This is a genomic window from Methylomonas sp. LWB (assembly GCF_001856095.1).
GTDB lineage: Bacteria > Pseudomonadota > Gammaproteobacteria > Methylococcales > Methylomonadaceae > Methylomonas > Methylomonas koyamae_A.
The window spans coordinates 1-57,671 of sequence record NZ_MKMC01000009.1 but is presented as its reverse complement, the minus strand read 5'-3'; the positions used below and the strand labels follow the sequence as shown (position 1 = coordinate 57,671).

Below are 57,671 nucleotides of genomic sequence, written 5' to 3'. Positions count from 1 at the left end.
GCAATCTGCAGCAAGCCCTGGTCGTCTGCGGCCCGCCGGGCATCGGCAAGACCACGCTGCTGGAAGCCTTGCAACAAAGCCATCGCGACCAGTGGCAACTATCGTTGTTGCGGGCGTCCGCCGCATCCAGTTTCGAAAGCATCGTTCACGAGTTGCTGCGCAGCCTGAACATCGATAATTTGGCGGCCAGCTTCGATTTAACCCGGCTGCGCGAGGTTTGCGGCAAACAGGCGGTGGTGCTGTTGATCGACGATGCCGGCCATCTGATGCCGGGGCTGATCACGATGTTGATCGAATTCGCCGATTCGCTACCGGGCCTGCATCTGGTATTCGCACTGAGCCACGACCAATTCAGCATCAAGGCCGGCACCGACCGCCGCATCGAAGACGCCCACGTCATCGAACTGCCGCCGCTAAAGCAGCGCCATTATCGGGATTTTCTACAAAACCTGTCGGCTCAACCGGGTTCCGCCATTTCGTTCAACGCCGTCACCGATCCGTTGATCGAAGCGCTGTACCTGGAAACCCACGGCATTCCCCGCCGGATACTCGAAGAACTGCCGAAACTAGCCGAGCAACAAGGCCGAACCGGCGCGCGCTGGGGATTATGGCTGGGAGTCATCGCGGTGATCGCCGGCACCGGGGGTGCAATGGTTTGGTTGTGGCCGAACAATGACGAGAAAACCCTCGTCGCCGCGCCGTCCCTCGGCAAGCCGACGAGCCAAGTGCTACCGGCCGAGCCGGTGAATCCATCCGCTCAGGCCCCGGCTGAAACGCCGGCACCGGCATCCAAGCCTCTTGACGGACCGGCGCCGACCGCGCAGGTTGACGAACGTCCCGCCGACGCGGCAAAACCGGCACCGTTGCCAACACCGCAATCCACCCAGCCGCTTCCAACTCCGCCGCAAACGACTAAAGCCGCGCCGGCCGAAAACGAACCAAACGCCGTGCAAACCGCGTCGGCACCCGTCGCAGCGCAGCCCGCGCCAGTGGCTGCTCCCAGCCTTCCGGCGCCGATTGCGGCAACCACTGCGGCGACTCCGCCCGTTGCGCCGCCGACACCGGCCGTGACGCCGACGGTTCCGAGCAAAACCGAATCCGCGACGCCGCCGGTCGTCGCCGGCAAGCCGCCCGAAAAGCCGGCGAAACCGGCCAAGCCGTCGGATCAGGGCGATAGCGACTGGATTGCCGCTCAACCGGGCACTCATTACACGCTGCAAGTCATGACGCTGTCGAATAAAGCCGGCCTGCCGCGCTTTTTCAAAAAATACGCGGAATACAGCGAGAGTCTGAAGTACTACACGATTCGCCAGGGCGATCAGGAAAAGTTCGTGCTGATTTACGGTTCGTTCGCCAGCCCGGCGGAAGCCAATCAGTTTAAAACGCTGATGCCCGGCGAATTTCAAACCGCCCAGCCGATCCGGTTCAAGGCCATTCAAAAAGACGGCAAACGCTGATCACTCACCACCTTCTCACCGATGACAACAATAGAAAACGACATATTCCTTAGAGCACTGTTAAAGCAACCGGTCGAACGCACCCCGGTCTGGATGATGCGCCAAGCCGGCCGCTATCTGCCCGAATACCGCGCGACCCGCGCCAAAGCCGGCAGCTTCATGCAACTGTGTACCAACCCGGAACTGGCTTGCGAAGTAACCCTGCAACCTTTGGAGCGCTTTGGCTTCGATGCCGCCATCCTGTTTTCCGACATTCTGACGATACCGGACGCGATGGGCTTGGGTTTATCCTTCGCCGAGGGCGAGGGCCCGCAATTCGCCCATCCGATCCGCACTGCCGACGACGTCAAGCGCCTGCCGATTCCCGATCCGGAAACCGAATTGCGTTACGTCGTCGACGCCGTGCGTCTGATCAAAACCAATCTGCGCAACCGACTGCCGCTGATCGGCTTTTCCGGCAGCCCGTGGACCTTGGCGACTTACATGGTGGAAGGCAAGGGCAGCAAAAGCTTTCAGAAAGTCAAAAGCATGATGTTCGAGGAACCGGCCTTGATGCATCAAATGCTGGACAAACTGGCGCAAGCGGTGGCCGCGTATTTGAACGCCCAAATCGCCGCCGGCGCCGACGCGGTGATGCTGTTCGACACTTGGGGCGGCATGCTTAGCCACGACGATTATCTGGAGTTTTCGTTGAGCTACGCCCGCCAGGTGCGGGAACTGCTGAACACCCAGCGCGACGGCCGGCAAATCCCGACCATCTTGTTCACCAAGGGCGGCGGCCTGTGGTTGGAAACGATGGCCGACACCGGCTACGACGCACTGGGTTTGGATTGGCAGACCGACATCGCCAACGCCCGCGCCCGCGTCGGCGCCAAGGTGGCCTTGCAAGGCAATATGGACCCGATTACGCTGTATGCCAAGCCCGAGGTGATCCGCGCCAAGGTCGGCAAGATCCTGCACGACTTCGGCCACGGCACCGGCCACGTGTTCAATCTCGGTCACGGCATTTTGCCGGACATCGCCCCCGAGCACGTCAAGGCGATGGTCGATGCCGTGCGCGAATTCAGTCCGCAATACCATCGCGCCGGCTGATGTGGTTTCAAAAGCGCTTGCAATTGGCGGCCAAACCGCGTGGTTTTCATCTGGTCAACCGGGAGATCGTCAACCAGCTGCCCGAAATTCGCGAACTGGAAGTCGGCCTGCTGCATTTGTTTTTGCAACACACCTCGGCCTCGTTGGCGATCAACGAAAACGCCGACGCCGATGTGCGCCGCGACCTGGAAAGTTACTTTTCCCGAGCGGTGCCGGAAAATGAACCTTACTACCGTCACACCCTCGAAGGAGCGGACGACATGCCCGCCCACATCAAGACCGTGATCCTCGGCAGCTCGCTGACGATACCGGTCGGCGACGGCCAATTGGCATTGGGCATCTGGCAAGGGATTTATTTATGCGAACACCGCAATCACGCGGGGCCGCGCACGATTATCGCAACGCTGAATGGCGAATGAAGAGGCTCTTATGAAAATAGCGAAAATTTCCGTTTTAACGCTGGCTACGATGTTCAGCGGTCTGTTATTCGCCGAGGAATCCAGCCAACCCGAAATGACCGTCTACCGCAGCCCAACCTGCGGTTGCTGCGGCAAATGGCTGGAGCATGCCGAAAACAGCGGCTTTAAAATCAAGGACGTGATCAGCTCGGACATGGATCAAATCAAGGCCCGTTACGGCGTGCCGGAGAAATTGGCGTCCTGCCACACCGTCGTCGTGGACGGCTACGTGATAGAAGGCCATGTCCCGGCCGCCGACGTGCAAAAACTGCTGAAGGAAAAACCGGCCGTCGCCGGCCTGGCCGCGCCCGGTATGCCGATGGGCAGCCCCGGCATGGAAATGGGCGGCCGCCAGGATGACTACAAAGTCGTGTCTTTCGATAAGGATGGGCATTACGCAGTTTATGCCGAACACGGTAACGGTCGCTGATCGGCTGGCACGGCAAACCCGCCCGGCTTTTACCAGCCCGGTTTAAGCCTAGCTAAACAGCGATAACCGAGAGTGGACCTCAAATCAAGAACGCCAAGTCTTGTGTTCTGACGCGGCTGGATTCGGCGTCCTCCGTCGGAATGAGGGTGTCGTAAAAGTCGAAACAGAACCCTCTCCCCAACCCCTCTCCCGCAAGGAGAGGGGCTTTTACGACACCCTCCGAATGACGGAATATCGTTATCAAATCGCAAATTTAGGTTTTTTGATCCCTTCATCCCGGCCACCTCTCGCCGGGCGGGGGTATTGCCCACTCCTCCGGCCATGTTGAATATCCGCCATTTCGCCAATACCATCGTCGGCAAGCCCGGCAATATCGGCGTGCGCACCGAGCGCATCATCCGCGCGCTGTCGGCCCAAGGCGATAGCGGCTATTGTTTGTCGCGCCAAGCTCAACTCAAATCGCCGGGCTTTGTCTACCGGGACATGGGCTGGCTCGGCCATCTCCCCAGACTGTTGAACGCCGCCCGAATTTACCTGGCGCCCGGCTTTAATCATCGCTATCCGGACGTCAAATTGTTCGAGTGGTTCGCGGCCCGCCACTGGCAAGAAGCCAGCGCCGGACCGCGGCCGATCGCCCACGTCTGGGACGCCTGCCCGCGATTGCTGACGGCATTGAAGACGGCCGGTATTCCGGTCCTGTTGGACATGCCGGTCGCACCGACCGCGTATTCACTGCGTATCGCCGAGCAATACGACCTCGATTTTCTGATGACCCATCGCAGCATGCTGGATTTCGAACAAGCCGCGTGCGAACTGGCCGACTTGATTGCCGCGCCATCGCGGTTCGTCGCCGAGGAATTGCAACGCATCGGCGTGACGCCGGACAAAATCCGCATTGCCGAATTCGGCGTGGACCCGCCTTCCGGCCCGACTAAGCCGCGTCCGCCCAAAAAACCGGGCGCGGCGCTGGACTTCTGCTTCGCCGGCAACATTAACCGCCGCAAGGGCGTCGATCTGCTGCTGGATGCCTGGCGCGATCCGGCCTTTGCCGGCGACAACCTGCATTTGTGCGGCCGACTGTATCCCGAAATCGATGTCGCAGCCGCCACCAACCCGGTACTGACGCCGGGTTTCGTCAACACCTTCGAATACCTGCCGAATTGCGATGTGTTTGTCTTTCCCAGCTGGCTGGAAGGTTCGGCCAAGGCGGTGTTCGAGGCCATGGCCTGCGGACTGCCGGCCATCGTTAGCGATGCGTCCGGCTCGGTGGTGCGCGACGGCATCGACGGCTTCGTGATTGCGGCCGGCGACCGCGACGCGTTGCGCGAGCGGATGTTGTGGTTCAAGACCCATCCCGAACAAATCCGCGCGATGGGCGACAACGCCCGCGCGCGCGCGCGCCAATTCAGTTGGGACGGTTACGCCGCCAAGGTCGTCGAGATGTATCGGGAACTCGCCGACCGCGCCCACGCTTGCGTCGCTCCGATTGACAAGGCCGCCCGCTAAGTGGAGAATCCGCCGGCTACGCGGGGAGCTAGCCCGCTCAATCCATTGACCTATCACCCGTGTTCAGCAAATTAAAGTCTCTTCGCGAATATTTCCGAGTCTTTCTGGCCGACAACCGCCTGCTGTTCGCCGGTATCCGCCAGCGGCGCGGCGCCAAGGCCAAGGAATATTTGCTACGCCGTAACATTCATCGGCTGGAAAAAGGCTTGCGCAACCCGGAATGCCGGATTCCGTTCGGACAAGCCTATGCCGGCCAAACCGAACGCGACTTCGAAACCTACCGTTCGCAATTGCCGCCAGCCATCGCCGATTGGGGCGACCACGTCCTCGCCGAATATCGGCAACGACACGCCAATCCGGCGCTGCCGGTCGAAGCGCCGGCCGACGTCGCGATCCCGCTCGATGCACCCGACTACGCCAGCTTGCGCGCCGCCTTCGCCCAACGCACCAGTTGCCGGCATTTCATCGCGCCTGCCCCCGCCGGCGACGCCATCGCCGAGATCCTGCACGACACTCGCCATATACCGACGTCGTGCAACCGCGAAGCGTACCGGGTACTGATCGTCGAAACCCCGGAAAAACGCGACTGGCTGCTGGCAAACAGCATCGGCCTGACCAATTTCACCGGCGTCGAGCATTGCACGGTGCTGGCCTTCGTCGCCGATCTGGCGGCGGTGAACCATCCGCGCGACCGCCACGTGCCGGTCATGGATTGCAGCTTCGCCTCCTTGCTGTTCGCGCTGGCCGCGCAAAGCCGGGGCTTGGCCACTTGCTATTTGAACTGGCCGATCCGCCCAAACACCGATCGCCAATCCCGCGCCGTTCTGAATTTACCCGCCACCCAGAAGATCGTATTCTGTCTGTTGGTCGGCCACCAAAACCCCGCGCTTTCCAGCGGTAAGTCTCCGAAAAGCGGACGCATTTGCAAGGTTTGATCGTGAAAAAACAGGTATTGCTGACCGGCTTCGGCTACGAAAATTTCGGTTCGCGGCTGATGTTCGAAACCGTCGCCCATCATTTACTGGATGGCGCGGCGCCGGTCATCGAAATGCCGCGCGGCTCGCAGTGGCACGCCTGGTACCGGGGCTATTTCTTGATGCCGAACGCGCTGATCCGTCGTGGCTTGGACCGATGGTGCGCGCGACTGGCGCCGGGCCCGTTCGCCCGGCTCGGCTTTAAAACGCTGACCGACATCGGTACGGTGCTGGACATCAGCGGCTATTTGCACGACCACGCGAATGCGCCGATGCTGATGAACAATAAGTTGCATTTGCTGCGGCTCGCCAAGTCCGCCGGCGCCAAGATCGCGTTTTTGCCCCATTCGCTGTCGATTCAGCAAGCTGCGCACCGCCCGATTTTCCAAGGACTCTATGCCTTGGCCGACATCGTGTACGCCCGCGACGCGCATTCCCACGCCGCCGCCGCCGCGCTCGGCCTGCCCCAGCCCATCGGCCTGTGCTCCGACTTCGTATTGTGCCACCCCCGGCTGGCCACGTTCGAAACCGCGAACGACCCGGCAGCGCGCGACGTGCTGCTGGTGATTCCCAACTTTAAATCGCAAACCGCCGACATCGTCGCGGCCGCCCAACGCATGCTGAGCGCTCACGGAGACGCAATCCGGAAAGTGGTCATCGCGTCGTTTTATACCGGCGAGAAGGCCGCCTACCTTGAAGAAATCCGCGCCGCGCTCGCCGGTAGCGTCGAGGTTAGCATCGCGGCCGATCCCGAAGCGGTATGGGACTGGCTGCCGCGAGCGCTGATTTGCGTATCGGCACGCTACCACGGCTGCTGCCTGGCCTTATACGCGCAGGTCCCCTTGCTGACGGTCGGCTGGTCGGAAAAATACGAATCGCTGCTGCAAGCTTGGCAATATCCTCTGAATATAGCGGACGGCGACACCGTCGAAGCCGGGCGCGCGTATTATCGGGGCGCCTACCGGCAAAACCGCGCCGAGAAACTGAACGAAGTCCGCGCAATGTTTGCCGAGTTGCGGGCGCGTCTGGCGAATGCGGACTAGACCGGCATTGGCGGGTTCCGCCTACACCGGCGAAACCCGCCACGACAGTATTTGGTAGGGCCGGATGCCGGCTCCGTCCCACCCCCATCGCGCCCGAACCCGCGCGGTAGTCAAACCGATCTGGCTGCGCCTGCTCAGCGTTGCCTCGCAAGGCCTGTTTTTATTGGTCATGCAATGGCGCTGGCCGTTCGCGGAAATCGGCGAATATATGAGTTTGCTGGCCTTGTTCAATCTGTCAACCTTGCTGACGGCGTCGGGACTGGATAAGCAATTGATCCGCCGCCGCGCGGCATTGTCGCTCGATAAAGCCGCCAGCGACGCGTTGATCGATCGCGCCGCGACTTATGCCGGTCTGATCAGCCTAGCGTGGGCGGCTGGTCTGTTCGCCACTTTGTATCCGGAACCCTTATCCGCCGGGTTTTGGTCTATGTTGCTGTTCTGTGTGGCCGGTTGCGGATTTCGAATTCACGCCGCCAAAATCGCCGATCCGGAGCGTTACGCCGAGTTGCTGGACGCGCAATTGGCGCAGGGAACGGCGTTACGCCTGGGCTTGACCGCCGCGCTGGTTTGGTACGGCGACGCGCTGCAAATCGTCACGCTGGAATTATTGGGCGGCTGTTTGAGCAACTTGCGAATCTGCCGTTACTATCGGCTGAGCGTCAATCTGTCGTTACGCCGACTCGACCGCGACTTCCTTTATCAAGCGATGACGCTGTTTTTCTCCAAATTACTGCAACAGTTAGGCGTGCGTTATTTGCTACTGATTCCAGCCGCGCAAGCCGATTTCGGCAGCGCCGGCCTGTTCGGTTATTTGCAAAAGGTCTGCGGCCTGGTGACCAACATCGCCGACTTTGTGCTACAACGCCTGCATGTCCGTCACGGCCTATTCCGGCAAGATCGCGATTTGGGCGATCAATACCGACGCGGAGCCCGCTGGGTGCTGGCGACTTCGGTGCTGCTCAGCACCGGGTTGGCGGCATTGGCGCTGGCGCTGGAACAGGGCTGGAACGATACCTTGCTGGCGGCCTTGGCCATTTTGGCCGGCTCGCCGTTCTTGGTGTGGCGGACGACGCTGAGCAACGCCATCACCCAACGCCAAGTCTATTGGGTGTCGCCGCTGAGTTATTTGCCGGCCACGGCCTTGCTGGCCTTGCTGGCCGCGCTGGAGTTGACCCAGCCGCTGGCGCTGGCGCTGGCCTTGCTGGTCAATACCGTATTGAACGTGGCGACCGCGAAATTGCTGCTGGCCTGGTCCGCCGCGGAAGGGCGTCCGGCTTAAGCCCGGCCGTTCCCACGCCAAGTTTTTTGCTTGTTCGGCCGAAAAAACCGCTTCATGATCGTTAGTTGAAAATATTGGAACCGCATGCGCGTTATTTACATCACCCGTGCCAGCTTGTCCGCGTCCGGCGCCCAGGCCCGTCAAATCCTGTCGATGGCCCAGGCCTACCACGACCGGCTGACCGGGCAATTTCTGCTGATTTCGCCCGGCGGGTTGAGCGGCAATCCGCCGTTCGCGCACCGTCCGCTGCCCTGGTCGGCCAAGCAATGGCAACGCTATATCCGAGCCTGTCTGGCGGCGTTGAGCGGTGCTCGTGCCGAGCGCTCGGCTCTATTTGTCACCCGCGACATCGTCGTCGCGTTCTGCGTGATTTTCGCCGGCGGCCAAGTAGTTTACGAAGCGCACGATCAACCGCACGGCTGGCTGCCCAAAACCCTGTTTCGGCTATTGAACCGAGCGGGCCGCTTTAAAATGACCACAAATTGCCTGGCATTGGCCGAACACTACCGCAAGGTCTACGGCTTTAGCGACGCCAACCTGCTGCCGGCCCACAATGCCGCCTTTCCGGAAGCCTACGCGCCGTTGCGTGCATTGCCGAAAGCCGCGCTCAGACAACGCCTGAATTTGCCGACCGATACACTCTTGGTGGTACATACCGGCAGCCTCTACAAAGGCGGCGCCGAACTGTTCGAATATCTGGCGCGCGGCCGCGAACAGATCACTGTCGTGCATGTCGGCGGCAAGGACGGCGAGTGCGCGGTTTGGCGCGACTACTATCGCGACCGTGGCCTAAGCAACGTCCAGTTCGTGCCGCACCGCCCGGCGGACACGATACGCGAGTACCAGGTCGCCGCCGATCTGCTGTTTTATATGACAACCCGGCATTCGCCGATTTACTGGTGTACCTCGCCGCTGAAATTGTTCGAATACATGGCCAGCGGCACCCCGATACTCGGCGCCCGCATCGGCTCGATAGGCGAAGTCTTCGACGACAGCGTCGGGTTTTGTTTCGATCCCGAGCAAGCGACCAGTATCGACGCCGGCTTCGAGGCATTCCTGAGCGACCCAGCCGCCGCCGCGCGCCGTGCCGCCAACGCGCTGAGCGCCGCCGAACAACGTTATTCCTGGCATCGGCGCGCCGAAGCGATCTTACAGTTTGCCGGCGGGAATTTTTGATGGCCCGTATCGCGATCTTTTCCAAGTACTTCGGTTACAACATCGGCGGCGCCGAACACAGCACCTTGGCGCTGTTGAAACGCCGCGAAGCCGCCGGCGACAATATCACCGCCGTCATCGTCGCCAATCTGCGCAGCCACGGCGCCGAGTCGCTGCGCATGCCGCTGCCGGACACCTGGCACATTCGCTCGATTTCGCTGCCGGCCGATACGGTGCGCTTCCGCTTTTTCGCCTACTGGCGCAACCGCGCCGCGCTAAGCGAACTCGGTAGCTCTTTGAAGGATTTCGACGCACTTTACGCTTACGGCCTTTACGCACCGGCGGTAATCAACGCTTTTACCGGCCAAACCGTGTATCTGGTGCGCGACGAATACGGGCTGGGCTGGAACCGGAACTACCGGCAAGGCTTGAAAAAATGGATGTTCGCGCTGTACCGGCTCGCCGAATGGCCGTTGGAGCGCTTGTGGTTGCGCGATTTGCGCCGTGCCATCGCCAAGTCGCGGCTGATCGCCAATTCGCACTTTATCGCCCAGGAATTGCAGCGCTTGGCGCCGGACGCCCCCATCGACATTGAATATCCCGAGCTGGATACCGCGACGCTACAAGCCGATTTCGCGCGACACGCGACCGACGTGTCGCACAAAGGCATCGTCCTGATCGGCGACAATATTCTCAAGGGCGGCGATATCGCCCGTAAAATCGCCGTGCGTTTGCCCGGCGAGCAGTTTTATTTGTTCGACCGGCGCAACCTGACCGAGCGACGCGACGGCAATCTGATATCGATGCCGTGGCAATCGCCGGGTCGGGTTTACGCCCACGCCAAACTGGTCATCGTCCCGTCGCGCTGGCACGAAGCATTCGGCCGCGTGGTGCTGGAAGCGCAAGTCCTAGGTATTCCCGTCGTGGCTTCGGCGCGCGGCGGCCTGCCCGAAGCCATCGCCGACCCGGCGGCGTTGGTAGCCGATCCGGACGACATCGATAGCTGGCTGACAAAAATCGCCGAACGTCTAGCGCCGGCCGTCAATCACCGTTAACCCAAGCAGACCACCGTGAAACTGATCTACGACGCCCGCCCGATCGCGCTGCAATACACAGGCCTGGGCCGCTACACCGCCTCGTTGCTGTTCGCCTTGTTGGACAGTCCTCGCCGCGCCGACCTGACCATCGACGTGCTGATCGACCGGGGCTGCGATCCCAACGGCATGCATTACCGGGCCCTGCAACCCTATCTGGAACGCGGCGCTTGCCGCTTGCACGCCGTCGATGCTCCGCCGATTTCGTTCCGTCAACACCTCGCGGTGGCGCGCTGGGTCAACCGGCAAGGCGCCGACCGCTATTTCTATCCGCATTTCGACATGCCGCTGGGGATCAAGATACCGAGCGCCTTCGTCGTCCACGACTTGATTCCGCTGCTGGTGGACGGCTATGTGCAGTCGCTCGGCTTCGCCAAGAAACTGTATTTCCGACAAATGCTGCGCCACCACGTCGCCGGGGCGCAAGCCTGTTACGCGGTGTCGGCCACGACTCGCCGAGATATTCTCGAACAAGTCGGCGAACGCTGGGCGGACAAGGTCCGAGTGGCTTACGAAGGACCGGTGCTGACCGACGCCGGCGGAGACATCGAACCGCCACCGCTGAACCCGCCGTATCTGCTTTACGTCGGCGACCGTCGTCCGCACAAACATCTGCGCCGCATCGTCGATATTTTCAAGTTGCTGCGCGACCGCCACGGTTACCAGGGCCGATTGGCATTGGCCGGTTCGCGGCGAAACTTCGATTTCGATTTGGACGCCTATATCGCCGACCGCGCCGACATCCGCGTGCTGGGCAACGTCTCGGACGCCGAACTCCTAGCGCTGTATGCCCACACCGACGCCTTGATGTTTTTATCGGCCTACGAAGGTTTCGGCCTACCGGTGGTGGAAGCCGCCCGCTTCCACCGCAAAATCGTCGTGTCGGACGGCGGCTCGTTGCCGGAAATCGCCCCGCCCGGCGCCTGCCAAATTCCCTGCTCGCTCGCCACGGACGCGGCGGCCGAGCAAATCGCCTCCTATTTGGCCGACCGGACCCAGCCGGAGCTGAGCGACTACAATCGCCGCTATACTTGGCGGCGGGCGGTTGAAGCGATTTTCCCGGAAGCGCTGGCATGAACACCTTTACATACAATATTCTAGGACACTGAAACCATGTGTGGTTTTGCCGGCATCTTTAAGCCCAACGGCGGCGATTCCACGCGTCTTGGCGACAGCCTCGCTATCATGAACGCCACGCTGAACCATCGCGGCCCGGATGACAGCGGATTGTGGCTGGATGCAGAGGCCGGCTTGGGTTTGGCGCATCGGCGCTTGGCGATCCAGGATTTGAGTCCGGCCGGCCACCAGCCGATGCCGTCGGCTTGCACCCGCTACGTCATCGCCTTCAACGGCGAAATCTACAACCACCTGGCGCTACGCCAACAGTTGGAACGCGAAAACCGCGCGCCGGTCTGGCGCGGTCACTCCGATACCGAAACCCTGCTGGCGGCCATTGCCGCCTGGGGCCTGGAACAAACCCTGGCCGCCTGTGTCGGCATGTTCGCGTTCGCGTTGTGGGACCGGCGCGAACGCGTGTTGACGCTGGCCCGCGACCGGCTGGGCGAAAAGCCGCTGTATTACGGCCGGCAAAACGGCACGCTGCTGTTCGGCTCGGAGTTGAAAGCGCTCAGAGCGCATCCGGATTTTCGCGGCGAGATCGACCGCGAAGCGCTGACCCTGTTTCTACGTCTGAGCTACGTGCCGGCCCCGCTTTCGATTTACCGGGGTATCGGCAAATTGCCGGCTGGCTGTTACGTCCGTTTCGCCGGGCGCGACGACCCGCAACCGGTCGCGTATTGGTCGGCGGCAAACGCGGCGGCGGCCGGGATCGACTCCCCCTATCCCGGCAACGAAGCCGAGGCGGCCGCCGAATTGGAGCACTTGCTGAACCAATCGATCGCCGGTCAGATGCTGGCCGACGTGCCGCTCGGCGCGTTTTTGTCGGGCGGCATCGATTCGTCGTTGATCGTCGCGCTGATGCAAGCGCAATCGGCCAGGCCGGTAAAAACCTTCACGATCGGCTTCAACGAAGCCGGCTACAACGAAGCCGAATACGCCCACGCGGTGGCCCGCCATTTGGGCAGCGAGCATACCGAACTCTACGTCTCGGCGGCTCAGGCCCGCGCGGTAATCCCGAATCTGCCGACGATTTACGACGAACCCTTCGCCGACGCCTCGCAAATTCCAACCTGGCTAGTCAGCCAATTGGCGCGCGAGCAAGTGACGGTCAGCCTGTCCGGCGACGGCGGCGACGAATTGTTCGGCGGCTATAACCGCTATTTCCTCGGTGCCGGTTTATGGCGCAAATTGGCGCCGTTGCCGCCCGTCGCGCGCACCCTCGCGGCGAATCTGTTAACCGGCTTCGGCGCCGAACAGTGGAACCGGCTGGCCCGGTTGGCCGCGCCGTTATTGCCGAACGCCTGGCGCTACGCCAACCCCGGCGACAAATTGCACAAACTGGCCGGCGTGCTGCATGCCCGCTCGCCGGATGCGCTGTATCGGCATTTGATTTCGCACTGGCGGGAACCGGCCGAGTTGGTCGTCGACGGCCGCGAGCCGGCAACGCCATCGCCCGACGCTCGTTTCGGTTTCGTCGAACGCATGATGCTGTCCGACACCGTCGGCTATCTGGCGGACGACATTCTGGTCAAGGTGGATAGAGCGGCGATGAACGTCAGCCTGGAAACCCGCGTGCCGTTTCTGGATCACCGATTGGTCGAATTTGCCTGGCGCTTGCCGTTGGCGATGAAAATCCGCGGCGGCCAAGGCAAGCATATCGTCAAACAAGTGCTTTACCGCCACGTGCCGCCGGCGTTGCTGGAGCGGCCGAAGACCGGCTTTTCGATTCCGTTGGACCAATGGTTGCGCGAACCGTTGCGCGACTGGGCCGACGACCTATTGAACGAACGCCGCTTGCGCGAGCAGGGTTTTCTAAAACCGCGACCGATAGTCGAGGCCTGGCAAGCCCACCGAGGTGGCCGGTTAAATTGTCAATACCCGCTGTGGAACGTATTAATGTTTCAGGCATGGCTGGAAAAGCAGACGGGCTAGGCGGATAATTCGGTCATGGCAAACCCGAAACTGCTCTATTTCGTCACCGAGGACTGGTATTTCTGCTCGCACCGGATGGCGTTGGCCAAGGCGGCTCGAGCCGCCGGCTTCGACGTCAGCGTCATGACCCGCGTCACTCGCCATGGCGACGCGATCCGCGCGGCCGGCTTCGAACTGATCGACCTGCCAGTCGATCGCGGCGGCACCAATCCGTGGATCGAATTAAACACCTTGATGCAAGTGTGGCGGGCCTATCGCCACCTAAAACCCGATCTGGTCCACCAAGTCGCGCTGAAGCCGGTACTTTACGGCGGCATCGTCTCATTGCTGATGCCGGAACTGAAAACGGTCAACCTGTTGGCCGGCCTCGGTACAATTTTTTCGTCGTCACACCAACGCGCCAAATGGCTGCGGAAAGTGGTCCAGCCGCTGTTCAGCCTGTTGTTCCGGCGCCCCAACAGCCAAACCATCGTCCAGAACCGCGCGGATTACGCGCTGTTGCGCGACCAGTTGCGGGTTCCCGAGTCGGCCCTGCACCTGATCAAGGGTTCGGGCGTCGATACCGACGAATTTCGCGCCGTCCCGGAACCGCCCGGCCGGGTAACGATAGCCCTGGTTTCCCGCTTGCTGTGGGACAAGGGCATCGGCGAGTATGTCGCCGCCGTCGGCCTTTTGAAACGCAAGGGCCTGGAGTTTGACGCGTTGCTGGTCGGCAGCCCCGATCACGAAAACCTCGCGCCGATCAGCCAAGCCCAGTTGACGGCTTGGAACCGACAAGGCGACGTCCGCTGCGTTGGCCACGTCGACGACGTCGCCCACTTCTGGCGCGACGCGCACATCGCGGTGTTGCCGTCGTTTTACGGCGAAGGTATTCCCAAGAGCCTGATCGAGGCCGCCGCCAGCGGCCGCGCCATCGTCACGACCGACACGCCGGGCTGCGACGAAATCGTCGCCGACGGCGAAAACGGCTATTTGGTGCCGGTCAAGGACGTACCGGCCCTGGCCGCCGCACTGGAAAAACTGCTGACCAACCCAGCGTTGCGCCAAGCCATGGGACTAGCCGGCCGGCGCAAGGTCGAACAGGAATTCTCCGACGCCATCGTGCTGGCGCAAACACTCGCGGTGTATCGGCTCTTGCTCGACGCCGCCCCCGACTAAACCCAACTCCGGCCGCATCCCTGTCCACTTGATGAACGACGCGATCCGCTCGATTTTAATCACCGGCGCCAACGGCTTTATCGGCTCGGCCCTACGCGACGCCTTATGCGTGCGCGGCCATGCGCCGAAAACCGCCGGCCGCGCCACGACGGCCGGCATCGACTTCGCCTGGGACATGGCCGGCGAAGCGGCTTGTCCGCCCGAGTTGCTGGACGGTATCGATACCGTGTTCCATCTGGCCGGCAAGGCCCATGCGCTGGCCGAAAATCGCCAGGACGAGGCCGAGTATTTCGCGGTCAACACCGCAGGCACCCGCAAATTGCTGGAAGCCGCCAAAGCGGCGGGCGTGCGGCGCTTCGTGTATTTCAGCAGCGTCAAGGCCGTCGGCGATGCCGAGCAAGCGCCGTGGGACGAAACCGCGTCCGCGCCGGCCGACACGCCTTACGGCCGCTCCAAATACGCCGCCGAGCAGTTGGTATTGCACGGCGGCTACGTGCCGCATCCGGTCGTAATCCGGCCGTGCATGGTGTACGGCAACACCAACAAGGGCAATTTGCCGCAGATGATACGCGCCATCCACCAAGGCCGGTTTCCGCCACTGCCGGAAACCGGCAACCGGCGCTCGATGGTGCACGTCGCCGATCTGGTCGAAGCGGCGATCCTGGTGGCGGAACACCCGGCCGCCGCCGGCCAAATCTATATCGTCACCGACGATACGCCCTATTCCACCCGGCAAATTTACGACTGGATTCGCACCGCGCTGGGCAAACCGCCGGCGCACTGGCGCGTACCATTCCAAGCTCTGCGCGCCGCCGCTCGGTTCGGCGACGGCCTGAACCGGCTGTGCGGGCAGCGCATGCCGTTGGATAGCGACACCTTGCGGAAATTAACCGATTCGGCCTGGTATTCGTCTGCTAAAATCCGCCGGGAACTGGGCTTTACTACCACCCGCAATCTTCGGGACGCCCTGCCCGACCTGATTCGCTATTTGACCTGATCCGCGTGCTGCTTTTCTTCCTCGTCGTTTGCCTGTCGGCCGGCCTGACCGGACTAATCCGTCTTTACGCCTTGCGCAACCGCGTGCTGGACATCCCCAATCAACGCAGCTCCCACACCACGCCAACCCCGCGCGGCGGCGGTTTGGCGATGGTCATCAGTTTCGCGGCCGCCTCGGCTTGGCTATACCTCGACGGCCGTTTACCTGCCGACGCCACGCTAGCCTTGGCCGCCGCGCTACCGGTCGCCGCGATCGGCTTTCTCGACGACCATGCCGAAGTCAGCGCCCGTTTAAGACTGGCCGTTCATCTGCTGTCGGCCGGCACGGCCGTCTGGCTACTGAACGGTTTACCGGCCGTGCTGATGCCGGCGCCGCTGGACGGATTATTGGGCGGGCTGATTTGGCAAGTGGGCAGCCTGGGCTATGCCTTAGCGTTGTTGGGCTTGGTCTGGTCGTTGAATCTGTTCAATTTCATGGACGGCACCGACGGCATCGCCGCCTCGGAAGCCCTGTTCGTGTCGGCGGCGCTGGCCGGCTTGCTACATTACATCCACCCCGGCCTAGCAGCAACGGCGCTGACCTTAGCCGCCGCCAGCGCGGGTTTTCTGATCTGGAACCGGCCGAAGGCGAAAATCTTCATGGGCGACGTCGGCAGCGGCTTCATCGGTTTGGCGCTGGGTTTGCTGATCGTGCTGGCCACGCGCGAAGCCCCGGCTCTGCTGTATTGCGGCGTCATTCTTTACGGTCTGTTCATCGTCGATGCCAGCTACACGTTGGCGCGCCGCGCGCTCGGCGGCCAACGCTGGTACGCGGCGCATTGCTCGCACACCTATCAACACGCCGCCAAGCGCCACGGCCACGCCAACGTCTTGCTGGCCTGCTGGGCGATCAATCTGCTTTGGCTGTTGCCGATTGCATTTTGGGTGTTCTCCCGCCCCGCTTACGCGCTGGCGGCGATCGCGCTGGCCTACACGCCGCTGATCCTGCTCGCCCGGCATTATCAAGCCGGCCACCCCGAGTTTCAGCCGTGACCTGGCATTTCCGCTCGCGCACGACGATCTTTCTGCACGATCTGGCGATGGTGCCGCTGGCCTGGTTCGGCGCTTATTGGCTGCGCTTTAATCTACACGCGATTCCGGACGAATACCTGTATTCGGCGTTTCTGTTTCTGCCCGGCGTCATCGGCGTCCAGGTCGGGCAATTCTGGCTGTTCGGCTTGTACCGGGGCGTCTGGCGTTATTCGTCGCTGCCCGATCTGATCCGGATCGGCAAGGCGGTGTTAAGCGGGGTGTTTTGGATCGCCTGCGGCCTGTTTCTTTACAACCGTCTGCAAGGCGTGCCGCGCTCGGTGGTACCCCTATACGTGATCATTCTATTCTCGCTGCTCAGCGTGCCGCGTTTGGTGTACCGGTTTTGGAAGGAGCGGGCCTTCGTCGAGCGGGTCGGCCGGCGGGCGTTGATCGTCGGCGCCGGATCGGCCGGCGAAATGCTGGCGCGCGACCTGCTTGCGAATCACGACAGCGGCTACGTTCCGGTCATTTTCGTCGACGACCATCCGGGCAAATTTCGCCGAGAGATTCGCGGCATCCGGGTGGCCGGCAACGCCGAGCAAATTCCGGAATTGGTCAAGCAATGGGACATCGAAACCGTGTTGATCGCGGTGCCGTCGGCCAACGCCGCGCAGATGCGCCGTATCGTCGAAATCTGCGAAGGCTGCGGCGCCGATTTCCAAACCCTGCCGTCGGTCAAGGAGTTGTTGAGCGGCGCGGTCACCAAGGCCAATCTGCGCAGCGTCTCGATCGAAGATATTCTGGGTCGGGCGCCGGTCAAATTGGACTGGCCCGGCATTCAGGCCCATCTGCGGGATAAGACGGTGTTGGTCACCGGCGGCGGCGGTTCTATCGGTTCGGAACTGTGCAAGCAACTCGCGAAGGTAAAGCCGCGGCGGCTGATCGTCTTGGACCAATGCGAATTCAATTTGTACAAGATCGACGCCGACCTGGCCCGGCTGTTTCCGCAATTGCCGCGCGTCGCGGTGCTCGGCGACGTGGCCGACGTCTTAACCGTGCAACGCCTGATCGAAACCGAGCGTCCGGAAATCGTGTTCCACGCCGCCGCCTACAAGCACGTGCCCTTGTTGGAATATCAGGTCCGCGAAGCCGTGCACAACAACCTGATCGGCACCAAAATCCTCGCCGAAGCCGCCATCGCCGGCGGCGTGGCGCGCTTTGTGTTGATTTCGACCGACAAGGCGGTCAATCCCAGCAACGTGATGGGCGCGACCAAGCGCGCCGCCGAAATCCTGTGCCAGAACCTGGACCGGCCGGGCTCGACCCGCTTCACGACGGTGCGCTTCGGCAACGTGCTGGATTCGGCCGGCAGCGTCGTGCCGCTGTTTCGCGAGCAAATCAAGGCCGGCGGCCCGGTCACGGTCACCCACCCCGACATCACCCGCTACTTCATGACGATACCGGAAGCCTGCCAGTTGATCATGCAGGCCGAAACCGCCGGCCAGGGCGGCGAAATCTTTGTGCTGGACATGGGCGAGCCGGTCAAGATCCGTTATCTGGCCGAACAAATGATCCGGCTCAGCGGCAAAATCCCGGATCGCGACATCGCGATCGAATACGTTGGCTTGCGTCCCGGCGAGAAATTGTACGAAGAACTGTTCCATGAGCAGGAAACCTTGCAAGCCACCGGCCTGCCGAAACTGCGATTGGCCAAGGCCAGGGTCTACGACAGCGGCGAATGGCTGGCCAGCATCGAGCGCATGCAGGCCGGCTGCCTGTGCCGCGAAGCCGGCGAGCTGCTATCTTGTTTGAAACAATTGGTCCCTGAATTTCAACAACAAACCCAAAACCGAGTCGAGACCATCGATCCGCCCCGGTAGCACCCGATCGGCGCATCGCGGCGACCGTTGCCTAACCGACCTCAACCAACTCGTTAAATCTCGGAAATCAGAATATGCCAGCGATTCACGCAAAATCCCCGCGCGCCGAGCGCGCTTACGCGATGCTCCGCGAGCTTAGGCGGCGTTTCGTGAGCCAACTAAACCCAATCGCGGTCCAATTCGGCGACGGCCAGCCATTCGAGCCGATCGAATGGCTGCGCGACCAAGGCCGGCACGGCGGCGGCGCCCGCTACATGGCCACCGACCTGACCGCATTCAACCGCGCCTCGGTCAACACCTCGCAAGTTCAGTACGACGACGACCCCGCCAAGAAGCTGGCTTCCGCGTCGGCGCTTTCCACGATCATCCATCCGAACAACCCGCTGGAGCCGTCGGTACACATTCACATCAGTTGGACCGAAACGAAGGACGGCAACGGTTACTGGCGGATGATGGCCGACCTGAATCCGTCGAACCCGATCGAATCGGACACGACCCGGTTTACCGACTGCCTGAAACAAGCCGCGCCGGCGCTCTACGACGAAGCCGCGCGACAAGGCGACCGCTACTTCTATATCCCGGCGTTACGGCGCCATCGCGGCGTCAGCCACTTTTATTTGGAAAACCATAATAGCGGCGATTTCGACGCCGATCTGGAGCTGGCCCAGGCCGTCGGCACGGCCGCGATCGATACCTATTGCGCGATATTGGCGGCGGCGCTGGCGACCCGTACCCAACCCAGCCAGGAACACCGCCAACGCCAGCTCGAATACCACACTTTGTATCTTTTCCAAGTATTGACCTTGGATCGCGGCACCACTTCCGGCTTGCTGGTACACGATCAGAACGACATCGGCATTCTGGCTTCGTTGCCCGCCCAAATTCATCGCGGCTTGCTGGCCTCGTGGCTCGCCGGAATGCCGCCGCCGCAAGACGAATTGCTGCGCGGCCTGCTGGCCTGTCTGCCGGAAACCGACCCCTGCCCGATCGAAGACGCGACCAAGCAAGCGTTCGCGGCTTGCCTCAGGCAACACTATACCGCACACCCGGAAGCCATAGACTTGCAAGCTAGCGGCAACTCCATTCCGCCGACGGTCAGCAATCATCGTTGACGAAAATGGCTCAAACTTGCCAAAGAAGTCAAGCCTGTCGGGAATGAGCCGAATCACAACGAAATTGAAGGGTTTTAGAACGCCGGCTTTCGCGGGGGCTTGGTAATTCCTGTCACGACAACGCCCTTACCGTTCCCCTAGCCTTCGGCTCTACGAAAACCCGGCCGCCGGGCTTTAACCAACATGGTAACGAACCATGAACTGCGCGGCTTTTTACGCGGCTCCGGCGCATTGCGAGCTTAGGAAGCTGCTATCCCGAACTCGCCATTTCCATGACTTTACAAACCGTTTTCCAGTTGCGATCCGTCATTGAGATACCCAAAAGTTTCTCTGAGTTAGCAGCGAGCCTTGACCGACCAACCCCATCCGGCGCGTGAAGGTAAAACACGTGCTCGGTTAACAGAAAACGTTCGCTACTCGTTCTTAGGGCGGCAAGCTTCTCCAGGTTTGGATTTTTTGGCGATGCGGAGAGAAAACCGAGGTGTAAGCTACTCGGGGCGATCACCGCCTCGGGAAATGGATTCTCCGCGATGGCTTTGGAGAGTGCTTCGAGAGTAAGAATGTGAATATGCGGCTCGAAACCACGGCGCATATTGATCTCGGCGGAAAGTTGCTTGGAAAGATGAGCCAGGTTTTTTTCAGTACTCTCAAATACCGCGTTGCCGCTTTGAATATATGTCCGAACCTTCCGAGCCCCGATCTGTTCCAAGGCGGCAACAAGTTCCTTCATCGGTAGCGAACGGTTGCCACCGACATTAATGCCACGAAAAAAGGCGACGTAAGTATTCATATTGGCAGTACCAGAGTAAATCTCTAAGCGACCGAACATTCGACATAAAAGGCGCGCGCCACAGCTCCGATTAGCGTAGCGTAATCGGAGGAACGCAATCACATACGTCCGATTACGCTACCGCTAATCGGACCTACGGTCCTACGAGACTCGCCCGGCTGCGCGTATTGATTGAGCAACGTTGCGACCACGACAGGTTTTCTCCCCTGATGCCGCGCCGAGCACCGAAGGGTTTGAGCGGGATTTGCCCGGCAACTCGATAAGGTGCGCCGATAGGATGTGCCGACGCAAGGAGGCGCATCGGTAGAGTTACTCAATGCCGTTAATATCTGCTTTTTCATTATTTCCCCAGTTTTTCGTATAAATACCTTGCTCAACATAATGATGGAAACTCGAATAAGGCCAATCACAAACTTTATTTACCCACCCATGCTTTACCGGATTCCAATGGATATAATCGACATGACGGTTGTAATCGTCTTGATCTTCGATTAAATGAGCCCAAAATCGGCGTTGCCAGATTCCACGCTCTCGTCGTTTTTGACGGCTTTTTGAGATTCTTTCACCGTGGTCGATTGTCCTGGAAAATCGCCCTTTCAATATATTCCATCTGACAGAGAAATTACCGTCGTCGGGCGGCAATGTCCAAATACAATGCAAATGATCCGGCATGATGACGATGGCATCAACATGAAGAGGTTTGCGTTGTTTTACATATCGAAAGGCATCGCGTAATTCATCAATCTTGTCAGTCAATAAATGATTATTTTTGCGTTCGGCAAGATTAACGGTAAAAAACCACATGGCTTTCGGTATGTAAAAACGACGACATTCGGTCATGGTGTGTTTGATACTCGAACGATGCGCCTCCTTGCGTCGGCACATCCTATTTAGCGCATATTATCGCGTTAGTTAATTCCATATCGAAGAGTCATATACACATTCGATTCTTTATCACAAATACCAATATCAGTGCCTCTTATAACCCACTCTAGCTTTGGCTTGCTGGGGAGGGTGGCATCTGTTTTAGAATAAAGTAATTTAATGTATTCACCATCATCTAATTTCGGATCAAGTTCTTTGATAACTCGCACGTACTCTATTGCTAACGTCACTACTTGAAATGTATGTGCAGAAAGGGAAATCGGTGATGGCACGAATATACTATTTGGTGCGGTTCCTTGCATTGAGAAGCTGTCAAAAATCTCCCATAGCTTTTGTCTTTCAGAATTTAATGGCTCTCCCATTTGTTCAGGCACATCAAACACATCATGATTAAACACACCAACAACTTCAAAGTTGTTTCTTGTAACTCTCGCAAAAACTACGTTATCTGTCCGTTCCGGTAGAGGCTTAAAATGTAAATGATGAAAGCCCATCACGTTAAGCAAGAAATCTTTATCAGACCATTTGTCTGAACTAAGCTGACTAGAGGCTGGTGTATAGCCTTGTTTTTGGGCCTTCAATGAAAGATATTGGATTAAATCTTCTCCATTTTCAATTTTTTCTTTAAGAATCGAGAACTCGGCGCTGTTAAGGCTATTATGAGGATCATATAAAGTATCTTGCACTATTACTGTTCTATGGCGCGGGGTGATGTGACGTAGCTTCCATCCCAAATAAATTGTAAGCAAATCTGTTAGATGCTTTGCTTCAAGGATCGATTTCGTATCTCTGTTATTAGGAAAGGTCGGCAAAGATGAAATGAGTTTGGATTTTAGTTTTCTGATTCTTTTGGACTCCATACTTTCCTCGTTATCTCTGCTTTAGTGCGCCTAACAAGCAATTAAATAGTTTCCGTATACCACCAAACCACGATTCTCCCGCGCGACAACCCGTTGTTAAACATTGAGTGTCTCCTTCCGTAAATCATTTTACGACCTGCAATGGCAATTAAGGCGCCGACATTGAATCAAGCCAAGCGCTGGGCCACAACGCTTAGGCTTCCGCCGCGCCCGCGGCGATGCCCCAGCATTCCGGCTCGCGCCGGAATGCTGGGGCCGACGGGTTTAGCAAACGATCAAGGCCACAGCCAGTTGTCGGCTTCCGGTAGATCCACGCCGTTTTCGTAGGCGTAGTTGCGGCATTCGATTTGGCGGTCGCGGAGTTTTTCCTTGACGTGGGCGCCGGCGACTCGGAGCGCGGGTATCCTGTCGATCACGTCGATGGCCAGACTGAAACGGTCGATTTCGTTTTGGATCGCCAATTCCAGCGGGGTGTTGATGCTGCCTTTTTCCTTGTAGCCGCGCACGTGCAGATTTTTGTGGTTGGTGCGGCGGTAGGTCAGACGGTGAATCAGCCACGGGTAGCCGTGGAAATTGAAAATGACCGGCTTGTCGACGGTAAACAGGCTGTCGAAGTCTTTGTCGCTCAGCCCGTGCGGATGCTCGGCGGCCGGGGTCAGCTTGTACAGATCGACGACGTTGACGAAGCGGATTTTCAAGTCCGGGAAATGCTCGCGTAGCAGGACCACCGCCGCCAAGGCTTCCTTGGTCGGAATGTCGCCGGCGCTGGCCAACACCGCATCCGGCTCGCTGCCGTTGTCGTTGCTGGCCCATTCCCAAATGCCGATACCCTTGGTGCAATGCTTGATCGCGGCGTCCATGTCCAGGTATTGCAAGTGTTTTTGCTTGTCGCAGACGATGACGTTGATGTAATTGGTGCTTTGCAAGCAATGGTTGGCGACCGACAACAGGCAGTTGACGTCGGGCGGCAGGTAGATTCGGGTGATTTCCGGGCTTTTGTTGACGACCACGTCCAAGAAACCGGGGTCTTGGTGGGTGAAACCGTTATGGTCCTGGCGCCAGACCGTCGAGGTAATCAGCAGATTCAACGACGACACCGGCGCCCGCCAAGACACGGCCTTCATCATCGCCAGCCATTTGGCGTGCTGGTTGAACATCGAATCGATGACGTGAACGAAGGCTTCGTAAGTCGAGAAAAAACCGTGGCGCCCGGTCAGCAGATAGCCCTCCAGCCAGCCTTCCAGCGTGTGCTCGGACAGCATTTCCATGACCCGGCCGTCGGTCGCCAGTTCGCCGCCGTCGGCGTCTTCCGGCAAATAATCGGCCAGCCAGGTTTTTTTGCTGGCACCGTAGATCGCATCCAGTTTGTTGGACGAATTTTCATCCGGGCCGAATACCCGGAAGTTGCGCATGTTCTCCGCCATAATGTCGCGCAGGAACAGGCCGAGCGGCCGGGTGTTCTCGGCGACCGATTTGCCGGGGCCGGGCAAGGCCGCCGCGTAGTCGCGAAAATCCGGCATCCGCAATGCTCGGCGCAATACGCCGCCATTGGCGTGCGGCGTCGCGCTCATCCGTCGCGGCCCCTTCGGCGCCAGTGCTTTCAATTCCGGAATTAAACTGCCGTTGGCGTCGAACAATTCTTCCGGCCGGTAGCTCCTCAGCCACTCGTCCAATTGCGCCAAATGCGCCGGCTTTTCCCTGACTTCGGCCATCGGCACTTGGTGAGCGCGCCAGAAGCCTTCGACCTTGCGATTGTCGACAAACTTGGGGCCGGTCCAACCTTTGGGCGAGCGCAACACGATCATCGGCCAGCGCGGCCTTACCATGTCACCGCCGGCGCGGGCGGCCTGTTGTATCTTGCGAATTTCCAGCAAGCAGGTTTCCAGGGTCTCGGCCATTTTCCGATGCATTGTCAGCGGATCGTCGCCTTCGACGAAATACGGGGTCCAGCCGTAGCCTTTGAACAGGTCTTCCAGCTCTTGATGCGAGATGCGCGACAGCAAGGTCGGGTTGTTGATCTTGTAGCCATTCAGATGCAGGATGGGTAGCACGGCGCCGTCGCGGGCCGGATTCAGGAATTTGTTGGAATGCCAGGAGGTCGCCAACGCGGCGGTCTCGGCCTCGCCGTCGCCGACCACGGCCGCGACTAGCAGATCCGGATTGTCGTAAGCCGCGCCGAAGGCGTGGGAAATGCTGTAACCCAGCTCGCCGCCTTCGTGGATGGAACCCGGCGTTTCCGGCGTGCAATGGCTGCCGATACCGCCCGGAAACGAGAATTCCTTGAAAAACTGGCGCATGCCTTCTTCGTCTTCGCCCTTGTTCGGATAAATCTCACTATAGGTGCCTTCCAAGTAAACCGGCGCCAACACGCCCGGCGCGCCGTGGCCGGGGCCGGCGATGAACAGCACGCTTTGGTCGTACTTGTTAATCAAGCGGTTCAGATGCACGTAGGCAAAACTCAAACCGGGACTGGAACCCCAATGGCCAAGCAGGCGGCGCTTGATGTGCTCGGGTTTTAACGGCTCGCGCAGCAAGGGATTGTCGCGCAGGTAAATCATCCCGGCGGCCAAGTAATTGCACGCGCGCCAGTAGGCGTCGATCTGGCGCAGTTCGGTGTCGGACAGGTTGATTTCGGTACTCATGACTACTCCGTAGGTTCGGCTGAAACGATGGCGATTCGGATAACGACAACCATGCCGATCGACGGAGCGATCAAGCTGGACGCCACGCCACAAGCATAGCCGACAACGCCGAAAGTGGCGGCCCAAGCAGCTTTAACCGAAATGTCACGCAAGCTTTACCGAGCTGTCACATAACAGATTTATGCTGAACTCATGTCAAACTGCTATGGTGAGCGTGCCATGAAATTGCACTATCGTTCGATCTGGATTTCCGATACCCATCTCGGCACCAAGGGGTGCAAGGCCGAGTACTTGCGGGACTTTCTGGACAACAGCGAGTCCGACTACCTGTATCTGGTCGGCGACATCATTGATTGCTGGAAATTTCGTAGCGGCTTTTACTGGCCGGCGCTACATAACGACATCGTGCAACGCATCATCAAAAAAGCCAAGGCCGGCACCCGCGTGGTCTACATTCCCGGCAACCACGACGAAATGTTCCGCAAACACGCCGGCATGCATTTCAACGGCATCGACATTCAACTAAACGCGGTCCATAAGACCCAGGACGGCCGGCGCTTTCTGGTGTTGCACGGCGACGAGTTCGACAGCATCGTCTGCCACAATAAGAGCTTGGCCTACATCGGCGGCGAGGCTTACGAAGTGCTGCTGTACATCAACCGCTGGTTCAACGCGATCCGCGCCCGTTTGGGTTACAAATACTGGTCGCTGTCGGCGTATTTGAAGCATAAGGTCAAGAATATCGTCGCGTTCATGGACAACTACCAGCACATCCTGAGTCTGGAAGCCCAAAAACGCAAGGTGGACGGCATCATCTGCGGCCACATCCACCACGCCGACATCAGCGATATGGAGTTCGGCAAGACTTACGCCAACTGCGGCGACTGGGTGGAAAGTTGTACCGCCCTGGTCGAGAATGCCGCCGGCCAGTTGAGCATCGTACATTGGCTGGAAGACAGCCAACGCCTGCTGGATGCCGCGCCGGAGCCGCAAACCGCCACCGGCGGTTACGCCCAGGCGGCCTGAAACCCGATTCGGCGGCTAGCGATGCCGTTTCTTGCCGGTGCTGGATTTGGCCGCGGTCTTTTTTCCGGCTTTTTTAGACTTGCCGGATTTTCGGGCATGGGCGGCCGCCGGTTCGGCGGCCGCGCTCTCCAGTTTGGCGTCGTCCTCGGCATCGGCCGGTAAATCGGGTACCGCAACCGCATTGGCCGAAGACGGGACAACGCCGCCATCGACAGTGGATTGATCGCAATCAGGTAAATCGTGGTCTTCCGGCGTACAAATGACCCGGTAAACAATTCGCCGATCGTCGCGGCCGCTGCTCTCGGCCGGCACCGTTGGCGGGGCCGAGTCCTCGGAAATCGTGCCCAGCACTTCCGCGCGGACGGTCCCGGCCACCAACACCCCCAACGATAGCGCCCCGGCGAGACACGCCCCCCTGATCGGACCGGCCAAGCGACTCATTGGCTTTGCAAGCGGCGCTTGGCTTCGTTCCATAACGCGTCCAGTTCGGCCAGCTCGCAATCCAACAATTGCCGGCCGCTGGCCTTAACCTCGCGTTCGATGAAATTGAAGCGGCGAGTGAATTTACGAGTGGCTTCGCGCAACGCGATTTCCGGATTGACTTTCAGATGGCGGGCCAAATTGACGGCTACCAACAGCAAATCGCCGACTTCCTCGTGGATGTGAGCTTGATCGCCGGATTGCCACGCTTCATGGACTTCTTGCAATTCTTCGCGAACCTTGTCGAATACCGGTTCGACGGCCGGCCAATCGAAGCCGTGGCTGGCGGCGCGGTTTTGGATTTTCTCGCATTGCACCAGAGCCGGCAGACTTTGGGCGACGCCAGCTAGCACGCTTTCATCCCCGTCGGCCGGCCGCTTTTGTTGACGTTCCTCGGCCTTGGCGGTTTCCCAGGCTTGCTGGCGCTGTTCGTCGCTGTCGAATTTGGCGTCGGCGAATACGTGAGGATGGCGGCGCACCAGCTTGTCGCCGATCGCGCCGGCGACTTGCTCGAAATCGAACAAGCCGCGTTCTTCGGCGATTCGGGAATGAAACACCACTTGCAGCAGCAAGTCGCCGAGTTCGCCGCGCAGATCGTCGAAGTCGTCGCGCTCGATCGCGTCGGCGACTTCGTAGGCTTCTTCTATCGTGTAGGGAATCAGGCTGCGAAAGTCCTGCTTGACGTCCCAGGCGCAACCGGTGTCCGGATCGCGCAGCCGGGCCATCAAGGCCAGCAAGGCTTGGGTTTTGGCTAAACTCAAAACGTCGATCCGAAAGTTTGTTCGTAACGGGCCTTGAATTCCGCCAGTGTGAAGGTGTGGTTTTGAGTGCCGTTGTGCTCGATTTTGATAGCGCCCAGCAACGACGCGATCCGGCCGGTCACGTCCCAATCGTAGTCGTTCATCAGACCGTACAACAAGCCGGCCCTGAATGCGTCGCCGCAACCGGTCGGGTCCGCCAGTTGCTTGGGCTGGGCCGACGGGATGTCGATGCACTCGCCGCGCGTATAAATTTTCGACCCTTGGCCGCCCAAGGTCACGATCAACGCGTCGACCCGCTCGGCCAGTTGCTCCAGACTCAAGCCGGTACGCTGTTGCATCAGTTCCGACTCGTAGTCGTTAAACGTGGCGTAATTGGCCAAATCCATCAACTTCAGCAATTCGTCGCCGTCGAACATCGGCATGCCCTGGCCGGGATCGAAGATAAACGGAATTCCCAGTTCGGCGAATTGTTCGGCGTGCTCCAGCATGCCTTGCTTGCCGTCCGGCGAAACGATACCGACGCTGATCTCGGACGCCAACGGCACGCTGTTCAGATGGGAGAAATTCATCGCGCCGGGGTGGAAGGCGGTGATTTGATTGTCTTCCACGTCGGTGGTGATGTAAGCCTGACCGGTGTAATGGTCGTCCAGCACCTTGATGTAACGACTGGAAATGCCGCATTGGCTCAGCCAATGGGCGTAGGGTTCGAAATCGTGGCCGACCGTGGCCATGATCAGCGGTTCCTCGTTCAACAGTTTCAGGTTATACGCGATATTACCGGCGCAACCGCCGTATTCGCGGCGCAGCGCCGGTACCAGAAACGACACGTTCAATATGTGCAATTTCTCGGGCAGGATGTGATTTTTGAATTTGTCGTGGAACACCATGATGGTGTCGTAGGCCATCGATCCACAGATAAGTGCGCTCATTGTTGTCCTTGAAATAACGTTTTTCGGCGGGCGCTAAGGTACCGGATGTTGGCGCCCGGTACAAGGCAAAGATAGCAGACCGGCCGAACCGGTCCGGCCGTTACAACAAGATCAGAGCCCAGGTCGCGGCGGCCCAAATCAGCGACAGCATCACCGCCGCCGAGCCGATGTCCTTGGCCCGGCCGGACAATTCGTGATGCTCGAAACCGACTCTATCGACGACGGCCTCAACCGCCGAATTCAACAGTTCCACCAACAGCACCAACACCACACTGCCGATCAGCAAGGCTTTTTCGATTGGGGTATGCCCCAACCAGATCGCCAGCGGCGTAGTCACCAGGAACAAAACCACCTCTTGGCGAAACGCTTCCTCATGTTGCCAGGTGGCTTTGAAGCCGGCGATCGAGAAGAAGCAGGCATTCACCAAGCGCTTCAATCCTTTTGCGTTTTGATTGGCCATGCCGTTTCCTAAGCCTCGATTTGAGCAGTATACGCGGCGGCGTCCAGCAAGCCGTCCAATTCGCCGGGATCGGCAGCCTGCACGCAGAATAGCCAAGTGGCGTACGGCGCGTCGTTGACCTGCTCCGGCGCGTCGGCCACGCTGTCGTTGACCGCGACGACGCTACCGCCAACCGGGCTGTACAGATCGGACGCGGTTTTTACCGACTCGACCACGGCGCATTGCTCGCCTTGCTTGACGGTCCTGCCGACTTCCGGCAAGCCGATGAACACGATGTCGCCCAGTTCGGACTGGGCGAAATCGGTAATCCCGACCCGAACCAGGTTGGCATCCTCCAGCTTGGCCCACTCGTGGGTAGCCGCGTATTTCAAGTTTTCTGGCGTTTCACTCATGACGATATCCTGTAAAGCCTAACGGTAGCCCAACAGCATAACGGGCTATTTTTTTTACACAACAAAAAATTCAGGGCGCCATTGGCCGGCACCCTTATAATTTCGACGATCCGCCGGCGTCGAATCGGCCGGTTTCCCAGACATTCATTCGATCACATCATGCGCAATCTCCGTATTCCGGCCTGTCTGCTCGCTGCCTCGGTCGCGGCCAGCGCCGCCGCGGCTACCGACCCGGACGATGCCGAGCCCGGCCAGGTCCCGGCCGCCGGCGCCGCCACCGAGGCGCTGACGCTGACTCGGTCCGGCCAACGTTTGGCCGGCATCGTCACCCGTCGCCTGGAAAGCAGCCGGCGCCGTTCCGAATTTTCGGCTTACGGCAGCGTGCTGAACCCGGAGCCGCTGTTGGCAATCCGCCAGCAATATTTGGCCGCGCAAGTCCAACAGGACAGCGCTCGGGCCAAATTCGACGAATCGGCCCATAACTTGGCCCGGACCCGCGACCTGCACCGGCAAGACATTGTTTCCACTCGCCGCCTCCAGGAACAACAAGCGCTGTGGCAGGCCGACAAATCCGGCCTGGCAAGTAGCGGCTACCAACAACAAGCGATCGCCGCCGCCAGCCGGCTGACCTGGGGGGCAACATTAACCGACTGGTTCACCCGCCCGAATCATCCGCAAGCCGAACAGCTACTGACCGGCCAAGCCCAGCTATTGCAAATCACCTTACCGGCCGACGCACCCGTCGATCTTGCCGTCGGCAAGGCCCGAATTCAAGCCGACGCCCAACGCCAGACCGAACTGAGCGCCGAAGCGATTGCCCCGGCGCCGCAAGTCGATCCGGTCAGCCAGGGCCGCCGTTACTTCATGCTGTGCCGAGCCTGCCGCCTGCCCTACGGCGCGCCGCTAACGGCCTGGCTGCCCAGCACCGAAACCGGCCAGACCGGCGTGCGGATTCCGGCCTCCGCGCTGGTCTGGCATTTGGGGCAAGCCACGGTGTTCGTCAAATCGGCCGACGACCGTTTCAGCGCGCGGCCGTTGCTGGACTACGCGGCGGACGGTCTTGACTATTTCGTGACGGCCGGCCTGCAAGCCGGCGAGGAAGTCGTCACGACCGGCGCGCAGACGTTGCTGTCTCAGCAATTGAAAGGCACCGCCAACAGCGAAGGCGATGATTGAAGACGGGATCAATAGCTGACCTGTAGCACGTCCACTTTTTCCCAGACCCGTTCGGTGAAATCGGCGTCCATTGCCGGCATGCCGTCCTTGAGCCAATCGACGATGACTTTGGCAACGTTCGGATAAGTCACATGCACCGCGTGCGGATGCCGCAACCACTCGTCGATCACCGCCGCGTCCAGGTTGTACATCGTGTGCCCGTAACCCAGTTGTTTCAACGCGGCGGCGTTGGAGATCTGTTCCATCTGGGCGTGCAAGGGCTTGACCAGTATCTTCTTACCCAATTGCAGGGATTCGCTGGCCAGCTCGAAGCCGGCGTTGCTGATGATGCCGGCACTGTCGTACAAATCGGTTTGAAAGCCTTGTCGAGACAGCGGTTTGCACTGAATATGCGAGTAGGGGCTGGCGATCGGCTCCGGCGCGTAGACATGAAACTGGTAATTTTCGAAAGGACTCAGCAGCGTCATCACTTCGCCGATGTCCTCGAACGGCAAATACACCAGAATCTTGTTCGCCTGCACGCTTTGCGGAAACGCCGGGGTTTCAATGATGGGCGGCAATATAGGCTGGCCGAAATGATGCCAATGCAGGCCGACACCTATGTCGGCGGGCGCGAAATACTTCATGACCCGCTCGGCGATGGGGTCGCCGCCGGCCCGCGGAATGTCGTGGCCGAACGCATATTGATGACCGATACCCAACACAGGCTTGCGCTGGCGTTTGGCGGCCCAAGCCGTCACCGGTTCGAAATCGCTGATGATCAAATCGTAGCCGCTCAAGTCCAGGCTGCCGATGTCCTTGACAAAGCGGATAGGCTTGGCTTGCAACGCGGTCTTAACGTAACTGACCTGGCCCTTGTGAGTATTGAAGGTCAAGCCATCCTTGAGCTGGTAGCCGTTGAACACTTCCATGTCGAAATACTTGTCGGCCGGCCGGCCGCTGAATTGAAACGTCACATCGAAACCGGCCGTGTTAAGCTCCCTGGCCATCACTCTGGCGCGGGTGATATGACCGTTGCCGGTCCCCTGCACCCCGTAAAATATTTTCATAATAAGGTTTGATTTAAGCTAAAAATCGCGATGGCAACGCCCAGCAGAGCCCCCATCAGCGTATCGGTCGGAAAATGCACGCCCAACACTACCCGCGAAAACCCCACCGACGCCGCCCACAGATACAACAACGGCATCAGCGTCGGCAGGAAATTGCCCAGCAGAGTTGCCACCATGAAAGCGGCCGAGGTATGGCCGGACGGGAAACTAAACTGGTCGGACGGCTTGATCGTGCTGCGAAAATCGCGCAGCGCCTGCTGCGGCCGGTTGCGTTTGAAGCCGTTTTTCAGCAACCAATAAATCGGACGCTCCAACAGAAATGCCAGCAACAGCGCTTGTAGCAGCCGGTCGTGACCGCCCTGGTCCCAGTACAACCAAATCGCCAGCATCACATACGGCACGCCGTCGCCGGTCTTGGAAATCGATCGACATACACCTACCAAATTGGCGTGCGCACCGACGCCGTTCAGCCAGGTAAATAACGAAACGTCGTATTTGTGTATCGAATAAATCAGCTTCATGGCCCTTCCCCCTCAGCTTTGCCGCGCGTGTCGACCGCGACGGCCGCACGGCGTTGGAAAACCGTTTTTCCTTTTGTTATTTGGTCCTTAACGCGATGGGACTAGCTTAAATTGGCCGTGTGACAGTGGAATGAAGGTTTGTTTAAGGTTGTGTGACAAGCCGATCCGGCGCGAAAGGGCTAAAATAGCGGAAGGCTCGGCCGGGCCTGACACCGCATAGGGCACCACGAGATTAGGATGAGTCGAAAAACCATTGCCGATTTGATGACCAGGGAGGTCGTGCAAGTCGCGCCCGCGACACCGCTGGCGGATTGTGCCGATATGATGGCGCGCCGCCGCATTAGCTCGTTGGTCATCGGCGAACAGCAAATGCCGCTCGGTATCGTCACCGAACGGGATATGGTCAAACTGCTCGGCAACGGCACCGATCTGGCGCTGCCGGTCAGCGATTTCATGGCGGCTCCGCTGATTACCGCACCAGCCGAAACCGATTTTCGTGACGCGGTTCATTTATTGATACAGCACGGAATACGCCATCTGGCGGTCGTCGACGACCAAGGCCGGCTCAACGGCATCGTCACCGAAACCGATTTTCGCCGGCATAGCGGGATCGAGGAATTCGTCGGGCTGCGCACGATCGCCAGCATCATGGACACCAACGTGCTGTCGCTACGCCGCACCGCGACCGTCGGCGACGCGGCCGTCCGCATGCATGCCTGCCGCGCCAGCTGCGCGATCGTCGTCGACGGCGTCAAGCCGGTCGGGATCATCACCGAACGCGATATGGTCCGCCTCTATCGCCGCCAAGCCGCCGATATGCTGGTCGGCAATGCGATGAGCAGTCCGGTGCTCAGCGTGTCTCCCGAGCATCTGGTCATCGACGCGGTTCAACTGATGCAGACTCGCGGCGTCCGTCACCTGGTCGTTGTCGACGACCGGGGCGACATGCTGGCGACCGTCGGCGAACACGACGTGGTCAAGCACACCGAAGGCCAGTACATCGACCTGCTCAATCAGATCATTCACGAACAACTGGACGAATTGCGCCAGCACCAAGCCAAAATCGCCGAGCTGACCTATCAGGCGGCACTGTTGGCCAGCGAAAACCGGGTCCTGGAAAAACAACGCAAGCTCGATGCGATCATCGAAAACGCACTGGACGCTATCGTGCTGATGGATGAAAGCGGGGCCATCAGCGGCTGGAACCATCAGGCCGAAACGATGTTCGGTTGGCCGAGGGACCTGGCCTTGGGCCGGAAACTGTTGGAAACCATCGTGCCGCCGATTTATCGGCAGCAGCATCGAGAAGGTGTGAGGACCTTTCTGGCATCCGGCGCCAACCGCCTGAACATGCGCGTCGAAACCCTGGCGATCGATCGGCAGGGCCGGCATTTCGCGGTGGAATTGTCGGTTACCTTGGTCGAAACCGCGCAAGGCCGGGAATTTGCCGCATTCATTCGCGACATCTCCGAACGCAAGCGCAACGAGGACGAAATGCGAGTGGCCTCGCTGATCTATCAAAACAGCGGCGAAGCGATGATGGTCACCGACGCCAACGGGGCGATCCTGAACATCAATCCAGCCTTTACCGAATTGACCGGCTATCGGCTGGACGAAGTGGTCGGCAAAAAACCGCGCATGCTCAATTCCGGCCGCCACGACGCCGGCTTTTACCAGGAAATGTGGCATCGTTTGAACACTTGCGGCGCCTGGCAGGGCGAAATCTGGAATAAGCGCAAAAACGGCGAAATCTTTGCCGAGTGGCTGACGATCAATACGATTTTCGACGAATCCGGCGCGCCGCACCGGCGTGTGGCTCTGTTCTCCGACATCACCGAAAAGAAGCGCGCCGAGGAATTGATCTGGACCCAGGCCAATTTCGATCCGCTCACCGGCCTACCCAACCGCCGGATGTTTCAAGAACACCTCAGTCTAGCCGTCAAGAAATCCGAACGCAGCGGGATTCCGCTGGCCTTGATGTTTATCGATCTGGATCACTTTAAGGAAATCAACGATACGCTGGGCCACGACATCGGCGATAAATTGCTGCAGGAAGCGGCTCGGCGCCTGAGCGGCAGCGTGCGCGCCACCGACACGGTCGCGCGCTTAGGCGGCGACGAATTTACCGTGATTCTCGAAGACATCGAGTCGCCGAGCGCCACTTCGCGTATCGCCGAACATATCCTGGAAAAACTGGCGACCAGTTTTCATGTGGAAGGCGAGGTTTTTTACATTTCGGCCAGTATAGGTATCACGTTTTACCCGGACGACGCCGAGGCGCTCGACGACTTACGCAAAAATGCGGATCAGGCGATGTACGATGCCAAGCACCAGGGTCGCAATCGCTATAGCTACTTTACCTCGGACATGCGCGAAGTCGCGCTGAATCGGCTGAGCATCGTCAACGGCCTGCGCCAAGCCCTGGCCAACGCCGAACTCAGACTCTACTACCAACCCATCGTCGACCTGCGCGACGGTTCGGTTTACAAGGCCGAAGCGCTAATCCGCTGGCAACATCCGCAACGCGGCCTGATTGGGCCGGATATTTTCATCCCGCTGGCCGAAGAACAAGGCTTGATCCTGGATATCGGCGACTGGGTTTTCCGGCGCGCGATCCACCAAGTCGGCGAATGGCGAGAACGCTTTCGCCCCGATTTCCAGATCAGCGTCAACAAGTCGCCGGTACAGTTTCAGACTGATCAAACCTTTTACAAGAACTGGCTGCAAATTCTGCTCGACGCCGGTTTGCCGGGCGACAGCGTCACGATCGAAATCACCGAGAGCCTGACCTTGGGCGGCAAACCCATCGTCGCCGAAAAGCTGCAACTGTTTCGCGATGCCGGCATCCAGGTGGCGATCGACGACTTCGGCACCGGCTACTCGTCGCTCGCCTACCTGAAGCGCTACGACATCGATTTCCTGAAAATCGACCGCAGCTTCGTCCGCAACCTGGACAGCAACGAGAACGACCGGGTGTTATGCGCGGCGATGATCGCCATGGCCCACACGCTGGGCATGCAGGTCATCGCCGAAGGCGTCGAAACCGAGCGGCAGCGCGACTTGCTGGCCGCGGCCGGCTGCGATTACGCGCAAGGCTATTGGTATACCGTTCCCTTGCCGGCGGAGCAATTCGAGCAATGGTTGCTCGACTCCGGCCGAGCAAGCTATACCAAATGAATCGCCTACGGTTTCTTCGCGCGATTTCAATCCCGGCGGACTCCGGTTGGCAATTTCCGGCGCGATGGAGCGCGCGGCGATTGAATTTTTAGCCGCGCGCCAGGTTTGCTACAATTTACGGTCGCGCCCGGCGTCGCGCAAGACCTTGCGCTACCGGCAACCCATGATCGATCCGTTCCCACTCCGGCAACCTCGGGGCACTATGCAACGTTTTTGTACATTAGGATTCGTACTCGGCCTGATATTGATGGTCTTCGGCCTGACTTACGCACTGCCCATCGCCACCTCGCTCTACTTCGACGACGGCATGGCCGATCATTTCGTCCGCGGCATGTCGCTGAATATCGGCCTTGGCAGCGTGCTGGCCGGTCTGACGATGCGCTTTCGCGGCGACATTAAAACCCGCGACGGCTACCTACTGGTCGCCTCGTTTTGGATATTGATGTCGGCGGCGGCAACGCTACCGCTACTGTGGGGCATCCCTGGCCTGTCGTTTACCGACGCTTTCTTCGAAACGGTTTCCGGCTTTACGACCACCGGCGCCACGATATTGATCGGCCTGGACGCGCTAGCGCCGTCGCTGAATCTGTGGCGGCACGAAATGGTCTGGATCGGCGGCCTCGGCATCATCGTGTTGGCGGTGGCGATTCTGCCGCTTTTAGGTATCGGCGGCATGCAGCTCTACAAAGCTGAAATCGCCGGGCCGATCAAGGACAGCAAAATCACGCCCCGCATCACGGAAACCGCCCGCCTGCTGTGGCTAGTCTATGCCGGCATCACGCTGGCGTGCATCGCCTCGCTTAAAATGGCCGGAATGAGTTGGTTCGACGCGATATGCCATGCATTCTCGGCAATGGGCCTGGGCGGCTTCTCCACCCACGACGCCAGCGTCGGCTATTACGACTCGCCGGCCATCGAACTGGTTTTGATCGTGTTCATGCTGATTTCGGCAATGAACTTCGCGCTGCATTACCAGGCCGTACACCTCGGAAGCCTAATGCCCTACAAGCAGGATGCCGAAGTGTTGCCTATGTTGGCCTTGGTCGCGTTTAGCATCTGGCTGTGCAGTTGGTACATTTGGGATAACGGTGTGTATTCCACTTTTCTCGAAAGCTTGCGACACGTGGCGTTCAACTTGGTCTCGATCGCGACCGACTGCGGATTCGCCAGCGTCGATTACGACAAATGGCCGCCGTTCGTCCCCTGGTGGATGCTGTATTTGAGTTGTATTACCTGCTGCACCGGCTCGACCGGCGGGGGCATCAAGATGTTTCGCACACTGCTGCTTTGGAAGCAGGCCAGCCGGGAGATGTTCAGCATTCTCCATCCGAGGGCCATCAACCCGATTCGGATCGGCGACATGCCGATACCCAATAAGATCATTTTCGCGGTTCTGGCCTTTATCTTTATGTACTTTATCTCGGTGGTGGTGCTGACCTTTTCGCTGATTTTTTCCGGGCTGGACGCGATCTCTGCGTTAAGCGCGATTCTGGCGTGCATCAACAATGCCGGCCCCGGACTAAACCAAGTCGGCCCGGCTACCAACTATCAGAGCCTCGGCGATTTTCAAACCTGGATTTGCTCGGCGGCAATGCTGCTCGGACGTTTGGAAATTATCACGCTGATCGTGCTTTTTACTCCCACTTTCTGGAGAAAATAGTACAATTCCCAGCCTTATCGCCCGTGGGCGCCGTCGCCGTCCGGCATTGGCCCCGCCACCACTTCAATTATCGGAAACCCTAGTCATGACCGCCGAACGCCATATCGACTTCCTCAGCAAGCGCAAGCTGGCTTATTTCTTCTCCGGCACCCTGTTCCTGATCTCGCTGATTTCGTTTTTCGTCAAGGGCCTGGACTTGGGCATCGACTTTACCGGCGGCAGCGTTTACGAGATGCATTACAACCAATCGGTCGACATCGACAAAATGCGCTCGACCCTGGAACAACAAGGCTTCGCCGACGCCAACCTACAAAATTTCGGCAGCTCGCAAGATATTTTGATCCGCCTAAAGCCGATCGAAAACATCAGCCAAAAGGAACTCAGCGAGAAAGTCCTGTCCGTCGCCAACAGCAGTCAAGCCCAAGCCGGCGAGCTGCGCCGCGTCGAGTTCGTCGGCCCGCAAGTCGGCGACGAATTGATCAACGACGGCGGTTTGGCGCTGTTCTTCGCCTTCGTCGGCGTCATGGTCTACGTCAGCATACGCTTCGAATGGAAGCTGTCGGTCGGCGCGATCGCCGCGCTGTTCCACGACACCATCATCACGATGGGCTTCTTCTCGGTGTTCGGCTGGGAATTCGACATGACCGTGCTATCGGCGATCCTGGCGCTGATCGGTTACTCGATCAACGACACCATCGTCGTCTACGACCGAATTCGCGAAACCGTCCGCACCAGCCGCCGCGAACCGATCGCCGACATCACCAACCGCGCCCTGAACGACACCTTGAGCCGGACCATTCTGACCTCGCTGACGGTATTCCTGACCCTGTTGGCCTTGGCATTCCTCGGCGGCAAAACCATACACGGCTTCGCGATCGCAATGTTGATCGGCGTCATCAAAGGTACTTATTCGTCGATTTATATCGCCAGCTCCTTGGCGTTAAGCCTGGGCTTGACCCGGGAAGACCTGATGCCGCCCGAAAAAGATGAAACCGTCGATCAACTGCCGTAAAACATTCCACTCAAGGAACGCCACGGCGCGCTCCATATCGCGGCCGTGACGACGGCCGCGATGCCAGACTACGATTTTCCACTTCAAGCGAACTATCACGGAAACACTTGATGACCAAACAGTTAAACACCCGCGACCTGACTCAACTCACTTTAGGCATCCCCGGTTTCGACTATCGAGACCTGTACGATAGTCGGCGACTGAACGACCTGATGACGGTGTTCGACCGGTCGGTCGAGCAACACGATCCTAACTTGTTCAAGGAAATCGCGGTTTACCGCGCCTGCGGCGGAGCGGGCATGAGGCCCGAGGACATCTCGGAACTTCTGGTCAAAATGGCGCCGCTAGTGGGCACCTTCGTCGCGAAACTGTTCAACGTCGGCGATGTGCGCGATCAACAAATCGACAAGATTCGCGGCGAGTTCGACAGCGTGTTCACTTACCGCACGCAAATCGTCGGCAATTTGGCCAAACTGTTCAAAGGCCAGACTATCGAGGACTGGGACATCGCCGAACTCGGCGCGCAGTTGGATGCCCTGCTGGCGGCAACCGGCAGATCGGAACTGTATGCAACCGATCCGGAACTAGCTGTCAGCCAGCTCGGCGCGGACTTTTGGCGTTTAACCCAAAATGCCGATCTCAGCGATGCGGACATTGCCGCATTGAAGCAACAAGTCACCGATTCACCGATATTGAGCAAGGCCGTCATCAGCGACGGCCCGGCCGCCTTCGCCGCCGCGCTGCTCGACATCGTCCGCCGCTGGAGCTTCGCCGCCAAACAAGTGCCGGAACTGCAAGCGGTCGTCGAAAAGTGGCTGAGCTTCAAGATCGCCGAAAAAACCGATCTGGACAACTTGGTGGCGCACGCCAGCGTCTCGCAAGACGGCTACGAAGTCTGGGCCTGCGACGAACACCATCACCGCCGCCGCGATGGTTTTGCATTGACCGACAAGCGCTTCAAACAACGCCAGGCACTGTACGAAATCGATCACTGCATTTACTGCCACGATCGCGACAATGATTCGTGCTCGAAAGGTATCAAGAACAAAAAAGACAACACCTTCAAGGCCAACCACCTGGGTTCGTTGATGACCGGTTGCCCGCTGGAGGAAAAAATTTCCGAAATGCACTTGGTCAAGCGTCAAGGCGATAACATCGGCGCGCTGGCGATGATCATCATCGACAACCCGATGTGCCCCGGCACCGGCCATCGGATTTGCAACGACTGCATGCGCGGCTGTATTTACCAAAAAACCGAGGCCGTCAACATTCCGCAAATCGAAACCAACGTCCTGACCGACGTGCTGTTCATGCCGTGGGGTTTCGAGATCTACAGCCTGTTGACCCGCTGGAACCCGCTCAACGTCAAGCGCCCGGTCGCCCTGCCCTACAACGGCAAAAACGTCTTGGTGGCCGGCATGGGGCCCGCCGGTTACACGCTATCGCATTATTTGCTCAACGAAGGCTTCGGCGTGGTCGGCATCGACGCGTTGAAAATCGAACCGCTGCCGTTACACCTAACCGGCGACCGCGATAATGTGCCCTTGCCTATCATCGATTTTCAAGCGCTTTACGAGGACCTGGATAAACGGGTGATGCTCGGCTTCGGCGGTGTCGCCGAATACGGCATCACCGTGCGTTGGGACAAGAATTTTTTGAAAGTGATTTACCTGACGCTGCTGCGCCGTAGTGCCTTCAAGTGCTATGGCGGCGTGCGTTTCGGCGGCACGATCACCATCGACGAGGCCTGGGGTCTGGGTTTCGACCACATCGCCATCGCCAGCGGCGCCGGCAAACCGACTGTCATCGATCTGAAAAACAACATGACCCGCGGCATTCGCAAGGCCTCGGACTTCTTGATGGGCTTGCAATTGACCGGCGCGGCGAAAGAATCGTCACTGGCCAACCTGCAAGTCAGAATGCCGGCCGGCGTGATCGGCGGCGGTTTGACCGCTATCGATACCGCCACCGAATTGCTGGCTTACTATCCGTTGCAAGTCAGCAAAATCACCAAACGTTACGACAAATTGGTCGCCAAATACGGCGAGGCCGAAGTACGCGGCCGTTATGACAAGGAAGAACTGGAAATCCTCGAAGAATTCCTGGCCCACGGCCGGATGATCGAAGCCGAACGCGCCCGCGCGGCGGCGGCCGGCGAAACGCCGAACTTCCTGCCCTTCCTGAAACAATGGGGCGGCGTGACGATGTTCTATCGCAAAGGCATCAAGGATTCGCCGGCCTATCGCCAAAACCACGAAGAAATCCACGAAGCGCTATCGGAAGGGATTTATCTGGCCGAAGGCATGAGTCCGCTGGAAGCCATCAACGACGACTACGGCCACCTAAAAGCGGTGCGCTTCGAGAAACTGGAATTGCAGGAAGGCCGTTGGCGCACCGTCGGTGAACAGGAAGTCGCGTTGCGCGGCCTGTTTATCGCCGCCGGCACCGCGCCGAATACGATTTACCAGTCCGAACACCCACGCACTTTCGCGATGGAAGGCAAGTTCTACAAACGCCACGAACCCGACTGGCTGCCAGGCAAGGCCGAACTGGTACCGATGGCCGACGAGGCACAAGTCAAGGTCGGCAAGCCCTCACCGTTTACCTCGTACCAAAGCGAAGGTCGCTATATTAGCTTCTACGGCGACAACCATCCGGTTTATGCCGGCAACGTCGTCAAAGCGATGGCCAGCGCCAAGGACGGTTATCCGTATATCGTCAAACTGTTCGAAAACGAAATCGCCAAGCTGGATGCCGGAAAACAAGCCGAGCGCGACGCGGCCTGGCGGGCCATGCAGGACAAGCTGGACGAACTGTTCCTGGCCCATGTCGTCGAAGTCAACCGCCTGACCCCGACCATCATCGAAGTCGTGATCAAGGCCCCGGCGGCGGCGAAAAACTTCGAGCCGGGTCAATTCTACCGAGTACAGAACTACGAGTCCTTGGCGCCCGTCGTCGAAGGCACCGCGCTGGCAGCCGAAGGTTTGGCTCTGACCGGTGCCTGGGTTGACAAAGAAAAAGGCCTGGTATCCTTGATTGCATTGGAAATGGGCAGCTCCAGCCGTCTATGTGCGACCTGGAAAGCAGGTGATCCGTTGGTATTGATGGGCGTCACTGGCGCACCGACCGAAATCCCGACCGGCAAAACCGTATTGTTATTGGGCGGCGGCTTGGGCAACGCGGTATTGTTCTCGATCGGCAAGGCCATGCGCTCCGCCGGCAACAAAGTCTTGTATTTTGCCGGCTACCGCAACCGGTCCGATTTGTTCAAGGTAGCGGAAATCGAGGAAGCATCCGACGTCATCGTCTGGGCGGTGGACAAATTGCCCGGTAACGAGGCGATTCCGGTCACCCGTCCGCAGGACAAAACGTTCGTCGGTAACATCGTCGAGGCGATGATCGCCTATGCCGAGGGCCAACTGGGCGACACCGCGTTGAAACTGCAGGATGTCGAGCATTTGATCGTGATCGGTTCCGACCGGATGATGGCGGCGGTTAAGGCGGCTCGCTTCGGCGCATTGAAGCCTTACTTGAAAGAAGGCCATGAAGCCGTCGGCTCGATCAATTCGCCGATGCAATGCATGATGAAAGGCGTTTGCGCGCAATGTATGTGCAAACACGTCGATCCGGAAACCGGCGAGGAAAGCTTTATGTATTCCTGCTACAACCAGGATCAAGCGCTGGATTATGTCGACTTTCCCAACCTGAATGCGCGATTGCGGCAAAATACGGTGCAGGAGAAATTGTCGTCCTTGTGGCTAACCTATTTGTTGGAAAGCGAACGCGGCTAGAGCCAATCCAGCTCGGCCCACCGCCACCCGCCGAACCGGGTGGCGGAACCGCTCGCGAGGCGCCGCGAACCTTAGTATTCCGCGCCGGACACCTCGCCGACAGCCTTTGAAATTGGAGTTCACACGTGTTGCAGCGCACCCTGCTTGCCATTTCGTTAATTTTCCTACCGCTACTGGCCTGGGCTGACGCCGATGCCAACCAAGTCGCCCTCAACCTGACTCGGCATTGGGTCGGCTATCTGTCGATCGCGATATTCGCGCTTGCGTACATGCTGGCGATGACCGAGGAAATCACCGAGCTGAACAAGTCCAAACCGATGGTGCTGGCCGCAAGCCTGATCTGGGCCTTCATTGCTTCGATTTACGTGCAAGGCGGGATGGGCGAACAAGCCGGCCGCGCCTTCCGTGCTTGCCTGGAAAGTTACGCCGAACTGTTCTTGTTTATCATGGTGTCGATGGCCTATCTGAATGCGATGGAAAGCCGCGGCGTATTCGACAACCTACGTGTCTGGTTGCTCAGCAAGGGCTTCAGTTATCGCAAGTTGTTCTGGATAACCGGCGTGATGTCATTCTTTATGTCGTCGGTGTGTAACAACCTGACCACCGCGCTGCTAATGGGCGCGGTCATCGTCGCAATGGGCAAGCATAATAAACGCTTTATGACGATGGCCTGCATCAATGTTGTTGTTGCCACCAACGCCGGCGGTTCGTTCAGTCCGTTCGGCGATATCACCACATTACTGGTTTGGCAAAGCGGCGTTGTGCCCTTCGTGGATTTCTATTCGCTGTTCATTCCGGCCGTGGTCAATTTCGCGCTGCCAGCCGCCGTGATGCATTTTTGGATACCCAACGAACACCCGGCCGCCGTCGGAAAAGCTCCGAAAATGAAACGAGGAGCTTTGACGATGATGGTGTTGTTCTTGTTGACGATCATTACCGCGGTCAGTTTCGAAAACTTCCTGGATCTGCCGCCGGCCGCCGGCATGCTGGCCGGACTGACTTATCTGAAGTTTTTAGGCTACTACCTGCAAAAAACCGAAGACAAACAAAAAGTCAGCGATTTTGCCCACGTTTACAAATTATTCAACGTCGAACTACCGTTGGCCAATCAAAATCAACGCTTCGACGTGTTCAAAAACGTCGCCAATTTGGAATGGGATACCCTCTTGTTTTTTTACGGCGTGATGGTCAGCGTCGGCGGACTAAGTTTCATCGGTTATTTAACGATGGCTTCCGACGTGCTGTATGTCGGCATGGATCCGACGATCGCCAATATCGTCGTCGGCATCTTGTCGGCCTTCATCGATAACGGCACGATCATGTTCGCGGTGCTGACGATGCACCCGGAGATTTCCCAAGGCCAATGGCTGTTGGTCACGCTGACGGCCGGCGTCGGCGGCAGTCTGCTGGCAATCGGCTCGGCGGCCGGCGTTGGCCTGATGGGGCAGGTCAAGGGCGTTTACACCTTTAGCGCCCATTTAAAGTGGATGCCGGTCATCCTGCTCGGTTACGCCGGCAGTATCGCCGCGCATTTTTTATTAAACAGCCACTATTTTTAACCTACCGTAAACCGAGCGGCCAATTCGGCAACACGCGACCAACACCCAGTTTTCTAAAAATTTCAATTACTTAATAAGAAACCACTCCCTGTACAATAAACCGATTGACGAATATTCATTTCTTTGTTCAATCGTCATAATCCATTAACACGCAAAATCCTGCTATTTTTGTGGAACGCTTAGAATAGCCATGTATAATGAAGCCGATTTAGCTCGGTATCGTTGTCGCTTTTCAAGCTCGCAATAGGATCAACAAACTTTGTTTTCCGCTTACCCGCTTTATTCACCAACCCTAGTTCCAAACAGCGAAAGCACTTTTTAGCAAGAGAGATTTATGTCAGTTCAAGTAGAAGGCAAAGTTAAATGGTTTAACGACGAGAAAGGTTTCGGCTTCATTGAGCAAGAAGGCGGCAAAGACGTATTCGTCCATTTTAGCGCTATCAACGGTTCCGGCCGCAGAACCCTGAAAGAAGGCCAAAAAGTCACGATGGAAGTGACCAACGGCCAAAAAGGCCCACAAGCGGAAAACGTAACACCGCTGTAAATTGAACTGAAAAAGCCGCCTGACCAGCGGCTTTTTCATTTGCGGCCGATTTGCTTGTAACACGATCCATCCAACCGCACCGTTTGGCGCGGAGAGATGGCTCGTTTCGTCGTTAGAGTAAGGCGCCCCACAAATCGTAGTCGTCGGCTTCCTCGATTTCGACCTCAACGAATTCGCCGACCCGCAGGTGGTTTGCACCATCGATAAACACTTGACCGTCGATTTCCGGGGCATCGCTTTTAGTGCGAGCCACGGCGCCTTCTTCGACAACCTCGTCGATCAACACCACCTCACGACGGCCTATCCTTTGCTTTAAACGTTCGGCGCTGATCGCGGCCTGATGCTCCATAAATCGTGCCAATCGCTCCTGTTTGACTTCTTCCGGCACCGCGTCCGGCAACGCGTTCGCCGCCGCGCCCTTGACCGGCGAATAGGCGAAACAACCCACTCTGTCCATTTGCGCTTCGCTCAAGAATTGCAGTAGCTCTGCGAATTCCTGCTCTGTCTCGCCGGGAAAACCGACGATGAAAGTACTGCGTATCGTCAAATCCGGACAAATGCGCCGCCAAGCACGGATGCGTTCCAGATTGTTTTCAGCGGCGGCCGGGCGTTTCATCAATTTCAAGATCCTGCTGCTGGCGTGCTGAAACGGAATATCCAAATACGGCAAAATTTTACCGTCCGCCATCAACGGCACCACATCATCGACGTGCGGATAAGGGTAGACATAATGCATTCGGACCCAAATATCCAGTTCGCCCAACGCCACCGCCAAGTCTTGGAAGCGGGTTTGGTAAGCTCGTCCCCGCCAATCGCGGCTTTGATATTTCAAATCCAAGCCATAAGCACTGGTGTCTTGCGACACGACCAGCAGCTCTTTAACGCCTGCGGCAGCCAGCGTTTCCGCCTCCACCATCACCTCGTCCAACGGCCGGCTGACCAAGTCGCCGCGCATCGACGGAATAATGCAGAACGTACAACGGTGATTGCACCCTTCGGAAATTTTCAAGTAGGCGTAATGCTTGGGCGTCAATTTAATCCCTTGCGGCGGCACCAAGTCCATGAACGGATTGTGCGCCGGCGGCAGATACTCGTGCACAGCTTCGACCACTTCGTCGGTCGCGTGAGCGCCGGTGATTTTCAGCACTTGCGGATGCCGCGCCAAAATCTCGTCCTGCCGCGCACCCAAACAACCGGTGACGATGACCTTGCCGTTTTCGGCCAGCGCTTCGCCTATGCTGTCCAGCGACTCCTCGACCGCCGCGTCTATAAAGCCGCAGGTATTGACGATCACCAGATCGGAATCCTTGTAATTCGGCGATACTTGGTAGCCTTCGCTACGCAAGCGGGTCAAGATCTGCTCGCTATCGACCAGGGCCTTCGGACAGCCCAGACTGATAAATCCAACACGGGGGTTACTCATTCGACATTCTCGATAACACTATAAACAGGTGGGCGGCTTGGGCAGGCCGGCGATTTTGCAGGCGTATTTCAACGGGCCTTGCGGAAACAATTTTTGCAGATAGCGGCTATTGCCTTTTTCTTCACCCAGGGTTTTGCGTGCCGCGGCGACGAACATCCGGGCATTCGGCAAATGCTGGAATTTTCGATAGTAATCGCGGATAAACAGCAAAATCTCCCAATGCGCCTCTTCGATCACCAAGCCTTCCAGACGCGCCAATTCGTCGGCGACGTTGCGATTCCACAGATCGGCACTCCGCAAAAACCCGTCATCGGTCGTAGCCAATTCGGCACCGTCGACTATCAACGCCATGTATGAGCCACCGGATGCTTGACCGTCAAATCGACCAACCCGGCGTAATCCGTCCAGGCCACGCCGGCCATCGCGGCGTCCGGCGCAAGTCCGCAGGCCTCGGCGTATTCCCGTAACACGAAAACCCCACATTCCCGATCCAGCACGCTTTGCAACAGCGGGTTATCCCGATGTCCGGCGCGAGCCGACAACGCGGCGGCATCCAACAGCACGACGTCATCGCCCGAGCCGATACGCTCCAGCCATTCCGGCCTGACCGGCGAGGAAGCCACGATATGCAACATTATTCGGTATGGGTCAGTTTCAAGCCGACGATGCCGATCACGATCAACAGAATCGAAGCCAACCGTATCCAATCGGAAGATTCCTTGAACAGGAAAATGCCGACGATCGCCACGCCGACCGCGCCCATACCGGTCCAAACGGCGTACGCGGTGCCCAGCGGTAAGGTTCTGATTGCCAACATCAACAGGTAAAAACTGCCGGCGCCGGAAATCCCGGTCACCACGCTCGGCCACAGCTTGGTAAAGCCATCGTTAAATTTAAGACTGATCGCGAATACGATCTCAGAACAACCCGCCGCCAACAGCAACAGCCAACCCATCAACTCTCCTCGGACATACGCTATAATCGGAGCATTTTACAATAGCGTTTCTGTCAAACCGCATTATTTAGCCCTGTAAATGGAAAAAGAATCCGACTACCTCGTTCGCAACGCCAAAATGATTTATGGCCATTTGACCGACTTGGTAAAAAACAAGTGCATCATCGCCGCGAATTTCGGCGAAGACAACGCTTCGTTCTTGACCACCATCGTCGAGCTCGACCAGAAAGCCAATCTGCTGGCGCTCGATGTCGCGCCCAACGAGCAACTGAACCGACAATTGCTGACTTCGGCGAAAGTCCTGTTCCGTACCGAGTTCGACGGTATCAAAGTATCGTTTCGGGGCAAAGCCATCAAAAAAACCGAGCGTAACGGCATGCAGGTTCTAGCGATGCCGTTGCCGGACGCGATATTTTGGATGCAGCGCCGCCAGTTTTATCGAGTAAAAATTCCGCTCTCGCATAAAAACAGTTTCTGTGAAATCGAGTTTCGCACCGTGGATGAAGACAACAATCCGCAAACGCTCTCGGGAATTTTTCCGTTGGCCGATCTGAGCATTTCCGGATTCGCGATGCTGGTAAACGACACCAAGTTCTCCGAATTCCTGCAACAGGGCGCCGAACATGGCGATTGCGCGCTGTATCTAAACGACGGCAGCCGCGCCAATGTCGGCATCATGGTCCGCGATATCGCCACCATGCGGGCCGGAGCGGCCGGTAAACAGCAGCGGGTCGGCTGCCAGTTCACCCAAGTTTCGCAGATGTTCGAATCCAGCATTCAACGTTACGTCCAAGACATCGAGCGGCAACAAAAAAACATCGGTTAGCGCGCCAAGATCATCGGCAGACAGTCGATTCGCTCTTACGTCGGCGCTCCTCCGAAGATTCAAGCGCATACCAGCCACCAATCTCCGCTCAAGACTTTTCAGGCGACTTGCGCGGCCAGCGCGACCGTCAAATTTCAGCCACACACCTCGCCATTCTCCACCGCCAATAACCGATGACTCGCTCGCCACTCAAACTTCCCAGTCTACCCGATTCCGCCGCCACTCAAACTTTCAAAGACCTGAGCGGCTGCGGCGACTCGCTAGCGCTGGCCAGTGCTATTACCCAGGAAAAGCGCCTGTTGGTTATCGTCACCCAAGACACTCAAACCGCGCTACGGCTGGAACACGAACTGGCGTTTTTTCTCGACAACGCCTACCCCATCCTGCAATTCCCCGACTGGGAAACCCTACCCTACGACGTATTCTCGCCGCTACCCGAAATCATCTCCGAACGCCTGCGAACGCTGGCCTTGTTGCCGGAAACCAAGCGCGGCGCGCTGATCGTACCGGTCTCGACGCTGATGCACCGGCTGGCGCCGCGCGAGCACATCCTCGCTCACAGTTTTGCGATCGAAGTCGGCGGCACCTTGAGCCTGGAGCTAACTCGCGCCAAGCTGGAAGCGGTGGGCTACCAGTGTGTGTCGCAAGTCTACCAGCACGGCGAATTCGCGGTGCGCGGCTCGATTCTGGATTTGTTTCCGATGGGGTCAAAACAGCCCTACCGCATCGAGCTGTTCGACGACGACGTCGAATCGATCCGTAGCTTCGATCCCGACACGCAGATGTCGCAAGACAAAATGCCAAAGATCGAGTTGTTTCCGGCCCGCGAATTCCCGTTTAGCGACGACGCGATCAAACGCTTCCGCCAGGCCTTTCGCGAACAGTTCCCGAATGCCTCGCCGAAAAACCCTCTCTACCTCGACGTTTCCAAGCAAATCGCCCCGGCCGGGATCGAATATTACTTACCCTTGTTCGTCGAACGTACCGAATCGCTGCTCGCCTACTTGCCGCAGACCGCGTTATTCGTGTTGCCGGCCGACTTCGCCGGCGACGCAGAACGGTTTTACCACGAAGCCGACGAGCGTTATCAGCAGCGCAAATACGATGTCGACCGGCCGTTGTTGCCGCCGGAACGTTTGTTTTTGTCGACCGAAGAAATCCAGCACCACATCGCCGGCTTCAGCCGTATCGTGCTGGACAATCAAGCCGAACACGGCGAATCGCTCGATTGCAGGGTTCTACCCGACGTCGCGATCGACAGCCGCTTGAAAGAGCCCGCGCAACGCTTGCGGCAGTTTATCGAAGGCTTTTCCGGAAAGGTGCTATTCGTCGCCGAAACCGCCGGCCACCGCGAAGGCCTGATCGACAAGCTAAAAAGCGTCAAGCTGAGCGCCAAACAGATACAGAGCTGGCCGGAGTTTTTACGCGGCGAAGATTCGCCCTGCATCGTCGTCGCGCCGCTGGACCAAGGCTTATGGCTTGAAGACCCAAAACTGGCCATCATCACCGAAAGCCAGCTCAGCGGCGAGAAAGTCCAGCAACGCCGGCGCCGGGCCAAATCCGCCGCCCGCGCGCTAGAAAACATCTTCAACAATCTCGACGAACTGAGCGTCGGCTCGCCGGTGGTACACCAGGAACACGGCGTCGGCCGCTACCTGGGCTTGCAGACCTTGACGGTTGGCGGCATCGAAGCCGAGTTCCTGATGCTGGAATACGCCGGCGGCGACAAGATTTACGTGCCGGTGGCCTCCTTGCATTTGATCGGCCGCTACAGCGGCGTCAGCGCCGAAAACGCGCCGCTGCATAAACTGGGTAGCGAACAATGGAGCAAGGCCAAGCAAAAAGCCATGGAGCGGGCCCGCGACGTGGCTGCCGAATTGCTGGACATCCACGCCAAACGCGCCGCCCGCGAAGGCTTTGCCTTCAACATCGACAACAGCGATTACAACGCCTTCGCCGCCGCCTTCCCGTTCGAGGAAACCCCGGACCAGCTCAGCGCGATCGAAGCCATCTTGCAGGACATGGCCGCGCCGCAACCGATGGACCGCGTGGTGTGCGGCGACGTCGGCTTCGGCAAGACCGAAGTGGCGATGCGCGCGGCCTTCGTCGCGGTGCAAAGCGGCAAACAGGTCGCGGTATTGGTGCCGACTACCCTGCTGGCGCAACAGCACTATCAAAACTTCCGCGACCGCTTCGCCGACTGGCCGGTGCGCGTCGAAGTCACCTCGCGTTTCGTCACCGCCAAGCAGCAAAACGCCATCGCCGACGATCTGGCCGACGGCAAGGTCGACATCGTCATTGGCACGCATAAGCTGTTATCCAAAGAGATGAAATACAAGGCCTTGGGCTTGGTCATCATCGACGAGGAGCACCGTTTCGGCGTTACCCAAAAAGAACATTTCAAAAAGCTGCGCTACGAGCTGGATTTGCTGACGCTGACCGCGACGCCGATTCCGCGCACCTTGAACATGGCGATGGCCGGCCTACGCGACATCTCGATCATCGCCACGCCGCCGCCAAACCGCCATGCCATCAAGACCTTCGTCAGCGAATGGATAGACTCGCAAATCCAGGAAGCCTGCCAGCGCGAAATCAAACGCGGCGGCCAGGTGTTTTTCTTGCACAACGACGTCAAGACCATGGACAAGATGATGCGCGAACTCGGCGAAATGGTGCCGGATGCCCGCATTCAGATTGCCCACGGCCAGATGGCCGAGCGAGAGCTGGAGCAAATCATGCTGGATTTCTACCACCAGCGCTTCAATCTATTGATCGCGACGACGATTATCGAAAGCGGTATCGACATTCCCAGCGCCAACACCATCGTCATCAATCGCGCCGACAAGCTCGGTCTGGCCCAGTTGCATCAATTGCGCGGCCGGGTCGGCCGTTCGCATCACCGCGCTTATGCTTACTGCATCGTGCCGCCCAAGTCTTTGATGACCAAGGACGCGATCAAACGCCTGGAAGCTTTCGAAACCTCCGGCGAACTCGGCGCCGGCTTCATGCTGTCCTCGCACGACATGGAAATCCGCGGCGCCGGCGAGCTGCTCGGCGACGAACAAAGCGGCCAGATTCAGGAAATCGGCTTTACCTTGTACACCGAACTGTTGGAACGAGCCGTAAAAGCCTTGAAATCCGGCAAGCAACCGGAGCTGGACGCGCCGCTGGAAACCGGCCCGGAAGTGGATTTGCAAGTCGCGGCGTTGATCCCGGAAGACTATCTGCCCGACATCCACGCCCGCCTGGTGCTATACAAACGCATCGCCAGCGCCGAAACCGAAGACGATTTGCGCAAGCTCAAGATCGAAATGATCGACCGCTTCGGCTTGTTGCCGGATCAAGTCAAAGCCTTGTTCGCCGTCACCGAACTCAAGCAACACGCCGCTAACCTGGGCATCAAGAAAATCGAAGCCCACGCCAGCGGCGGCCGCATCGTGTTTACCGCCACGCCGCAAATCGATACCGGCGAGTTAATCCTGATGATCCAAAGCCAGCCGCAGGTCTACAAATTCGACGGCGCCGATAAATTGCGCTTTACCAACACGTTTAAGGATATGGAGGATAAGGTGGCGTTTTTGGAGAAGTTGTTGATACGATTGGCACCTAAATCTTGATTTTAATTTTTTGGAGGTAATATGTCGCACTGTCAAACCGCCAAGCAAGAAGCCATCGCCGCCATCAATCTATTGCCAGACACGGTAGATTTTGAAGAAATCGTGTATCGGCTCTACGTTCTGAACAAAATATATCAGGGGCTAGAAGATGTAGAGCACGCCAAGGGCATTAGCAGCGAGATCTTGCTACGCGAAATCGAGCAATGGTAATTTGGACGCCTCGCGCCAGAACAGACCTCAAAGCCATTCATGATTACATCGCGCAGGATTCACCGCTTACTGCCAAACGCATCATCCGGGAATTGATACAAAAAACCGACAGCCTGCTGGTGTCTCCTTACCTCGGTAAAAAAGTGCCCGAGTTTGAACAACAGGAATTAAGGGAAATCGGCGTGCATTCTTGGAGAATCATTTACCAAATTAAGTTTAATCAAGCCTATGTTGTCACAGTGGTTCATAAACGCCGCGATTTCAAAAATTCGGACTTATCGATAGACCAATAAACACGCAAATCCAACGGAACGGCAATTTTTCAAATGCTAACGCAACGATTGAAGATTGAAACGTGTTGACGCTGCAAGAGAGGCTCAAACATTACAAATTGGAATTCCAGAAATGTAGAGCCGATTCGTGAAACGTAACCCGACGAGTTTAACACCTTAATTCCTCCGAATACGCTTCGCTATTCGGAGCTACGCGGGCTCGCCAAAAGCGGCGATGCTCGGGGCTTAATAACAGGAACAAAACCATCCACTAATTCAGCAAGAAGCCAAAATAAATCGACGCAAGTTCATACTTTTTTATATATGAACCCTCCAATGACGTCTGAATTGGAGATCGTTTTTATAGCTGGCTCAACTCGTGATCTTAAGCCAACTTTATACGCAAAGCTCGATAAGGAACCAAGCATTGAGTGACAATAGTTTAATCCATCTACACTAATGTTCGATTCGCCTGTTAGTCCAGCAAGAGTCCTTATAAGTTCATCAAAATCTTCGAACAAAGAGCGATTATGCCTTGCTTTAAAGGCCCTGGATGGATTTTGTGGTATAGGACACTCAATAATCGGAATTTTTTTATTGCAAAATTCAATTAATCTGTAATTTGCAAATAAAATTTTTTCTGCCCGAGCAATCGGAGCAGAGTGCACAACCAAGTCCCTATACTCACCCAAAGCTTTTAGCCAACCATTTTCACTAGTTATTGATAATAATTCGCTAATCAACATATCTTCTATAGATACTTTCTTTATGCTTTTTAGCAATGCGGACATAGAAGTTATGTGTTGATTATGTGTATAATAATCAACAATGTGAGCTGCAATAAATTCTGCCAGATAATCTCTAAGTATACATGCATCAACTAGGAATGTCTGAATAGATAAATAACACAACCATGTAAAACTATCCGTAAACTTAACTTCTTTGGCGTAATTCTCGCGCTCGAGAACTGCTACAAGCTGATCATGATAGGTATCCGACAACTCTTTTACCCTCCAACCGCACACTCTCAACTGGTGAGATATTCGATTCGATAAGTCCCAAAGGCGCCCATCTTTAATTGTATATGCGCTATTTCCTATATCACCCCATAATGTGGCAGCCTTTTCATTTTTCCATCTATCACTGCAAGATTTATTGTACGCTCGCCATTCTGGAACATCAGCGCCTTTAGCTTGATATGAATTATCAATAAATTCAATTCCAATTATTTCTTGATTCAATGATTCGATACTTCTATAGAGCTGCTTATATTGTGGCGTATTAAAAATAAAAGATTGATTTTGTGAAGTTGGGTAAAGTTCACATTTAGGACTAGCCTCATTTACGCAGCGTAGCCCTCCTTTTAAATGCACAACCCTAATTGATGGCCATTCATAATTCATTAAGCTTACAAATCCCTGACTGAATATCAGCCTTCTTCTATTTAGATAAAATCTTATCAATCGTTACCCAAGGACAAAACGCACAATATTTAGGGCTTCATTAGCCAAGCCGTATAGCACCGTAATTTGGCCTACGATAATCCGGAGAATACGCTGCCATTAATTCGTCCGATGATTTATAGCCTACGCCCGATATTAGACGATTTCAAATTTCGCGATTTGCCCCCCCGTATGCCGCGCCGAGCATAAGCGGCATCCAGGTGGCCTTTTCTTTGGATACTTTCTTTTGGCCACACAAATGAAAGTATCACGGTTGTCGGTCCGCGAACCGACATCAAAACCAGCCGTTGCGCCAGCGACACAACTACTACTTAACGATCCTGCCCGTAAATACCGTAACACCTCGTTCACGAACGCTACGATTCGTAAACTCACCTCACACTTGATTCAACATTGTTTTCCAATCTCAGTAGCTCAAAAATACAAGCTGCCCGTCAGGAAATACCTACTAACGATAGCCCATCAGCCCAAACAACCTTCAGAACACGTCCCCACCTCACCGCGAAACACTACCATCCGGCAATACAAACTTAATATCCAAACTCCGCAAATAAGTCTGCAAGCCGGCATCCTGTAGCGGAAGCAAATACGCCTCGTTGCCCGACTCGTTGTAATGCGCTGACAATAACCGGGCGGAGTGATGAAGGCCGGATAGGATTGCCAATCGACACGGGTGGGATTGATGATCTGACCGTTTGCCGAAATCTGCGATCCGACCAGGGTATAACAACCTGGCGCGCAATCCAGAATCAAACCCAAGGCTACCGATTGGTACCATTGCGGTAATTGCACAGCGCCTTCGGGAAGAACTGGCGTTGCGGTTCGCGATAGGGTAAGGCGGGTGATCTTACCCCTCAAGTTAGCTGACAATTCAAATCGTCATAAGACCGACCGCGAATTCTAAATATAACGATAGTCCGCCGACTAATTAAGGTCTGGCGGCTTGCCACCGCGAAGCCGCCCTACCGTTAAATCAATCTATTTCTTGTTAAAGTGGTAAATATCCCCAAACTTGCCTTTTAACGTCATCGTCTTATCGTCCTTTTCGACCAGCGAGAAGATATCGAATTTATCCGACCGGCCCAGCAAGGAAATTTTCAATTTACCGTTTTCCACTTCGTAATTCACCGGCGATTGGTCGTAATAGCTGCCTTCGCGCGGGATATGGGTAATCGTGACCTTGCCGGCGCCAAAAGTCCACGTGTCTTCCCGCTTGATGGTTTCTTGAGTCGCCGCCGATTTTTTGGTGTATTCCAGTTTCCAACTGCCTTGTACTTCGTCGCCGGATTGCAGCGGGACATCGGCAAACGCCTGGCTTGCGACGACCGACAAAACCAGCGCTAATGTTATGTTCTTCATGTCCAACCCCCGACTTTTATTGATATAGGAGGGTCGCATTCTACGCTCCGGGCGACGTAAAGTACCTAATATTCAAGCTAGCGCGGCCGGCCGCCGTTCGTAAGAACGGGCGCGCGTCAATCCGAATGCGTTAAAATCCCAACTTGCGCCACCTTTCGGAATACCCGCGAACATGCTTCGTTACGACCGCTCCCGCTTTATCGCCCTGGGCCTGCCCAGTCTTTTGAATGCCGCGCTGGTGATCTACATGCTGGAACTGCGGCCGGAGCAGTGGTCCGACGACATCCGCAACGGTTTTTATTGGGCCTTGGTCGGAGGTCTCGGTCTGTTCGGCATCACGGCAATGATCAAACGCGCTCGCGATCTGGGCTCGTCGGCATGGGGCATTTTACTGGGATTTTTGTTTGCGCCGCCGTTCATGCTGCTGGTCGCCCTCATACTGGCCTTTATTCCCAGCAGCCCGGATGCCGACCGTCTGGAACCGCCGCCGCCCAACGCATCCTTAGCAACCTGGCAAACCGGCTTGGCGATTCTGGTAGTGCCCTGGTTGGCGATTTGGCTGTTTCGGTAACGCTTGGTCGCCAGCCGTCAAAGCCAGCACTCGTCAGCCCGGCCTGTTCGCCGCAATCGGCATCTGGCGACTCAGATGAATTTGCGATCCACTTCGCAAATCCGTTAGCCTGAAGGCGGGCATTTCTCAGCCGTCGCTTCCATCAAATCGCGGGCAAGGCAAATTCGTTTGTTAGCCTCTTCACAGATTGGACTTGTCCTTCCAGCGCCTAAATGCCCGTCGGCGCCTCGCGATCAATCGAGCTTGCAGCAGAGCGACAACGCTTGCCGATTTTCTCAAAAAGATACAGAAAACCCGAGCGGCCTTGGAATAAAGCGTACCCCGGCCAAGCTTAGCCGCCAATCCGGCCGCGCCACCATCCGCCACGCGTAAAATCCCTCCCGATTTGGAAACGCTCCCGATTCCCCCGCGCTACCGGCGGAAATTGCTCCTCTACACTTTCTCTTCGGAACCGCACCGGCCAAGTTCGGCCAACCCTGCCGCAAGCAGCGCGGCGGCGCTGTTCCGGCACCCGAACCATTCGGCTATCGATAACCCGGTATTGTTTAACCTCGCGGGGTAACCATGAGCGCGCAAATTTCCCTGATTCATCACCATACAGACCTAATCGACGACATCGCCGACCCCAGACATTCGCAGCCGGCGGACATCGCCGATCTGCTGGTCGCCTATCTGGAACAGATGGGGGTCGAATACGTTTTCGGCGTTCCCGGCGGCGCCATCGAGCCGCTCTACAACGCCATCGCCCGTAGCAGCCGGCGCGGCGGTATCCGTCACGTGTTGGCCCGCCACGAAGCCGGTGCCGCCTTCATGGCCGACGGCTACGCTCGGGAAACCGGCAAAATCGGCGTCTGCTGCTCGACATCGGGTCCCGGCGCCACCAACCTGATTACCGGCGTGGCCTGCGCTTACGACAACAACATTCCGATGTTGGTCATTACCGGCCAGCCGGCCCTGCCGGCGTTCGGCAAATACCCCTTGCAAGAATCCTCGTGCACCGGCATCAACACGCTGGGCATGTTCCGGCATTGCACGCTATACAACTCGTTGGTCTCCCACCCCAAGCAATTGGAAACCAAACTGGTGACCGCGCTGCAACGGGCGATTCGCGCCCCGCGCGGACCGTCGCATCTGACCGTGCCGGTGGATGTGTTCCGCAGCCCCTGCAGCCGCGGCACACCGTCCTACAACCTGGAGCAACTGCTGGCGCCGTCGTCGATGGTGGACGACGACGCCATCACCGAATTGCGCGACATGCTGGCCGAGGCCCAAAACGTCGTTCTGCTGATCGGCGGCGGTTGCGGCGAAGCGATCGGTTCGATTCTGCAATTCGCCGCGCTGAAAGGCACGCCGCTAGTCACCACGCCCGACGGCAAGGGCCTGGTCAATCCCCGCCATCCGTTGTTCCGGGGCGTGTTCGGATTCGGCGGCCACGAAACCGCCGACGCCGCGCTACGGGACAAATCGGTCGATTTGATCCTGGCCATCGGCGCCAACATGGGCGAGTGGAATAGCGGCGGCTGGAGCGACAGCCTGCTCAACGAGCGCCTGGTACACATCGACGAGTCCGAGGAAAACCTGTCGCGTACGCCGATGGCCCGCCTGCATGTGCGCGGCCGTATTCTGTCGGTGTTCAGCCGGCTGGTCGAGCACCTGCATCACCAGCAAAAAACCGACAATTTCGAATATGCCCGGCAGCGCGCCTCCCGCGAACACAAGGTCGACCAACACGACCCCCACCAACTGTTAAGCGCGCCGGAAAAATATCAAAGCGATGCCACGCCGCTGAAACCGCAGCGCTTGATGCGCGAATTAGGCCAACTGTTTCCGCCGACCACCCGCTTCCTGGCCGACACCGGCAACAGCGTCTCCTGGGCCGTACATTATCTGCATCCCGGCATCGACCGACGGGTCGGCGAACGCCGATTGGGCGGCGGCGGCCGCAAGATCACGCCGGGGCTGCGCCGCACCGACGGCGGCTGGTTGCGGGTAACGATGAATTTCGCGGCGATGGGTTGGGCGATCGGCGGCGCAATCGGCACCGCGATCGCCAACCGCCGTCAGCCGGTCGTGTGCATCACCGGCGACGGCAGCATGTTGATGAACGGTCAGGAAATTTCGGTCGCGGTCGCCGAGCGTCTGGCGGTGGTGTTTATTGTGCTCAACGATCAGTCGTTGGGCATGGTCAGACACGGCCAGCGCTTGGCCGGGGCCGAACAAATCGGTTGCGATTTGCCGCCCAGCGACTTCGCGGCCCTGGCCCGCGCCCTCGGCGCCGACGCTTACACGATCCGCTCGCCGCAAGACTTGGCCAATCTGAATATCGCCGCGATTTGCGCGCGCAAGGGGCCGACCCTGCTTGACGTGCTGATCGATCCCGACGAAGAGCCGCCGATGAACGTACGGATGCGCGTCCTGACCAACACCTTATAAGCGGGGCGACTTCATGAACAAACTCAGCGGTAAAACCGCGTTGATTACCGGCGGCTCCAGCGGCATCGGCCTGGCCAGCGCCAAACTATTCCTCGCCGAGGGTGCCCGGCTGGCGATCACCGGACGGGACCCGGAACGCTTGGAAACCGCCCGCCAACAGTTGGGCGACGACACGCTGGCCCTCGTCAGCGAGGCCGGTTGTCTGAACGACATCGAAGCCCTGCTGGAACAGGTCGGCCAACATTTTCAAACTTTGGACATTCTGTTTCTGAACGCCGGCATCGCCGAACCGACACCGTTGGAACTGACCACCGAAGACCAATTCGACCGCATCATGCGGGTCAATTTCAAGGGCGTGTTTTTTACGATCCAAAAAGCCTTGCCGATGCTCAAACCCGGCGCCTCCATCATCGTCACCACCTCGATCACCAACCGTAGCGGCACCCCCAATTTCAGCGTGTACGCCGCCAGCAAGGCGGCCTTGCGTTCGATGGTGCAATCGTTGGGATTAACCTTGATAGGACAAGGCATACGGGTCAACGCGATCAACCCCGGCCCTATCGATACCGAAGGCTTCAACCGCCTGCCGTTACCCGGCGACGTGTTTCAAGCCATCAAAACCGATATCGAGGGCCGTTCGCCGATCAAGCGCTTCGGCGCGCCGGAGGAAGTCGCCAAGGTCGCGTTGTTTTTGGCGTCCGACGATTCGGCCTATGTCGTCGGCGAAGAAATCGTCGTCGACGGCGGCATCAGTTTAGTTTGTTTACCCTAGGAGGCATTATGAGCGCCGATCAAACCATCCCGACGATACGCACCCGCATCTGGCGGGAAGAAGCCGAGTCCGACAACCGTTTCGCCACCCGAACCGCCTATTGCCGAGGCTACGACGTTTACGGGGAAATGCTGGGCCAGGCCCGCTGGACCGATCTCTTGTATATGCTGTTCATGCCGGAAGCGCCGAACGCCGAACAATCCGCCCTATTGGACAGCTTGGCGCTGGCGCTGGCGAATCCGGGCCCGCGCGACCCGGCCGTGCATGCTGCCATGTGCGGCGGCGTGTGCGGCTCGCCGGCCGCCTCGTCGTTGATGGCGGCGTTGGCGGTCGGCGCCGGTCAGGCCGGCGGCGCTCGCG

At 57.9% G+C, this 57,671-nt stretch carries 49 protein-coding genes and 1 pseudogene (1 of these 50 running past the window's edge); 33 read left to right on the top strand and 17 right to left on the bottom strand.

Annotated elements, in window-relative coordinates; all coding sequences use genetic code 11:
* The 17 genes from BJL95_RS04775 to BJL95_RS04695 form a co-directional block, all read left to right on the top strand.
* Positions 1-1,457, top strand: partial view of an SPOR domain-containing protein gene (locus tag BJL95_RS04775; protein ID WP_071155906.1) — the 3' portion only. It extends 121 nt beyond the left edge of the window; the window shows 1,457 of its 1,578 coding nt (coding positions 122-1,578); its start codon lies off the left edge, out of view; its stop codon occupies positions 1,455-1,457.
* A gap of 21 nt (positions 1,458-1,478) precedes the next feature.
* Positions 1,479-2,549, top strand: coding sequence for a uroporphyrinogen decarboxylase (gene hemE, locus BJL95_RS04770; protein ID WP_071155905.1), 1,071 nt, complete (start codon positions 1,479-1,481; stop codon positions 2,547-2,549).
* On the top strand, positions 2,549-2,968 hold the full coding sequence (locus tag BJL95_RS04765) for a secondary thiamine-phosphate synthase enzyme YjbQ (RefSeq protein ID WP_071155903.1): 420 nt from the start codon (positions 2,549-2,551) through the stop codon (positions 2,966-2,968). The genes hemE and BJL95_RS04765 overlap by 1 nt, the downstream gene beginning before the upstream one ends.
* 10 nt (positions 2,969-2,978) lie before the next feature.
* The gene (locus BJL95_RS04760) at positions 2,979-3,437 is read left to right on the top strand and encodes a DUF411 domain-containing protein (protein WP_064024111.1); all 459 of its coding nucleotides are present in this window, start codon (positions 2,979-2,981) and stop codon (positions 3,435-3,437) included.
* Positions 3,438-3,740: 303 nt separating this feature from the next.
* Entirely contained in the window at positions 3,741-4,943 is a 1,203-nt protein-coding gene (locus tag BJL95_RS04755) for a glycosyltransferase family 4 protein (protein ID WP_139306132.1), read from the top strand.
* A gap of 59 nt (positions 4,944-5,002) precedes the next feature.
* Complete coding sequence (locus BJL95_RS04750) at positions 5,003-5,878, top strand: nitroreductase family protein (RefSeq protein ID WP_071155899.1); 876 nt, start codon at positions 5,003-5,005, stop codon at positions 5,876-5,878.
* Positions 5,879-5,880: 2 nt separating this feature from the next.
* On the top strand, positions 5,881-6,960 hold the full coding sequence (locus BJL95_RS04745) for a polysaccharide pyruvyl transferase family protein (RefSeq protein WP_139306131.1): 1,080 nt from the start codon (positions 5,881-5,883) through the stop codon (positions 6,958-6,960).
* Between the two features lie 64 nt (positions 6,961-7,024).
* On the top strand, positions 7,025-8,239 hold the full coding sequence (locus tag BJL95_RS04740; protein WP_071155895.1) for a hypothetical protein: 1,215 nt from the start codon (positions 7,025-7,027) through the stop codon (positions 8,237-8,239).
* An 84-nt stretch (positions 8,240-8,323) separates the two neighbouring features.
* Positions 8,324-9,415, top strand: a complete 1,092-nt coding sequence (locus BJL95_RS04735) for a glycosyltransferase family 4 protein (RefSeq protein WP_071155893.1) — start codon at positions 8,324-8,326, stop codon at positions 9,413-9,415.
* Positions 9,415-10,449, top strand: coding sequence for a glycosyltransferase family 4 protein (locus BJL95_RS04730; RefSeq protein WP_071155891.1), 1,035 nt, complete (start codon positions 9,415-9,417; stop codon positions 10,447-10,449). Before BJL95_RS04735 ends, BJL95_RS04730 begins: the two co-directional genes overlap by 1 nt.
* Before the next feature lie 15 nt (positions 10,450-10,464).
* Positions 10,465-11,565: a glycosyltransferase family 1 protein gene (locus BJL95_RS04725; protein ID WP_071155889.1), complete on the top strand. Its 1,101-nt coding sequence runs from the start codon at positions 10,465-10,467 to the stop codon at positions 11,563-11,565.
* 36 nt (positions 11,566-11,601) lie between these two features.
* Positions 11,602-13,539 (top strand): asparagine synthase (glutamine-hydrolyzing), encoded by a 1,938-nt coding sequence (gene asnB / locus BJL95_RS04720; protein ID WP_071155887.1) that lies wholly within the window; start codon positions 11,602-11,604, stop codon positions 13,537-13,539.
* A 15-nt stretch (positions 13,540-13,554) separates the two neighbouring features.
* Positions 13,555-14,697, top strand: coding sequence for a glycosyltransferase family 4 protein (locus tag BJL95_RS04715; protein ID WP_071155885.1), 1,143 nt, complete (start codon positions 13,555-13,557; stop codon positions 14,695-14,697).
* 31 nt (positions 14,698-14,728) lie between these two features.
* Positions 14,729-15,694 carry an NAD-dependent epimerase/dehydratase family protein gene (locus BJL95_RS04710; protein ID WP_071155883.1) on the top strand — a complete coding sequence of 322 codons (966 nt, stop codon included), beginning with the start codon at positions 14,729-14,731 and terminating at the stop codon, positions 15,692-15,694.
* Positions 15,695-15,699: 5 nt separating this feature from the next.
* Positions 15,700-16,725 (top strand): glycosyltransferase family 4 protein, encoded by a 1,026-nt coding sequence (locus BJL95_RS04705; RefSeq protein WP_368086597.1) that lies wholly within the window; start codon positions 15,700-15,702, stop codon positions 16,723-16,725.
* The gene (locus tag BJL95_RS04700) at positions 16,722-18,584 is read left to right on the top strand and encodes a nucleoside-diphosphate sugar epimerase/dehydratase (protein ID WP_071155879.1); all 1,863 of its coding nucleotides are present in this window, start codon (positions 16,722-16,724) and stop codon (positions 18,582-18,584) included. The genes BJL95_RS04705 and BJL95_RS04700 overlap by 4 nt, the downstream gene beginning before the upstream one ends.
* A gap of 74 nt (positions 18,585-18,658) precedes the next feature.
* Positions 18,659-19,696: a coproporphyrinogen III oxidase gene (locus tag BJL95_RS04695; protein WP_071155877.1), complete on the top strand. Its 1,038-nt coding sequence runs from the start codon at positions 18,659-18,661 to the stop codon at positions 19,694-19,696.
* A 250-nt stretch (positions 19,697-19,946) separates the two neighbouring features.
* Here the strand turns inward: BJL95_RS04695 and BJL95_RS04690 are convergent, their stop codons facing one another.
* The 4 genes from BJL95_RS04690 to BJL95_RS04675 form a co-directional block, all read right to left on the bottom strand.
* A complete protein-coding gene (locus BJL95_RS04690) occupies positions 19,947-20,486 on the bottom strand; it encodes a DUF1697 domain-containing protein (protein ID WP_071155979.1) in 540 nt (179 codons plus the stop codon).
* A gap of 309 nt (positions 20,487-20,795) precedes the next feature.
* Positions 20,796-21,326, bottom strand: coding sequence for a transposase (locus tag BJL95_RS23630; RefSeq protein ID WP_083385660.1), 531 nt, complete (start codon positions 21,324-21,326; stop codon positions 20,796-20,798).
* Between the two features lie 68 nt (positions 21,327-21,394).
* Positions 21,395-22,231 carry a hypothetical protein gene (locus BJL95_RS04680; RefSeq protein WP_139306130.1) on the bottom strand — a complete coding sequence of 279 codons (837 nt, stop codon included), beginning with the start codon at positions 22,229-22,231 and terminating at the stop codon, positions 21,395-21,397.
* A 275-nt stretch (positions 22,232-22,506) separates the two neighbouring features.
* Positions 22,507-24,873: a phosphoketolase gene (locus BJL95_RS04675; RefSeq protein ID WP_071155871.1), complete on the bottom strand. Its 2,367-nt coding sequence runs from the start codon at positions 24,871-24,873 to the stop codon at positions 22,507-22,509.
* A 219-nt stretch (positions 24,874-25,092) separates the two neighbouring features.
* Between BJL95_RS04675 and BJL95_RS04670 the strand changes: the two genes are divergently transcribed.
* A complete protein-coding gene (locus tag BJL95_RS04670; RefSeq protein WP_064031578.1) occupies positions 25,093-25,899 on the top strand; it encodes a UDP-2,3-diacylglucosamine diphosphatase in 807 nt (268 codons plus the stop codon).
* Between the two features lie 15 nt (positions 25,900-25,914).
* Here BJL95_RS04670 and BJL95_RS04665 read toward each other — a convergent pair whose 3' ends face one another.
* From BJL95_RS04665 to gcvH, 5 genes are all read right to left on the bottom strand, one after another.
* Complete coding sequence (locus tag BJL95_RS04665; protein ID WP_071155869.1) at positions 25,915-26,340, bottom strand: hypothetical protein; 426 nt, start codon at positions 26,338-26,340, stop codon at positions 25,915-25,917.
* Positions 26,337-27,140 (bottom strand): nucleoside triphosphate pyrophosphohydrolase, encoded by an 804-nt coding sequence (mazG, locus tag BJL95_RS04660; protein ID WP_083385648.1) that lies wholly within the window; start codon positions 27,138-27,140, stop codon positions 26,337-26,339. The genes BJL95_RS04665 and mazG overlap by 4 nt, the downstream gene beginning before the upstream one ends.
* Positions 27,137-28,069 carry a carbohydrate kinase family protein gene (locus tag BJL95_RS04655; protein WP_064031580.1) on the bottom strand — a complete coding sequence of 311 codons (933 nt, stop codon included), beginning with the start codon at positions 28,067-28,069 and terminating at the stop codon, positions 27,137-27,139. Before BJL95_RS04655 ends, mazG begins: the two co-directional genes overlap by 4 nt.
* 100 nt (positions 28,070-28,169) lie before the next feature.
* Positions 28,170-28,529, bottom strand: a complete 360-nt coding sequence (locus BJL95_RS04650) for a diacylglycerol kinase (protein ID WP_064031581.1) — start codon at positions 28,527-28,529, stop codon at positions 28,170-28,172.
* 8 nt (positions 28,530-28,537) lie between these two features.
* Positions 28,538-28,921 (bottom strand): glycine cleavage system protein GcvH, encoded by a 384-nt coding sequence (gene gcvH, locus BJL95_RS04645; RefSeq protein ID WP_064031582.1) that lies wholly within the window; start codon positions 28,919-28,921, stop codon positions 28,538-28,540.
* A gap of 159 nt (positions 28,922-29,080) precedes the next feature.
* On the opposite strand from gcvH, the gene BJL95_RS04640 reads away from it, so the two are divergent.
* Entirely contained in the window at positions 29,081-30,097 is a 1,017-nt protein-coding gene (locus tag BJL95_RS04640) for an efflux RND transporter periplasmic adaptor subunit (RefSeq protein ID WP_083385646.1), read from the top strand.
* Positions 30,098-30,105: 8 nt separating this feature from the next.
* Here BJL95_RS04640 and BJL95_RS04635 read toward each other — a convergent pair whose 3' ends face one another.
* Both BJL95_RS04635 and BJL95_RS04630 read right to left on the bottom strand, forming a co-directional pair.
* Positions 30,106-31,146: an MJ1255/VC2487 family glycosyltransferase gene (locus BJL95_RS04635; protein WP_071155867.1), complete on the bottom strand. Its 1,041-nt coding sequence runs from the start codon at positions 31,144-31,146 to the stop codon at positions 30,106-30,108.
* Positions 31,143-31,667, bottom strand: a complete 525-nt coding sequence (locus BJL95_RS04630; RefSeq protein ID WP_071155866.1) for a phosphatase PAP2 family protein — start codon at positions 31,665-31,667, stop codon at positions 31,143-31,145. The genes BJL95_RS04635 and BJL95_RS04630 overlap by 4 nt, the downstream gene beginning before the upstream one ends.
* Before the next feature lie 237 nt (positions 31,668-31,904).
* Here BJL95_RS04630 and BJL95_RS04625 point away from each other — a divergent pair, with 237 nt between their 5' ends.
* The 6 genes from BJL95_RS04625 (at position 31,905) to BJL95_RS04600 (ending at position 43,410) form a co-directional block, all read left to right on the top strand.
* Entirely contained in the window at positions 31,905-34,844 is a 2,940-nt protein-coding gene (locus BJL95_RS04625) for an EAL domain-containing protein (protein WP_071155865.1), read from the top strand.
* 202 nt (positions 34,845-35,046) lie between these two features.
* Positions 35,047-36,504 (top strand): TrkH family potassium uptake protein, encoded by a 1,458-nt coding sequence (locus BJL95_RS04620; RefSeq protein ID WP_064031632.1) that lies wholly within the window; start codon positions 35,047-35,049, stop codon positions 36,502-36,504.
* Positions 36,505-36,589: 85 nt separating this feature from the next.
* Positions 36,590-37,516: a protein translocase subunit SecF gene (gene secF / locus BJL95_RS04615; protein ID WP_064031587.1), complete on the top strand. Its 927-nt coding sequence runs from the start codon at positions 36,590-36,592 to the stop codon at positions 37,514-37,516.
* Between the two features lie 110 nt (positions 37,517-37,626).
* Positions 37,627-41,307 carry a pyridine nucleotide-disulfide oxidoreductase gene (locus BJL95_RS04610; RefSeq protein WP_071155864.1) on the top strand — a complete coding sequence of 1,227 codons (3,681 nt, stop codon included), beginning with the start codon at positions 37,627-37,629 and terminating at the stop codon, positions 41,305-41,307.
* Positions 41,308-41,432: 125 nt separating this feature from the next.
* A complete protein-coding gene (gene nhaD, locus BJL95_RS04605) occupies positions 41,433-42,866 on the top strand; it encodes a sodium:proton antiporter NhaD (protein ID WP_254786685.1) in 1,434 nt (477 codons plus the stop codon).
* A gap of 334 nt (positions 42,867-43,200) precedes the next feature.
* On the top strand, positions 43,201-43,410 hold the full coding sequence (locus BJL95_RS04600; protein ID WP_054760518.1) for a cold-shock protein: 210 nt from the start codon (positions 43,201-43,203) through the stop codon (positions 43,408-43,410).
* A gap of 112 nt (positions 43,411-43,522) precedes the next feature.
* Here BJL95_RS04600 and rimO read toward each other — a convergent pair whose 3' ends face one another.
* From rimO to BJL95_RS04580, 4 genes are read right to left on the bottom strand one after another with little or no spacing between them, the layout of a single operon-like run.
* Positions 43,523-44,833 (bottom strand): 30S ribosomal protein S12 methylthiotransferase RimO, encoded by a 1,311-nt coding sequence (gene rimO, locus BJL95_RS04595; RefSeq protein WP_071155862.1) that lies wholly within the window; start codon positions 44,831-44,833, stop codon positions 43,523-43,525.
* Between the two features lie 18 nt (positions 44,834-44,851).
* Positions 44,852-45,184, bottom strand: a complete 333-nt coding sequence (locus BJL95_RS04590) for a TusE/DsrC/DsvC family sulfur relay protein (RefSeq protein WP_071155859.1) — start codon at positions 45,182-45,184, stop codon at positions 44,852-44,854.
* A complete protein-coding gene (locus BJL95_RS04585) occupies positions 45,175-45,468 on the bottom strand; it encodes a DsrH/TusB family sulfur metabolism protein (protein ID WP_064031591.1) in 294 nt (97 codons plus the stop codon). The genes BJL95_RS04590 and BJL95_RS04585 overlap by 10 nt, the downstream gene beginning before the upstream one ends.
* Entirely contained in the window at positions 45,468-45,788 is a 321-nt protein-coding gene (locus BJL95_RS04580) for a multidrug efflux SMR transporter (protein WP_064031592.1), read from the bottom strand. The genes BJL95_RS04585 and BJL95_RS04580 overlap by 1 nt, the downstream gene beginning before the upstream one ends.
* A gap of 79 nt (positions 45,789-45,867) precedes the next feature.
* On the opposite strand from BJL95_RS04580, the gene BJL95_RS04575 reads away from it, so the two are divergent.
* The 4 genes from BJL95_RS04575 to BJL95_RS04560 all read left to right on the top strand — a co-directional run bounded on the left by BJL95_RS04575 (position 45,868) and on the right by BJL95_RS04560 (position 50,734).
* Entirely contained in the window at positions 45,868-46,614 is a 747-nt protein-coding gene (locus BJL95_RS04575) for a flagellar brake protein (RefSeq protein WP_071155857.1), read from the top strand.
* A 173-nt stretch (positions 46,615-46,787) separates the two neighbouring features.
* A complete protein-coding gene (gene mfd, locus BJL95_RS04570) occupies positions 46,788-50,231 on the top strand; it encodes a transcription-repair coupling factor (RefSeq protein ID WP_071155855.1) in 3,444 nt (1,147 codons plus the stop codon).
* A gap of 21 nt (positions 50,232-50,252) precedes the next feature.
* Complete coding sequence (locus tag BJL95_RS04565) at positions 50,253-50,441, top strand: hypothetical protein (protein WP_071155853.1); 189 nt, start codon at positions 50,253-50,255, stop codon at positions 50,439-50,441.
* Complete coding sequence (locus BJL95_RS04560) at positions 50,435-50,734, top strand: type II toxin-antitoxin system RelE/ParE family toxin (RefSeq protein WP_064031596.1); 300 nt, start codon at positions 50,435-50,437, stop codon at positions 50,732-50,734. The genes BJL95_RS04565 and BJL95_RS04560 overlap by 7 nt, the downstream gene beginning before the upstream one ends.
* Positions 50,735-51,021: 287 nt before the next feature.
* Here BJL95_RS04560 and BJL95_RS24475 read toward each other — a convergent pair whose 3' ends face one another.
* Together BJL95_RS24475 and BJL95_RS04555 are read right to left on the bottom strand one after the other, a co-directional pair.
* Complete coding sequence (locus tag BJL95_RS24475) at positions 51,022-52,116, bottom strand: hypothetical protein (RefSeq protein ID WP_139306129.1); 1,095 nt, start codon at positions 52,114-52,116, stop codon at positions 51,022-51,024.
* Between the two features lie 1,038 nt (positions 52,117-53,154).
* Complete coding sequence (locus BJL95_RS04555; protein WP_064031599.1) at positions 53,155-53,535, bottom strand: lipocalin family protein; 381 nt, start codon at positions 53,533-53,535, stop codon at positions 53,155-53,157.
* A gap of 172 nt (positions 53,536-53,707) precedes the next feature.
* On the opposite strand from BJL95_RS04555, the gene BJL95_RS04550 reads away from it, so the two are divergent.
* From BJL95_RS04550 to BJL95_RS04535, 4 genes and pseudogenes are all read left to right on the top strand, one after another.
* Positions 53,708-54,106, top strand: a complete 399-nt coding sequence (locus tag BJL95_RS04550) for a DUF805 domain-containing protein (protein WP_071155851.1) — start codon at positions 53,708-53,710, stop codon at positions 54,104-54,106.
* A 564-nt stretch (positions 54,107-54,670) separates the two neighbouring features.
* Entirely contained in the window at positions 54,671-56,539 is a 1,869-nt protein-coding gene (locus tag BJL95_RS04545) for a thiamine pyrophosphate-binding protein (RefSeq protein ID WP_083385644.1), read from the top strand.
* 13 nt (positions 56,540-56,552) lie between these two features.
* Complete coding sequence (locus BJL95_RS04540) at positions 56,553-57,311, top strand: SDR family oxidoreductase (protein WP_064031601.1); 759 nt, start codon at positions 56,553-56,555, stop codon at positions 57,309-57,311.
* Between the two features lie 8 nt (positions 57,312-57,319).
* Positions 57,320-57,671, top strand: a pseudogene (locus tag BJL95_RS04535) (citryl-CoA lyase); the annotation flags it as partial.

Coding starts and splice junctions, on each gene's coding strand:
- BJL95_RS04735 (WP_071155893.1), top strand. CDS start 8,324: ATGCGCGTTATTTACATCACCCGTGCCAGCTTGTCCGCGTCCGGCGCC.
- BJL95_RS04740 (WP_071155895.1), top strand. CDS start 7,025: ATGCCGGCTCCGTCCCACCCCCATCGCGCCCGAACCCGCGCGGTAGTC.
- BJL95_RS04620 (WP_064031632.1), top strand. CDS start 35,047: ATGCAACGTTTTTGTACATTAGGATTCGTACTCGGCCTGATATTGATG.
- hemE (WP_071155905.1), top strand. CDS start 1,479: ATGACAACAATAGAAAACGACATATTCCTTAGAGCACTGTTAAAGCAA.
- asnB (WP_071155887.1), top strand. CDS start 11,602: ATGTGTGGTTTTGCCGGCATCTTTAAGCCCAACGGCGGCGATTCCACG.
- BJL95_RS04590 (WP_071155859.1), bottom strand. CDS start 45,184: ATGGCGTTGATAGTCGACGGTGCCGAATTGGCTACGACCGATGACGGG.
- BJL95_RS04565 (WP_071155853.1), top strand. CDS start 50,253: ATGTCGCACTGTCAAACCGCCAAGCAAGAAGCCATCGCCGCCATCAAT.
- BJL95_RS04680 (WP_139306130.1), bottom strand. CDS start 22,231: ATGGAGTCCAAAAGAATCAGAAAACTAAAATCCAAACTCATTTCATCT.
- BJL95_RS04710 (WP_071155883.1), top strand. CDS start 14,729: ATGAACGACGCGATCCGCTCGATTTTAATCACCGGCGCCAACGGCTTT.
- BJL95_RS24475 (WP_139306129.1), bottom strand. CDS start 52,116: ATGAATTATGAATGGCCATCAATTAGGGTTGTGCATTTAAAAGGAGGG.
- BJL95_RS04650 (WP_064031581.1), bottom strand. CDS start 28,529: ATGGCCAATCAAAACGCAAAAGGATTGAAGCGCTTGGTGAATGCCTGC.
- BJL95_RS04640 (WP_083385646.1), top strand. CDS start 29,081: ATGCGCAATCTCCGTATTCCGGCCTGTCTGCTCGCTGCCTCGGTCGCG.
- BJL95_RS04610 (WP_071155864.1), top strand. CDS start 37,627: ATGACCAAACAGTTAAACACCCGCGACCTGACTCAACTCACTTTAGGC.
- BJL95_RS04760 (WP_064024111.1), top strand. CDS start 2,979: ATGAAAATAGCGAAAATTTCCGTTTTAACGCTGGCTACGATGTTCAGC.
- BJL95_RS04675 (WP_071155871.1), bottom strand. CDS start 24,873: ATGAGTACCGAAATCAACCTGTCCGACACCGAACTGCGCCAGATCGAC.
- BJL95_RS04625 (WP_071155865.1), top strand. CDS start 31,905: ATGAGTCGAAAAACCATTGCCGATTTGATGACCAGGGAGGTCGTGCAA.
- BJL95_RS04545 (WP_083385644.1), top strand. CDS start 54,671: ATGAGCGCGCAAATTTCCCTGATTCATCACCATACAGACCTAATCGAC.
- BJL95_RS04630 (WP_071155866.1), bottom strand. CDS start 31,667: ATGAAGCTGATTTATTCGATACACAAATACGACGTTTCGTTATTTACC.
- rimO (WP_071155862.1), bottom strand. CDS start 44,833: ATGAGTAACCCCCGTGTTGGATTTATCAGTCTGGGCTGTCCGAAGGCC.
- BJL95_RS04730 (WP_071155891.1), top strand. CDS start 9,415: ATGGCCCGTATCGCGATCTTTTCCAAGTACTTCGGTTACAACATCGGC.
- gcvH (WP_064031582.1), bottom strand. CDS start 28,921: ATGAGTGAAACGCCAGAAAACTTGAAATACGCGGCTACCCACGAGTGG.
- BJL95_RS04690 (WP_071155979.1), bottom strand. CDS start 20,486: ATGAATACTTACGTCGCCTTTTTTCGTGGCATTAATGTCGGTGGCAAC.
- mfd (WP_071155855.1), top strand. CDS start 46,788: ATGACTCGCTCGCCACTCAAACTTCCCAGTCTACCCGATTCCGCCGCC.
- BJL95_RS04585 (WP_064031591.1), bottom strand. CDS start 45,468: ATGTTGCATATCGTGGCTTCCTCGCCGGTCAGGCCGGAATGGCTGGAG.
- BJL95_RS04600 (WP_054760518.1), top strand. CDS start 43,201: ATGTCAGTTCAAGTAGAAGGCAAAGTTAAATGGTTTAACGACGAGAAA.
- BJL95_RS23630 (WP_083385660.1), bottom strand. CDS start 21,326: ATGACCGAATGTCGTCGTTTTTACATACCGAAAGCCATGTGGTTTTTT.
- BJL95_RS04555 (WP_064031599.1), bottom strand. CDS start 53,535: ATGAAGAACATAACATTAGCGCTGGTTTTGTCGGTCGTCGCAAGCCAG.
- BJL95_RS04580 (WP_064031592.1), bottom strand. CDS start 45,788: ATGGGTTGGCTGTTGCTGTTGGCGGCGGGTTGTTCTGAGATCGTATTC.
- BJL95_RS04670 (WP_064031578.1), top strand. CDS start 25,093: ATGAAATTGCACTATCGTTCGATCTGGATTTCCGATACCCATCTCGGC.
- BJL95_RS04550 (WP_071155851.1), top strand. CDS start 53,708: ATGCTTCGTTACGACCGCTCCCGCTTTATCGCCCTGGGCCTGCCCAGT.
- BJL95_RS04655 (WP_064031580.1), bottom strand. CDS start 28,069: ATGAGCGCACTTATCTGTGGATCGATGGCCTACGACACCATCATGGTG.
- BJL95_RS04635 (WP_071155867.1), bottom strand. CDS start 31,146: ATGAAAATATTTTACGGGGTGCAGGGGACCGGCAACGGTCATATCACC.
- BJL95_RS04715 (WP_071155885.1), top strand. CDS start 13,555: ATGGCAAACCCGAAACTGCTCTATTTCGTCACCGAGGACTGGTATTTC.
- secF (WP_064031587.1), top strand. CDS start 36,590: ATGACCGCCGAACGCCATATCGACTTCCTCAGCAAGCGCAAGCTGGCT.
- BJL95_RS04540 (WP_064031601.1), top strand. CDS start 56,553: ATGAACAAACTCAGCGGTAAAACCGCGTTGATTACCGGCGGCTCCAGC.
- BJL95_RS04665 (WP_071155869.1), bottom strand. CDS start 26,340: ATGAGTCGCTTGGCCGGTCCGATCAGGGGGGCGTGTCTCGCCGGGGCG.
- BJL95_RS04560 (WP_064031596.1), top strand. CDS start 50,435: ATGGTAATTTGGACGCCTCGCGCCAGAACAGACCTCAAAGCCATTCAT.
- BJL95_RS04575 (WP_071155857.1), top strand. CDS start 45,868: ATGGAAAAAGAATCCGACTACCTCGTTCGCAACGCCAAAATGATTTAT.
- BJL95_RS04695 (WP_071155877.1), top strand. CDS start 18,659: ATGCCAGCGATTCACGCAAAATCCCCGCGCGCCGAGCGCGCTTACGCG.
- BJL95_RS04765 (WP_071155903.1), top strand. CDS start 2,549: ATGTGGTTTCAAAAGCGCTTGCAATTGGCGGCCAAACCGCGTGGTTTT.